This is a genomic window from Niallia taxi, from assembly GCF_004005475.1.
GTDB lineage: Bacteria > Bacillota > Bacilli > Bacillales > Cytobacillaceae > Niallia > Niallia taxi.
This window is the reverse complement of the sequence record NZ_RZTZ01000005.1, coordinates 1-57671: the sequence shown is the minus strand read 5'-3', so window position 1 is coordinate 57671 and position 57671 is coordinate 1. Positions and strand designations below refer to the sequence as shown.

55 protein-coding genes, 4 tRNA genes and 1 rRNA gene (1 of these 60 running past the window's edge) are annotated in these 57671 nt (G+C 36.4%); 16 read left to right on the top strand and 44 right to left on the bottom strand.

Annotation, left to right across the window (positions count from 1 at the left end; translation table 11 throughout):
* A protein-coding gene (locus tag EM808_RS14080) for a GntR family transcriptional regulator (RefSeq protein ID WP_164849665.1) crosses the window boundary here: on the top strand, positions 1 to 45 show its final stretch. 597 nt of this gene lie to the left of the window's left edge; the window shows 45 of its 642 coding nt (coding positions 598-642); its start codon lies off the left edge, out of view; its stop codon occupies positions 43 to 45.
* A 303-nt stretch (positions 46 to 348) separates the two neighbouring features.
* Here the strand turns inward: EM808_RS14080 and EM808_RS14075 are convergent, their stop codons facing one another.
* The 3 genes from EM808_RS14075 to EM808_RS14065 all read right to left on the bottom strand — a co-directional run bounded on the left by EM808_RS14075 (position 349) and on the right by EM808_RS14065 (position 3471).
* Entirely contained in the window at positions 349 to 1395 is a 1047-nt protein-coding gene (locus EM808_RS14075) for a hypothetical protein (RefSeq protein ID WP_127738841.1), read from the bottom strand.
* Positions 1392 to 2546, bottom strand: coding sequence for a glycosyltransferase family 4 protein (locus EM808_RS14070; protein WP_127738840.1), 1155 nt, complete (start codon positions 2544 to 2546; stop codon positions 1392 to 1394). Before EM808_RS14070 ends, EM808_RS14075 begins: the two co-directional genes overlap by 4 nt.
* Before the next feature lie 208 nt (positions 2547 to 2754).
* Complete coding sequence (locus tag EM808_RS14065; RefSeq protein ID WP_127738839.1) at positions 2755 to 3471, bottom strand: VCBS repeat-containing protein; 717 nt, start codon at positions 3469 to 3471, stop codon at positions 2755 to 2757.
* Positions 3472 to 3651: 180 nt separating this feature from the next.
* Between EM808_RS14065 and EM808_RS14060 the strand changes: the two genes are divergently transcribed.
* On the top strand, positions 3652 to 4212 hold the full coding sequence (locus tag EM808_RS14060) for a hypothetical protein (RefSeq protein WP_127738838.1): 561 nt from the start codon (positions 3652 to 3654) through the stop codon (positions 4210 to 4212).
* A 12-nt stretch (positions 4213 to 4224) separates the two neighbouring features.
* Here EM808_RS14060 and EM808_RS14055 read toward each other — a convergent pair whose 3' ends face one another.
* From EM808_RS14055 to EM808_RS14040, 4 genes are all read right to left on the bottom strand, one after another.
* Positions 4225 to 5631: a PQQ-dependent sugar dehydrogenase gene (locus tag EM808_RS14055; RefSeq protein WP_127738837.1), complete on the bottom strand. Its 1407-nt coding sequence runs from the start codon at positions 5629 to 5631 to the stop codon at positions 4225 to 4227.
* Between the two features lie 304 nt (positions 5632 to 5935).
* Complete coding sequence (locus tag EM808_RS14050; protein ID WP_127738836.1) at positions 5936 to 6631, bottom strand: response regulator transcription factor; 696 nt, start codon at positions 6629 to 6631, stop codon at positions 5936 to 5938.
* 15 nt (positions 6632 to 6646) lie between these two features.
* Entirely contained in the window at positions 6647 to 8098 is a 1452-nt protein-coding gene (locus tag EM808_RS14045) for a sensor histidine kinase (protein ID WP_127738835.1), read from the bottom strand.
* Between the two features lie 65 nt (positions 8099 to 8163).
* The gene (locus tag EM808_RS14040) at positions 8164 to 9132 is read right to left on the bottom strand and encodes a DUF4822 domain-containing protein (RefSeq protein ID WP_127738834.1); all 969 of its coding nucleotides are present in this window, start codon (positions 9130 to 9132) and stop codon (positions 8164 to 8166) included.
* Between the two features lie 82 nt (positions 9133 to 9214).
* Here EM808_RS14040 and EM808_RS29790 point away from each other — a divergent pair, with 82 nt between their 5' ends.
* Together EM808_RS29790 and EM808_RS14030 are read left to right on the top strand one after the other, a co-directional pair.
* On the top strand, positions 9215 to 9394 hold the full coding sequence (locus tag EM808_RS29790; RefSeq protein WP_127739119.1) for a nitroreductase family protein: 180 nt from the start codon (positions 9215 to 9217) through the stop codon (positions 9392 to 9394).
* Complete coding sequence (locus EM808_RS14030) at positions 9394 to 9597, top strand: hypothetical protein (protein WP_127738833.1); 204 nt, start codon at positions 9394 to 9396, stop codon at positions 9595 to 9597. Before EM808_RS29790 ends, EM808_RS14030 begins: the two co-directional genes overlap by 1 nt.
* Before the next feature lie 129 nt (positions 9598 to 9726).
* Here the strand turns inward: EM808_RS14030 and EM808_RS14025 are convergent, their stop codons facing one another.
* Positions 9727 to 10962, bottom strand: coding sequence for a TerD family protein (locus tag EM808_RS14025; RefSeq protein ID WP_127738832.1), 1236 nt, complete (start codon positions 10960 to 10962; stop codon positions 9727 to 9729).
* Positions 10963 to 11187: 225 nt separating this feature from the next.
* Entirely contained in the window at positions 11188 to 12150 is a 963-nt protein-coding gene (locus EM808_RS14020; protein WP_127738831.1) for a helix-turn-helix transcriptional regulator, read from the bottom strand.
* A 108-nt stretch (positions 12151 to 12258) separates the two neighbouring features.
* On the opposite strand from EM808_RS14020, the gene EM808_RS14015 reads away from it, so the two are divergent.
* Entirely contained in the window at positions 12259 to 12741 is a 483-nt protein-coding gene (locus tag EM808_RS14015) for a GyrI-like domain-containing protein (RefSeq protein ID WP_127738830.1), read from the top strand.
* A 125-nt stretch (positions 12742 to 12866) separates the two neighbouring features.
* Here EM808_RS14015 and EM808_RS14010 read toward each other — a convergent pair whose 3' ends face one another.
* Positions 12867 to 13745, bottom strand: a complete 879-nt coding sequence (locus EM808_RS14010; protein WP_127739118.1) for a radical SAM/SPASM domain-containing protein — start codon at positions 13743 to 13745, stop codon at positions 12867 to 12869.
* A gap of 258 nt (positions 13746 to 14003) precedes the next feature.
* Between EM808_RS14010 and EM808_RS14005 the strand changes: the two genes are divergently transcribed.
* The gene (locus EM808_RS14005) at positions 14004 to 14480 is read left to right on the top strand and encodes a hypothetical protein (protein WP_127738829.1); all 477 of its coding nucleotides are present in this window, start codon (positions 14004 to 14006) and stop codon (positions 14478 to 14480) included.
* 152 nt (positions 14481 to 14632) lie between these two features.
* Here EM808_RS14005 and EM808_RS14000 read toward each other — a convergent pair whose 3' ends face one another.
* The 24 genes from EM808_RS14000 to EM808_RS13885 form a co-directional block, all read right to left on the bottom strand.
* Entirely contained in the window at positions 14633 to 15502 is an 870-nt protein-coding gene (locus tag EM808_RS14000; protein ID WP_127738828.1) for an AraC family transcriptional regulator, read from the bottom strand.
* Positions 15503 to 15656: 154 nt separating this feature from the next.
* The gene (rlmH, locus tag EM808_RS13995; protein WP_127738827.1) at positions 15657 to 16136 is read right to left on the bottom strand and encodes a 23S rRNA (pseudouridine(1915)-N(3))-methyltransferase RlmH; all 480 of its coding nucleotides are present in this window, start codon (positions 16134 to 16136) and stop codon (positions 15657 to 15659) included.
* Positions 16137 to 16216: 80 nt separating this feature from the next.
* Positions 16217 to 16378, bottom strand: a complete 162-nt coding sequence (locus EM808_RS13990; protein WP_127738826.1) for a CxxH/CxxC protein — start codon at positions 16376 to 16378, stop codon at positions 16217 to 16219.
* Between the two features lie 207 nt (positions 16379 to 16585).
* A complete protein-coding gene (locus EM808_RS13985) occupies positions 16586 to 17791 on the bottom strand; it encodes a S1C family serine protease (protein ID WP_127738825.1) in 1206 nt (401 codons plus the stop codon).
* A 244-nt stretch (positions 17792 to 18035) separates the two neighbouring features.
* Positions 18036 to 18824, bottom strand: coding sequence for an MBL fold metallo-hydrolase (locus tag EM808_RS13980; protein ID WP_127738824.1), 789 nt, complete (start codon positions 18822 to 18824; stop codon positions 18036 to 18038).
* Between the two features lie 7 nt (positions 18825 to 18831).
* Complete coding sequence (locus EM808_RS13975) at positions 18832 to 19644, bottom strand: two-component system regulatory protein YycI (protein WP_127738823.1); 813 nt, start codon at positions 19642 to 19644, stop codon at positions 18832 to 18834.
* Positions 19631 to 20953: a YycH family regulatory protein gene (locus EM808_RS13970; protein ID WP_127738822.1), complete on the bottom strand. Its 1323-nt coding sequence runs from the start codon at positions 20951 to 20953 to the stop codon at positions 19631 to 19633. Before EM808_RS13970 ends, EM808_RS13975 begins: the two co-directional genes overlap by 14 nt.
* Entirely contained in the window at positions 20950 to 22782 is a 1833-nt protein-coding gene (gene walK, locus EM808_RS13965) for a cell wall metabolism sensor histidine kinase WalK (protein ID WP_127738821.1), read from the bottom strand. The genes EM808_RS13970 and walK overlap by 4 nt, the downstream gene beginning before the upstream one ends.
* A 9-nt stretch (positions 22783 to 22791) precedes the next feature.
* A complete protein-coding gene (yycF, locus tag EM808_RS13960; protein WP_127738820.1) occupies positions 22792 to 23502 on the bottom strand; it encodes a response regulator YycF in 711 nt (236 codons plus the stop codon).
* Between the two features lie 495 nt (positions 23503 to 23997).
* Positions 23998 to 24070 (bottom strand) — tRNA-Phe (locus EM808_RS13955).
* A 57-nt stretch (positions 24071 to 24127) separates the two neighbouring features.
* Positions 24128 to 24203, bottom strand: a tRNA-Asp gene (locus EM808_RS13950).
* Between the two features lie 20 nt (positions 24204 to 24223).
* Positions 24224 to 24295 (bottom strand) — tRNA-Glu (locus EM808_RS13945).
* A 10-nt stretch (positions 24296 to 24305) separates the two neighbouring features.
* Positions 24306 to 24381 (bottom strand) — tRNA-Lys (locus tag EM808_RS13940).
* 174 nt (positions 24382 to 24555) lie between these two features.
* A complete protein-coding gene (locus EM808_RS13935) occupies positions 24556 to 25848 on the bottom strand; it encodes an adenylosuccinate synthase (protein WP_127738819.1) in 1293 nt (430 codons plus the stop codon).
* Between the two features lie 252 nt (positions 25849 to 26100).
* A complete protein-coding gene (gene dnaB / locus EM808_RS13930) occupies positions 26101 to 27465 on the bottom strand; it encodes a replicative DNA helicase (protein WP_127738818.1) in 1365 nt (454 codons plus the stop codon).
* A gap of 137 nt (positions 27466 to 27602) precedes the next feature.
* On the bottom strand, positions 27603 to 28052 hold the full coding sequence (gene rplI / locus EM808_RS13925; protein ID WP_127738817.1) for a 50S ribosomal protein L9: 450 nt from the start codon (positions 28050 to 28052) through the stop codon (positions 27603 to 27605).
* Positions 28049 to 30022, bottom strand: a complete 1974-nt coding sequence (locus tag EM808_RS13920) for a DHH family phosphoesterase (RefSeq protein WP_127738816.1) — start codon at positions 30020 to 30022, stop codon at positions 28049 to 28051. The genes rplI and EM808_RS13920 overlap by 4 nt, the downstream gene beginning before the upstream one ends.
* 303 nt (positions 30023 to 30325) lie before the next feature.
* Complete coding sequence (gene rpsR / locus EM808_RS13915; protein ID WP_182102925.1) at positions 30326 to 30562, bottom strand: 30S ribosomal protein S18; 237 nt, start codon at positions 30560 to 30562, stop codon at positions 30326 to 30328.
* A 41-nt stretch (positions 30563 to 30603) separates the two neighbouring features.
* Positions 30604 to 31122 carry a single-stranded DNA-binding protein gene (ssb, locus tag EM808_RS13910; RefSeq protein ID WP_127738814.1) on the bottom strand — a complete coding sequence of 173 codons (519 nt, stop codon included), beginning with the start codon at positions 31120 to 31122 and terminating at the stop codon, positions 30604 to 30606.
* 55 nt (positions 31123 to 31177) lie between these two features.
* Positions 31178 to 31468 carry a 30S ribosomal protein S6 gene (gene rpsF, locus EM808_RS13905; RefSeq protein WP_127738813.1) on the bottom strand — a complete coding sequence of 97 codons (291 nt, stop codon included), beginning with the start codon at positions 31466 to 31468 and terminating at the stop codon, positions 31178 to 31180.
* Positions 31469 to 31614: 146 nt separating this feature from the next.
* On the bottom strand, positions 31615 to 32766 hold the full coding sequence (locus EM808_RS13900; protein ID WP_127738812.1) for a glycosyltransferase family 4 protein: 1152 nt from the start codon (positions 32764 to 32766) through the stop codon (positions 31615 to 31617).
* 261 nt (positions 32767 to 33027) lie between these two features.
* The gene (ychF, locus tag EM808_RS13895; RefSeq protein ID WP_127738811.1) at positions 33028 to 34128 is read right to left on the bottom strand and encodes a redox-regulated ATPase YchF; all 1101 of its coding nucleotides are present in this window, start codon (positions 34126 to 34128) and stop codon (positions 33028 to 33030) included.
* A 148-nt stretch (positions 34129 to 34276) separates the two neighbouring features.
* Entirely contained in the window at positions 34277 to 34474 is a 198-nt protein-coding gene (locus EM808_RS13890) for a DUF951 domain-containing protein (protein WP_127738810.1), read from the bottom strand.
* Positions 34475 to 34488: 14 nt separating this feature from the next.
* The gene (locus EM808_RS13885; protein WP_127738809.1) at positions 34489 to 35349 is read right to left on the bottom strand and encodes a mechanosensitive ion channel family protein; all 861 of its coding nucleotides are present in this window, start codon (positions 35347 to 35349) and stop codon (positions 34489 to 34491) included.
* A 315-nt stretch (positions 35350 to 35664) separates the two neighbouring features.
* Here EM808_RS13885 and yyaC point away from each other — a divergent pair, with 315 nt between their 5' ends.
* Positions 35665 to 36285, top strand: a complete 621-nt coding sequence (gene yyaC / locus EM808_RS13880; protein ID WP_127738808.1) for a spore protease YyaC — start codon at positions 35665 to 35667, stop codon at positions 36283 to 36285.
* A gap of 30 nt (positions 36286 to 36315) precedes the next feature.
* Here the strand turns inward: yyaC and EM808_RS13875 are convergent, their stop codons facing one another.
* From EM808_RS13875 to rpmH, 10 genes are all read right to left on the bottom strand, one after another.
* Entirely contained in the window at positions 36316 to 37173 is an 858-nt protein-coding gene (locus EM808_RS13875; protein ID WP_127738807.1) for a ParB/RepB/Spo0J family partition protein, read from the bottom strand.
* Positions 37166 to 37927: a ParA family protein gene (locus EM808_RS13870; RefSeq protein ID WP_127738806.1), complete on the bottom strand. Its 762-nt coding sequence runs from the start codon at positions 37925 to 37927 to the stop codon at positions 37166 to 37168. The genes EM808_RS13875 and EM808_RS13870 overlap by 8 nt, the downstream gene beginning before the upstream one ends.
* Before the next feature lie 421 nt (positions 37928 to 38348).
* A complete protein-coding gene (gene noc, locus EM808_RS13865; RefSeq protein WP_127738805.1) occupies positions 38349 to 39236 on the bottom strand; it encodes a nucleoid occlusion protein in 888 nt (295 codons plus the stop codon).
* A 244-nt stretch (positions 39237 to 39480) separates the two neighbouring features.
* Positions 39481 to 40200: a 16S rRNA (guanine(527)-N(7))-methyltransferase RsmG gene (rsmG, locus tag EM808_RS13860; RefSeq protein ID WP_127738804.1), complete on the bottom strand. Its 720-nt coding sequence runs from the start codon at positions 40198 to 40200 to the stop codon at positions 39481 to 39483.
* Positions 40201 to 40294: 94 nt separating this feature from the next.
* Positions 40295 to 42175 carry a tRNA uridine-5-carboxymethylaminomethyl(34) synthesis enzyme MnmG gene (gene mnmG, locus EM808_RS13855; protein ID WP_127739117.1) on the bottom strand — a complete coding sequence of 627 codons (1881 nt, stop codon included), beginning with the start codon at positions 42173 to 42175 and terminating at the stop codon, positions 40295 to 40297.
* Between the two features lie 48 nt (positions 42176 to 42223).
* On the bottom strand, positions 42224 to 43609 hold the full coding sequence (gene mnmE, locus EM808_RS13850; protein WP_127738803.1) for a tRNA uridine-5-carboxymethylaminomethyl(34) synthesis GTPase MnmE: 1386 nt from the start codon (positions 43607 to 43609) through the stop codon (positions 42224 to 42226).
* Positions 43610 to 43975: 366 nt separating this feature from the next.
* The gene (jag, locus tag EM808_RS13845; RefSeq protein ID WP_127738802.1) at positions 43976 to 44602 is read right to left on the bottom strand and encodes an RNA-binding cell elongation regulator Jag/EloR; all 627 of its coding nucleotides are present in this window, start codon (positions 44600 to 44602) and stop codon (positions 43976 to 43978) included.
* On the bottom strand, positions 44599 to 45378 hold the full coding sequence (spoIIIJ, locus tag EM808_RS13840) for a YidC family membrane integrase SpoIIIJ (protein ID WP_127738801.1): 780 nt from the start codon (positions 45376 to 45378) through the stop codon (positions 44599 to 44601). Before spoIIIJ ends, jag begins: the two co-directional genes overlap by 4 nt.
* Positions 45379 to 45476: 98 nt before the next feature.
* Positions 45477 to 45827, bottom strand: a complete 351-nt coding sequence (rnpA, locus tag EM808_RS13835) for a ribonuclease P protein component (protein ID WP_127738800.1) — start codon at positions 45825 to 45827, stop codon at positions 45477 to 45479.
* Between the two features lie 191 nt (positions 45828 to 46018).
* Entirely contained in the window at positions 46019 to 46153 is a 135-nt protein-coding gene (gene rpmH, locus EM808_RS13830) for a 50S ribosomal protein L34 (protein ID WP_127738799.1), read from the bottom strand.
* Positions 46154 to 46908: 755 nt separating this feature from the next.
* On the opposite strand from rpmH, the gene dnaA reads away from it, so the two are divergent.
* The 9 genes from dnaA to EM808_RS13785 form a co-directional block, all read left to right on the top strand.
* A complete protein-coding gene (gene dnaA / locus EM808_RS13825) occupies positions 46909 to 48249 on the top strand; it encodes a chromosomal replication initiator protein DnaA (protein ID WP_213084035.1) in 1341 nt (446 codons plus the stop codon).
* Positions 48250 to 48435: 186 nt separating this feature from the next.
* Entirely contained in the window at positions 48436 to 49569 is a 1134-nt protein-coding gene (gene dnaN / locus EM808_RS13820) for a DNA polymerase III subunit beta (protein WP_127738797.1), read from the top strand.
* A 231-nt stretch (positions 49570 to 49800) separates the two neighbouring features.
* The gene (gene yaaA / locus EM808_RS13815) at positions 49801 to 50013 is read left to right on the top strand and encodes a S4 domain-containing protein YaaA (RefSeq protein WP_127738796.1); all 213 of its coding nucleotides are present in this window, start codon (positions 49801 to 49803) and stop codon (positions 50011 to 50013) included.
* 17 nt (positions 50014 to 50030) lie between these two features.
* Complete coding sequence (gene recF / locus EM808_RS13810) at positions 50031 to 51149, top strand: DNA replication/repair protein RecF (protein ID WP_127738795.1); 1119 nt, start codon at positions 50031 to 50033, stop codon at positions 51147 to 51149.
* A 15-nt stretch (positions 51150 to 51164) separates the two neighbouring features.
* Entirely contained in the window at positions 51165 to 51413 is a 249-nt protein-coding gene (remB, locus tag EM808_RS13805) for an extracellular matrix regulator RemB (RefSeq protein WP_127738794.1), read from the top strand.
* A gap of 73 nt (positions 51414 to 51486) precedes the next feature.
* Positions 51487 to 53412 (top strand): DNA topoisomerase (ATP-hydrolyzing) subunit B, encoded by a 1926-nt coding sequence (gene gyrB, locus EM808_RS13800; protein ID WP_127739116.1) that lies wholly within the window; start codon positions 51487 to 51489, stop codon positions 53410 to 53412.
* A 73-nt stretch (positions 53413 to 53485) separates the two neighbouring features.
* Complete coding sequence (gene gyrA, locus EM808_RS13795; RefSeq protein ID WP_127738793.1) at positions 53486 to 55996, top strand: DNA gyrase subunit A; 2511 nt, start codon at positions 53486 to 53488, stop codon at positions 55994 to 55996.
* Between the two features lie 197 nt (positions 55997 to 56193).
* On the top strand, positions 56194 to 57270 hold the full coding sequence (locus EM808_RS13790; RefSeq protein WP_127738792.1) for an HD-GYP domain-containing protein: 1077 nt from the start codon (positions 56194 to 56196) through the stop codon (positions 57268 to 57270).
* 291 nt (positions 57271 to 57561) lie between these two features.
* A 16S ribosomal RNA gene (locus EM808_RS13785) occupies positions 57562 to 57671 on the top strand; the annotation flags it as partial.

The window sequence follows — 57671 nt, the reverse complement described above, 5'->3', positions numbered from 1 at the left end:
TATTTGCGTAACCGGGAACGGTTCATTCGGTCTGGAATACAATGATAAACCTAACAGCCGTCACGATTAAAGTCAGCGGCTGTTTATTTTTCTGGGAATAAAAAAAGAAAAGCTGCTCGGAGCTTCTCTAAAGAAAAATTCTTACGATGGTTAATTGGTCTCTAGCTATCAAGTATTTACCAAGCTCTCATTTTAATCTGTTTTTCTCTTATTCTCTAATATATCAATTGCTATACCGCCTGCATCAACTGCTACTTTTATCGCCACTGAAATTGCAACTACAAACCTCATGAATGTCTCCGAGATGGATTTTAATAACATTACTATACAGATGATTTTCTTTTAAAACTATAAGTTTGCACCAGTAAAGTTTTTAGATTCTATAGAAAACATCTCAACCCAATCGTTGTAACAATCATATAAGTTGGATTGGAAAAAATCGTAGTGTTTTCTATTCAAAAATGCTTCATATTTAAAATCCAATAAAGCATTTTTCACTTCATTAGTATGGAATACTAAATCCTTGTTATCAAAAAACATATGATTTTCACTGATAATTGTTTCTATTTGTGCCATATTATCAATGGCTTGATCAATTACTCTATACCATTCATTATTTTTTGAATTTGGGCGTTGTGACATAATAAATTGAAGGAAAGAAAATATTTCTCTATTTCTTAGCTCAATAAAATCAAAAATTTGCTCTGTAACCCCATTTTTTACTGATGTATCACTACTAATGTTTATATTAATAACATACCTATGTGAATCCAATTTATAAATGTCTATATCATCACTTAAATAACCACTTATTCTTTCTAATTGTTGTAAATCAGATCCATAACCAATAATATTTCCATACTTACCTATTATTCTAATAGACTCAGCAAATACAGTTTCTATCTGATTATTGACAGAATCAAAATTAATTAATATTAGTGAGAAGTAGTTTTCAGCTAAAAATTCCATATTAAAATCTTCATTTACAAATAGAGACGTCATATTTTCCGGAGGTTTTTCAGCTAAATTCTTAGTATGGATTACTTCGTATAATTGATGTTCGCTACCAAAGAGGCTAATTAATCTTGCATAGGTTGTGCTAAATAAACTATCACCAATTGTTAGTAAAGATGATTTAATATTTTTTTTCGACAAATTCCTAAGAATTTGAGAAAAAACTAAGATTGTTTCGGCTTTAGTACTATTTGATAAATTCACTTCATTAAGTGAATTTATCAATTGGTTGAAAACTTGAATTTGATTTTCTAAACCAAATGAGGATATATTATGGTATCTTTCTTCAAAATCATAAACAACGTTACCCCCAAATAACAACTTATTATTAGCAATAAATAGTTTGCTATCAAAAAGTTTGATTTCCTTATTATTTTTCATATTATAACTCCTGCAGGCATATTCACAAGGTGATCAAGCTTATATACCATTTTCTCGTAATTGAAAAATCTATCTTGATAATCTTGGATATCATAACAACCTCTAGCAAAATAACTTTCATCATTACAAACTTCCAAAAGAATATTTGACAATTGGATTACATTATTTATTCCAAAACTTTTACCACACTTGCCCCAATTCGTTGCCTCGTCCACTGCATCAATTTCACTACAAATGATATAGCATCCGTTTCTTGCTGCCTCAATCCACACGTTTGGTGTACCACCTTCTAAAATAGAAGTTAGAGCAAAAATCTTTGCCTTTCTATATTCATCCTCAAGAATATCTTTATCCAATATCTTGCCCGTAAAGATTATCCTTTCTTTTAAATAAGGGTACCTTTTGAAGAAATTATCAATATAAGGCTTAAAAGATTCCTCGATTGATCCAATTAATTTTACTTTCCATTGTGGAAGTGAATTAGCAATCCGCCTAAAAGATTCCATTAGTATTTCATTGGCTTTTTGTTCAGTTCCTATTCTTCCAACCGTTAGAATAGTATTTTCTTTTTCTGTAAAGTCAATTCTTCTGTTCGTAGTAAGACCTGGAGTTCCATTTGGTACATAATCTATTTTATATGGCCATTTTTTCGATAAGTGCTGCTTTAACTTTTTAGATTCAACAGTTATTACATCGCATTTCCCAAGGAATATTCGGAATTTTTCATCCTTAAATGGAATTCTGTCTACCCAATAAATATTAGCATCTAACTTTAAAATAACTTTACCATCTGGTCGAAGTCTTTTATAATGAGAAACCATATCACTATGAGCGGGATATGCTCCAAAGCAAAACATAACATCAATCTTTTTATAATTTTCTGAAATGAAATCACAGCACAGTCTAATCCACTCGTCTAAATCACTTGGAGTTTTTAAAATTTCTAGATTGAGCCCTTTTAATATATCTAAGTATGTATACTCTTCCTTTCTTGCTGTAACTATCACAGCTCTATATCCTAAATATTTATGAAACATATAGGGTATAAGGCAGCAATCTTTCATCAGTTGTTCGTTACTATAATAAATATATGGTGAAAAATTATATACTCCTTTAATAAAATTATTGTCTACATTTTCTTCGTATATCATTTTATGACATCCTTACTTTAATATTATTCATTATCTTCATCGTCATTTTATTCCTAAAATTAAATATTTTTTACTTATTGCTTTAAAAAAACCAAATGGAATACTATGATAAAAATGTAGTATTCATTAACTATTAAAAAATCAAACTTAAATATTCAATATTAAGGAACCATCTTATTTATCTGAATGAGCGAATAAAATTCAACTTTTAATAACCAAAAACAGCTACATACTGATTCTGTAAAACAAATCTGTTATCTGACCATCCTAACGTATTCAAAACATAACCTAAAGAATCTGCATTATATCGTCCAGCAACTTTTTGATAAGCTAATAGTTCATATACACCATTCGAATCAAAATCTACTGGATATAAACCACTTAACGGGTTTACAAAACCGGTAATTGGACTTTTAAGTCTGCCGTTTTGCTCATAAATTTCATTTAGGTAATCTGCATCTCTTGCCGAAATATCTATTATATATTTTTTATTATTAATCTTGCTGACAACCTTCACTTTGTAATTGTCTTGATACGTAACCTCATACTGATATTGCTCATTATATACATTGGCATCAAATAATAACCGCACTGTATTTCCCACAAAGGAATAAATATAATGATACATTATTCCGCCGCTGCCGCCTGTAGCAATACTTATGAAAATATCGTCTACGCCATTTCCAGTGAAATCCCCTAAAAAAATTGTAGGATTATAACCGGCATTTTCGCGAAGCGGAACACTTTGTATATTTCCAGTTTTCCCATCTTGTATATGAAGGGTAATATTTTGAATAAAAGGACTAGCCGAAGTTTTTACTCCTGTTAAGTAGACATTATCAGGTACTCTATCACCAGTTACATCACCACGTGCAAATGAAATTACACTTGGCTGATTACTAGCGGTTCGATAATAATTATTCATAACATTCCTCTTTTCACGGTGATATCCCTTAACAGACATTCTATGATGGTTCATTCCGACAAGAGCCTGTATGAATAAAATAAAACCAAGCAGTCCAGCTTAGGGTCTGCTTGGTTTTATTAATATTACTATCCCCGCTTCTATATACTGTAAGAAAGCAGTTAGAATGAGGTGAAAAAAATGTATTTATTCAAGGCTATTTCCATCGAAATCCAGCTAGCTCAAAAAACCTTCACTACTAAACATACAAAAACGAAAAAGCTTATATTAGGTTCGATTTTTGCTTGTTTTGCGGCTATATTTCAGTCTGCTGGCGGCTTTTTCCCAGGTATAGGGTATCTTTTGAGTCCTCTTGCCACAGCACCTATTTTGTTATATGTCATGCTTTCCGTTCCATTTGGAGCAATGGTCTTTTTTCAAGCAATAATATTGTTATTTGTCCTGCAGCCAACCGAACTAATTGTGTTTCCTTTTACAACAGGGTTATTAGGACTTGGTATCGGGCTGTCCTTTTACCTCTTCAAGTCAAGATTAAGTATTATTGCCGCTGGAGCTTTTTCTTTAACATTAGGAATTAGCATATTACTGTATATTTTACGCTTTCCCATTTTAGGGCCGGCCTTCTCTAATTCCTTCTCTCTACTTACAATTGGAATAATCTTTATCTTTTCTTTCCTATACAGCTGGTTATGGGTTGAAATTGCGTTACTGATATTTAAAAGATTAAGAGGAATTTACTAGCTAAATCTCCATTCATGGCACTATTTCGAAAATGGTCCCTTGGTTATAATCTGTCACTTTCATAGAACCAAAAACACCTAAATATAATTTAGTTTGATTAAGATTTGCACCTAAACTAACGTAATATGCTGATTGTGTGCCAAAATCATAATCAGCATGAATCACGCTAAAGTCGTTTTGTTTACCATCCCTTTTTAAAGACGTATATGCTAAAGTCCCTCTTTTTCGTTCTGAACCCTTCCGCACAACATCGGTAAAAACCACTTTTCCTGTTAAACCAGGAATGTCACTGCCCAAATATGGCTGAATTCCAGTAAGTGCTGTTCCACCAAACTTATCAGGTCTAGTATCATCATGAAAGTAGCTAGTTAAAGGCTGAAGGCGACTGCCGGAAAGTGCTACTGCCTCATTATAAAAAGCGAAAATTTTCTGATCAAATGCTGAATTATTACTACAATCTCTTATGATTGCTGTAGGAAAATCACCTTCCCACCCTCGCCAGCCAAGGTTTATCAATCCTTTTTGGTTAAGATTAGCATTCATATCATATGCTTTAACAAGCTGAGTAACTGGTATTGGTCTATAATGATTGAAAGCAAATATTGACTCAACTAAATCTTGCCCGACATTTCCTGTATATTTAATGTACTGATTATAAACCTTTTGAAAAGAAATGCCTGTTATATTACGAACCCCTTTCGCCATCACTGTGAGCATTTCCTGACTGGCTGGGGGCAGTTCATTAAAACGGGTAACTATAGGTGGATTATTAGTGTCGGTATTCTTTCTAACATCTATTTCTATTATCTTACCGGCAATCTCCATATCATCCTGACTTAAATTAAATGGATCATAGCCTGATCCACCATCTCCGTTTGTAAAAACTAGCTTCCCGGTTTCAGGGGAAAAATTCAAACTGTTTACACCATTATGATTCAAAAAAGGTCTTCTTAAGTTAAGCAGTGTCCGCAGTTTTTTTGGATGCCCATTTGACTGTAATCCCCATTCTTCAACCGTATCAATATGGTCATAGTGAGATTCTCTATTTGTCCATCTTAAGTTCCATGTTTTAGGATTACACGGATCTGGCTTAAAATCTTTAGGCTGTACACCTGGTCCTTGTGAACCAGCCAAAGAATAATGAAGATAGAATAAACCATTATGAAAAAAGTCAGGGTGAAACGCAAGTCCCAGTAAGCCCCGCTCATCATAACCACCTTCAGAACCTAATTTAATAACCTGCTGACTAATATCTAAAAAAGTCCTTATTTCCTCCTCACCTACATAAAAAATTTCGCCCACCTGTGTAGCAATAAATAATCTCTCAACAGAATCACCTGGAAGCACAGCTGTTTTCAGCACAGTAGGTAAATTAATCCTACTGACAATCGGCTGCAACCCAACATTAACCTTTTTCATTGCTTCGACCCCCTCCTCATTTCTTTTATAAGAATATGTTTGGAGTTGTTTTATAAGTACGGAATTAGTACATTGGGGAACCTGCTTAGGATTGATGTTTTTAAGATAGAATCAATAAACCGGGATATTTCCCTTTCATAATAAAAAAATTTGGAAAACAGGGATGATGGATTATCTTCCCCGTTAATATTAAGTAAAAATAAAGAAGAGTTCGATTCCAAATCGAACTCTTCTTTATATGACAAACAATGCTTTATACCAATTCTTCTTGCTAAAATGTTTCATGTGAAACTTTTTCTTACCTTTAGCTATTAAACCGATAACCACTTCCCCATATTGTCTCTATAGGTGACTCTGACAATTTTCCCTTTTTAAATTTTTCTCTAATCCTTCCGACGTGGACAACGACTGTAAAAACATCACCATCTAAATCATCCATATACCAAACTTGCCGAAAAAGCTGCTCCTTTGTCCAGACACGGTCTGGATGCTCCATAAAAAACACGAGTAAATCAAATTCCTTTGTCGGGAAGATAAACTCCTGTCCTAAAATGAATACTTTGCGTGCTCCCTTATCTATTAAGACATTTTTCTTCTCTATTATTTCCTGTGATTGTCCGATACCTGTTAGTAGCTTAAACCTTTTGATATGGGCCTGCACTCGCGCAACAAGTTCACTTGGACTAAATGGTTTTGTCATATAATCATCTGCGCCTAATCCAAGTCCTCTTATTTTATCAATATCTTCCTTTTTAGCTGAAACAATCATTAGGGGGATATTTTTCTTCTCACGAATCCGTCGACAGATTTCAAAACCATCAATTGAAGGGAGCATTAAGTCAATGACTATTAAATCATATGGCTCATTTAATGCCCTATTTACCCCTGCTAATCCATCTGTTTCAATCTCAGCTACCATTTGATGTATCTCCAAATAATCCCTTTGTAGTTCGGCAATACTTACATCATCTTCTATGATTAGTATTCGTGATGGCACCATTAATTGACACCTTCCTTACGCTCTTGCGAGTATTATTGTCACTTTAGTGCCATATTGTAGTTTACTTTGAATTTCCACATGGCCTTGATGTTTTTCAACGATTTGTTTCACAATGGCAAGCCCTAAACCGCTACCGCCTGTTGTAAATGTGCGCGCTGCCTCACCACGGTAAAAATGATCAAATACATAGGGAAGTTGAGACTCCGCAATTCCCTGCCCATTATCCATTACATGAATCTCTAGCATATCTGCATTTGCCGTAACTTCTAATGTTATACATAAAGGTTCATCAGTCTTTTTAAACTTTAAGCTATTTTCGAATAAATTATTAATAGCCCTGTTCATTTGCATACGATCAATTGATGCATATATATCCTCGCGTACACTTATCTGAAATTGAACATCTCTGTTGTCCAATTGAAATTCCTCTGACATATGTACAAGAAATTTCTCCAGCTGTATCCGTTCAAAATAGAAAGGGACAGCTTCCGCATCGAGTTTAGAATAAAGAAACAGCTCTTCAATTAAACGATTTAATGCAATTGATTTTGAATGTATTGTCTGTAAATACTTTTCCTGCTTTGCAGGCGTATCAGCAATCCCCTCCTGCAAGCCTTCAATATAACCAATAATGGAGGTAATTGGTGTTTTTAAATCATGAGAAATGCTTGCAACTAACTCCTTTCGATTATTTTCAAGATTCTGCTGCTCTTGGATAGAGGCTAGCAGTGTTGTGCGCATACTTTCAAAATTAGCTGTCAGCTGCTGGACTTCCTTTGCTGTATTGGCAGGTAAGGCTGGTGTTTTGCTTTGCAGACTTTCCCCACGCAATTCAGACATAAACTGCCCTAAATTTTCTAAAGGCTTAATAATTGTCCTATGCAAAAGCTGGTTTAAAAAAAGCATTGCTGTGATGGAAACAAGAATAATGACGATACTAATCGTAATTCCCCATTTAGTAAAAAACTCTAAAAGGTTATTTTCCTTTTTTAGGACAAGAATGCTTCCCTTTGACAGATCACTATAATAGAAATCAAATTTTATGTAACGATACATTCTGCCTGCATTATCTATCGTTCCTTTTGTTTCAATATTATTCGTATCAAAAACTGGGAAATGAACAACAAGAGATTTCTCTACTAACCCTTTTGAATAATATAAAATACTCTCATCATGACGAATGACAACACCCAGTGACTTCTTCTCCATTTTTTGTAAATCAGTAGCCAGGCCTTTCTCTAAGAGTTGATCTGGATTTGTCTTCGCAATATTGCGCAGCTCCACATAAGCAAGCTCCTCTTCAGGACTTAAGGAGCGTTGCTTCGTAAAGGTTTGATACCATGTTTTAGGCGTTGGTACTGTACCTGTTGTCACATAAAAAACAATGCAGAGAATGGCAAGAATGGAGATACTCGCTATAACAATGCCGCCTATATATGAAGTTAAAAATCGATTTTTTATGGTCATTTTAGTCTCCTTTTTTCCATAAAGGAGATTCCTTCCCATTTTCAAGTAAGGAGTTTTTTGCTTACTTATAAGCTAAAAACTGGTGTTAATTCTCCCTTATATGGCTCATGCTCCACAAAGATGGTAATATCATTTCCGTCTGCATCCTTACCAACACGTTTATATGTGAATTTATTTCGATTTAGCTCTGTAAGCTCCAATGCTGCACCATATTTATTTTCGCCAATAGACATATGTGCACGGATTTTATTGTTATTAATTACATTAAAGTAACCATAATCACCTCGGCTCTCACCTGTTTCTAAAGAAAAGAACTCATATTGGTTCGTATCCTTATCGAACTTAGCAAGACTAATATAGTTCTCATTATACATTGTGACATCATTTCCTTCTTCATCAATTGCCTTTGTTCCTTGCCATAAACTAGAACCAAGGATGTTATCCCCATCCTCATCAGTTAAAATCTCCCCTGTAGAAGCATTTAATGGTTGATCGGCTGTGGTAAAGCCTAAATTATTGTCAGCAAAAGGTATATGCTCCACAAAAACCTCGATATCATTATTTTTCGCGTCTTTTCCCATTCGTTTATACGTAAACATATCCTCGTCTAATTCTGTAATTTCGACAACCGCTTGATAATTCATCGTCTTGGAAATGAGTATGCGTTTCATTCCGTCATTTGTCATAAAGAACGTCCCTTCATCACCACGTGTCTCCCCTGTTTGAGCATCAAAAAATTCATAGTGCCCAGTCTCTGCATCATACTTTGCTAAACCGATAAAACCAGTATTCTCTTTTGTAAGGTCATTATTATCCTTATCATAAACACGAGTACCCTGCCAGTTTGTACTGCCTAATATATTCGCCATTTTTTGGCCATTTGTCAGTTGTTGTTCTGCACTTTCCTCCACTGTCTGTTGAGTCTCAAGCGATGTCCTTTCGCCTGCCTCCTTATTTGTTGCATTACCGCATGCTGCCATTAAAGTGATTGAACTAGCCAAAGTTAGTGCTGTCATTAAAAACTTCTTATTCATTAATTATCTCTCCTTTATGATTTCCTTACTTTTATTGTAGAGACAATAACTAAACTCCTTATATCGCAAATATAAACAAACTATAAATTCAAGCATAGTTTTCAAAAAAACAGTTCCCCTAAGAAAAATACTTAAAATACTGGACAAAGCTACATGGTCCCCTACTCTTCAAAATCGCGAGCCATGGCATATTTATTCATTGCAAGCGAGTCAAAATAAGAATTATCACAAGTTCTTAATAATGAAAATAAGTAACAATTAATGGAAACTATTGCTCACTCCGCTGTTTGTTCCTATATTCAAAATATAAAACTACTTGCATGGGCAAATCAGATTGGGACCGGGCATCTTGACGACTTTCAAGATATTTACTCCTTAATTGAGCTTCAGCAAGATGAAGGAATTGCAGGCATACATTGTCTCGATTATTTCGCTGGACTTCCGAAATACATTCGCAAATGTTGAGAGTCAAATTGCTACATGATAATGGTCGAGCTTCATATATAGTAAAAAAGCAACACAATAAAGGCATATTCCCTTTGTTGTGTTGCTTTCTTTTACGTATAGATGTAAAAGTGAGTCATCATTTCTACTCTACTTATAATCATTAACTGGTCCTTCATCCATTAGAACTTCTACCATACCTGAATACCCCATCCTAAGTTTCGGTCTATACTCTGAATTCGGCATACTATAAAGCTCCAGTGGACTTATAATAACTCCATCTTTCGTATTATGAAGAATTCCAGGCACACACGAATAGATTCTGTCATTATTATTAGCGTTTTTGGATGTAATGGTAACAGATGTTCCATTATGATTATCTATACTCATAGATACCTTATATCTGTAGAAGGAGCCTGTTCCATTGGACTGAGCAGAATAAACAACAGGCACAACGGCGAGGATATCATCATTTAATCTTAGTTTTATAACCTCTGTCTTAGTTGATGTACTGTTTCTCCCTACATCACCCATATGCTCTACTGCTCCATTTCCATAACTTCGGAGTGGTGGTACACCTCTCGCACCAAACATAGCTACATCAACCTGCATACCATTCTTGGTATAAACTAAAGCGTAAATATCATAATCTGTCCCTGTCTTCCAAGAAACCGTAGCAGTAATTTCAGGTGTTTTATCAATGATAACTGGCTTTTGTCCTTTATCGAGGCTTACCTTCCCTTTTACCTTTTCAAGGCTTATCGTTGCAAATGTGTTTTTTCCATCGTTGCTTTTAAGAGCCATATCTGCAGCTAGCGTTTGTGTAGGAATACTTATAGGTTCAGTCGCCTTATTCTGTTCCTCAGGTTCAACTTCAACACCATAATTTATACATAATCCTTCAAGCCCCGAATCAAACCCACGCCAAATGGATCTAACCTTTGTCTGACTGTTCCTTACATATAACTCTAATACTACAATTCCATTTTCACTTGTAAAACTAGACGGTGTTAATTGAATAATAGTATTATCTGCAGTTACCTCTGCCTTTAAATTTTTCACATTTGAGAATCCAGTATTATTATCCTCTGTAAGAGTTATCGTTATTTTAGTTATACCTTCCGGTGCTCTACTCATATCAAAATTAAGTTCATGGATTTTTTGGTTTCCTATTTGCTCTGCAGGTATTAAGTTCACTACACCAGTAGTGCTATTTGGTTGATTATAAAATATAATCCCGTTATCTCCTTGTACCTTATCTAAATCAGTTAGTAGAAATGCCGTTAAAGATATATCTATTTTATTGGAAGCTTCGTAGCTAACCGTAACCTTTCCCCTTGAAGAACTTAAAGCTGCATTTGCCCCCATTTGAAGAAATTGACTCATTTTTAAACTCCTCCTTGCATTCTATCTGACCGCCTAATTATATTAAAATACAACAAAAACTAACTTATTTAGAAAAATACCCCTTCTTCTAACTCTCTTATTTTATACATACCATTCCTTTTAAGAAAGTATAGAACTGCAAATATTTTACTAATAGATTAATATTGTTGTATTTTTGACCTATCTTTGCGGTCAATTGTTACAAGAAGAAAATCGTAAGTATGCCTATATATCGAATAAGCATACTCTCTCTCTCCATTCTTCTAAAACTTCCTCTGGCACTTCCATGACTTTGATATCCTTCCCTAAAAAAAGGAGCCAATTTGTTAGCTCAGTTAATTCCTCTGAATTATTAACATGAATAAAGGTCTTTAAAATGGCTGTCGTTTGGTAAGGATTTGTATAAGAAATGGCAGCTTTCAAAGGATGGTATTTTTTAAACTGTGTAATCGCCTTTGGACCAAGCTCTATGACAACATTAAATACTTCCTGCTGATTCTTTAGTTTTTCTAGAATCTTTTTCTTACTTACTCTATTTTTTGTTGGATATGGTTCTACATTTGTAAGATTATCAACAGGAAATATCCTTCTTTTTTCTTCATTCAAGTCAAATCCCTCAATAAACCAAAGACTTTTTTCACGATAAAGATGCAAAAGAAAAATTGGAAATGATTTTATTTCCCTCTCTTCCTTAAGAGTAATCAATAAATAACTATCTATAAGGAGAATTCGTATTAGCTTTTCTAATATCGGATGAGGCAGATCTGACAAATCAAGGAGGTCTGGATTATTCGGATTGGTTCCTTCGAAAAGCAAAATTTGATTTAATAGCACTAAATCGTCTTGCTGATTTTCTGATAGAAGACCAAGTAATTTTTCAGCCAACGACTGACGACTCTTAAGATATGGAAGCTGTTGATTTCTTGTGGCCATAAAAGCAATAAAAAGCGCTTTGATCTCAGTATCGGTAAACTGAACATTAGGCAAAACAGAATTGCTCATAACATAATATCCACCGTCCCTTCCAACCTCAGCGACAAGCGGCATTCCCATTGTTTCAATTTCCTTAATATCCCTAACAGCAGTCGAACGAGAAATATCAAATTCCTGCATGATTTCAGAAATTGTAAATTGGGCACGATTATTAATATAACGCATAATAGTATTAATCCGTTCAACCTTTTTCATTAAGATCTCCTAAACAGTATCATTTTTTGACATAATTTAAAGATATTATAAACACATCAAGTGAAAATACAAGTCATTTGAAAAATTATAAAAGGGCAGGTTTTGAATATGGCACAGTATACTTTAGAAGAGAAAGAAAGCTTTACAGTATTAGGATTGGGAATCGAGCTAATGAGCGATTATACAGACTATGCTGGTATAAATAAGGAAAAGTCAGACTTTTGGCAAGCTGTCAAACAAGATGGAAGACTTGCCACGCTAAAAGCACTAGCTACAAACGACTATATTTTTGCCGTTAACGAGGCTGTTAATAACAAAATGATGCATTATGCTGGCGTATTGACAGACAAAACGTTACAAGACGAAGCATCTAGAGTTATCCAATTCCCTAAAGGCCTCTATTTAATTGTTAAGGGAGAAGCAAACACAGCTGAGGAGTTGAGCAATCAGCTTACTGGCATTGCCTTTGGTCAGGTCTTACCAGAGGTACAAACCATTGCTTATGTTGGCGGACCAAATACGACGGTTGAGATGGAGCAGAAAAACGGAAGAGTATATGGTGAAATGTGGATTCCGGTTGTTGAAAAATAATTTTAAACTGAAATAATGCGGAGTTTATTTGTCATTAAAGGAGATTTATTAGCGTCTAATTTCAATCAGGATTTTCTCTTCTTTTACCGAAAATCCTGATTGCATATTATTTAAAAAACAGAAATCTACTTTCCAAACCTTTTACGATAACCGCATTTCCTGCATAGCTCCTCTACTGCCACTCTTCGTGAAAAACCGTCTACAAGGTTTTTGGCTCTATCCATCTCGATAATATCCGAAAATGAGTTATCATTAATATTGCCAAGATTGATTACACCCTCACCATCAAGGCAACAAGGAATAACGGTGCCGTTTGCTAAAATACCTGCTTGATTTCGCATACCATAGCAGAAGCCTTTGCCATCATCTTCTTCTTCGTGCAATGCAGGCCACTGAAACTCATAATCTTGATTGATAAAGATTCGTTCCGCGATTTTAATGCCGCTTCCTGGTGTGACCTTCTCTTCAATTTTGTAGTCTAGTTCAAATTCTTTCTCGATAATTTCTAGTAATTCTCTGTTTCGTTCTCTTTCAATATTCGTCGTATTGTCTTGTGTAAGATTCCATAATCTTAGGGAAACAATCAAATCTGACTGACTCGTCGCTTCTTTAATAAAGGAAAGAACACTTCTCACATACCCTTCCTTATCCTTAGAACCAATATGGCCATCAAAGCTATGAAGTGAGAAATTCATTTGTCTTAACGCAGGCTTATTTAATAATTTTTCTCTCTTTTTATTAATTAAGGTTCCATTAGTTGTGATATTAACCTTAAAGCCCTTTTCATGGCTTAAGTCTAACAGATCACCTATTTTAGGATGAAGCAAGGGCTCACCCTTTACATGTAAATAAATATAGTCTGTATGCGGTTTAATCTGGTCTAATCTCTTAGAAAAATCCTCCACAGAAATAAATTGCTTCTGTCGTTCTGTTGGTGGACAAAAGCTGCAGGCAAGATTACATACACTTGTAATCTCTAAATAAAACTTCTTAAATTTTTTCACCATTAATTCCTCACTTTTTTAACTACTAACAACAGGTATTCTAACACTATTACAGCATATTTGTTCATAAATAGAAACATACTTATTCATGGAAACTAACGTTTTGATGTTTTTACTTAATTTAATGTACTTGGTTATTTATAAAAAGAAGTTTTTGAGGTATATCCTGCATTGTTTCCATTATATCTTTTTACTAACGAATAAATATCAGTACTAAAAGCAATAATACATATAAAACTACTGTGAGGTATTAATGATATGAAACAGATTATCCTCTGGTTACTCTTGGTATTACCTTGGCTTTCCTTGTTTTTTTTAAAGATGATAACTGTTCGTAGATACATACCAGTCGCTCTATTTATGACCGTAATTCATTCCTTAGCCTATCAAGCGGCCCACCATTACGGCTGGTGGAATGAAAAAGGCTCCAGCCTGTTTGGGTGGGATACAATTATTCCGGTTCCTTGGGTGTATGGAGCATATTTCGTTATAGTTATCTGGGTATTCCATTTTACATTCGGGAAATTTTGGAGGTATCTGACTGTTAATATACTTTTGGACGGGGGATTTATGTACATTGTTTACCCAATATGGGGGCGACTTGGACTTGTGTCAGGGAATTCAACCTTGCCTACAATTACTGTTGTTGCCATGATGGTCGGTTTTTCATTAATCATCTATTTATTTCAATTGTGGCTGGACGGAGCACAATCGAATTTGGATGACCAGAACTAATTTAACGCCCTCCATTTTATGTACATAAGAATATCAATCCCAAAATACTTCTGTATTTAACAAAAAGTGAATTCGAATTATCGAATTCACTTTTATTTTTTGTTTCAATCTCTTTATTTGAAGAGATTACATTCTTACCTTCAATCTCATAACTAAAGCTTAACTTTTTCCTTTATTGGCATCCAAATTTCACTATAGACATTTTCATTCGAACTATCATGCTTCGTAAAAGAAATTCCGGGTAAATCAGCTATTTCATAACCTGAAGATGGCAACCACTCTGAATAGATTTTCGCGGTCGTTTCTTGAAGGGTAGCAGGGAAAGGTCCTTGATTAGGGAAAATTGCCCATAAGCTTTCTTCAATAGAGAGTTGTTCTAAATCAGCAAATGAATTTTCCTTTGTTGTTGCAAAACCAATCATATGCGTTAAATAGCCCTTTTCTTCTAAGTGACCATCATCAAAATCATAGGATATATTCAAGACTTGATGAGGATATAAATCAGCTAACTGATGCATCTCATCTCTTTGCTGTTCGTTTATAGACTGAGCTAGTTCTAAAATCGCATTATTGACACCTTCAAACTGTATAGGCACTCTTTTCGCAACACCGACTAAATTAAATTTCTTTTTCCTTTCAATTTTGAATTCCATAGAAATTCCTCCCCGTATATCAATAAAAAATGAAAATTTGGGAAATGATTTTTGAATTTTATTTTTAGTTACTTCCGAAGGTAAAAAACCACACCATTCACGAAATGCTCTGGAAAATCCCTCAATTGATTGATAACCATATTTAAAGGCAACATCCGTCACCCTCGCACCATTTATTAATTCAACATTCGCAACCGATAATCTTCTGTTTTTGATATACTCATTCAACGACATTCCTGCCATATACGAAAACATTCTTTTAAAATGATAATCAGACATTCCAACTATTTTTGAGATTTCTTTTCCAGATATTTGTTCCGTTAGGTTTTCTTCGATGTAATCCATCAGTTGATTGAATTCCTGTAACATCTCATTTCCCTCCTTTATAGTTACATCCTATTGTAACAATTGATTGTTCACTTGATATTTTATATATGGAGTTTGTCGGAATACGATTAAAAACAGCTTAGAGATATTCTAAGCTGTTATTTGTTTTACAGATATTTTTAACAAGATAGTCCACTTACTTATGATAAGGCTCCCCCCGATTAATCCGAAACGCCCGGTAAACCTGCTCTACCAAAATCAAGCGCATCAACTGATGTGGAAAAGTCATCTTACTGAAAGACAGTTTGTCGTCTGCTCTTTGTAATACTTGGCTACTTAAGCCTAGCGATCCGCCAATAATGAAGGCTACTTTACTTTTCCCGTAGGTTGCGAGCTTGTCCAGTGTATCTGCAAGCTCTTCAGAAGACTTTTGCTTACCATCAATTGCTAATGCGATAACATGAGCATCAGCTGGTACCTTTGCAAGTATTCTTTCTCCCTCTTTGTCCTTGACCTGAATCATTTCGGCCTCGCTCAAAACCTCTGGTGCTTTTTCATCTGGCACCTCGATTATTTCTATTTTAGAATAGCTTGAAAGCCGTTTTGTATATTCTTCAATTCCTTGTTTTAAATACTTTTCTTTTAATTTCCCAACGGTGATAATCGAGATATTCACAGGTATTCCTCACTTTACAAACATATTATCCACAGAAGTTATCCACATATCCACATTTTTAATCCACATATAGTATGGAATCAAGTGTTCGCCACAACATATATTGCGTTATTTTTACAATATTCACAGGTTGTTGATAACTTTTTTTCAGGTTCTATTTTCTCTAATGACGGGAATGTTTCATAGTCGTTTACGATTGTATCTATTGCTATATCTACATGTTCTTCGCAGCTAAATATCATTTTGTATATACTCCTTTGTGCTGGTTGCTGTATTTATTCTTTTTTAGTCTGTGGATATATTTTAGATTTATTATTTAAAAAACTTATCCACATTCCATCTTACCATTCCTTGCTTAAACTTCAACTTCTACAGGAAATAATTAAGCTCCTAATAAAGGTTATATCTTTTTTAGAAAAATAAAAAAATAGAAGGGGTTTCCCCTTCTATTACATTTTATCTTCAGAAAGAGTCAATTCTGCTGTTTTCTCTTTTCCTTCTCGATAGTATTTAATTTTGAGCTTATCACCGATTTTTTTATCTGTATACAAATGCTTGCGTAATTCAATTAAATCTTTAATCTTTTTGCCATCAAGCTCAACGATAACGTCAAGTTCCTTCAATCCTGCTTTTTCTGCAGGTGATTTAGGTGATACAGATTTAATTGCAACACCTGTTGTTAAGTCCTTCGGCAGCTTAAGCGCCTCTTCTTGATAATAACCTGGAATATCACTTACTGATTCAAGCTCAACCCCCATGTAAGGACGTTTAACTTCTCCAAACTCTTCAAGATCCTCGATAATTGGAACAGCAGAGTTTATTGGTATTGCTAAGCCAATTCCCTCTACAGATGACTCTGAGATTTTCATGCTGTTTATTCCAATCAGTTGGCCTTTAATATTAACAAGCGCACCGCCGCTGTTTCCTGGATTAATTGCTGCATCTGTTTGAATAACCTCTGACTGCCAATCAGCAACTCCATCACTATTAATGTCGATTGGGATTGTTCTGTCCAGTCCTGAAACAATCCCCTGTGTTACTGATCCGGAAAATGTCAGGCCAAGAGGATTCCCAATTGCTATAACTGGTTCACCAGATTTTAGAGCATCTGAATTGCCGAATTCAGCAACCTTTGATATGTCCTTTGAGCTTACCTTAAGTACGGCTAAGTCGGTCCAAATATCACTTCCTATAAGCTCTGCGCTAACCTTTTTACCGTCAGCAAGGGTGACCTCAAGCTCTGATGCTCCTTCCACTACGTGATTATTTGTCACAATATAAGCTGTATTACCACTTTTTCGGTAGATAACACCTGATCCTGTGCCAGCCTCTGACTCACTGGCATCAGCCCAAAAGCCAGATTCCTGTAAATTTGTTATCCCAACAACAGCATCTGCGGCAATATCGACTGCCTTTGTAACATCTGTATCAACATCAACAGAAACTCCCTGTGTAATCCCACTAAAATTAGCACCGCTTGTTGAGCCTTGCAGCATGGACAATACTCCTAATTGGGATAAACGAGGAAGCAGGAGAACAATGATTAAGGCTCCAATAATTGCACCGATAAAGCCGGCAAAGAAATACCCTCTTCTCTTTCGTTGAGGTCTGCTCCTTTTATACTCTTCATAACGAAACTCTTCGTCATTTGTCATTAGTCATACCGCCTTCCTTCTGAACAATTGTTTTCTTAGCTAGTATGTCCTTATTCGTAAAGGCAAGCTATCTATAAATAAGAGCCTTTTAATAAGACACTGATAAGTACCTTATTAATTTTTCCTATTCCTCGCAAAAACAAACAACATAATCAAGAAATTCGAGTCCTAACATTGTATTAAGTAAAAATCCTCCTTATGACATACAAAAAAGGCAAGCAGATTCGTTCTGCTTGCCTTTTCTTTAAATCGCCATTAAATTGGTCGGTTTTTTTGGATCTGTATCATAAAGTCCTAGCTGGTCTGTTAAGTCCACTCCACGCTGTTCTAGCGTTTGTGACACTGACATTCTAGCTAAGTCCTTAATATTGTTATCCATGCTTAAATGTGCCAGATAAATATGCTTTGTGCGATCACCAATAACCTCACTCATTGCAATAGCTGCATCCTCATTAGAAACATGTCCAACATCACTTAATATACGTCTTTTAATATTCCAAGGATATCTTCCCATTCTCAGCATCTGTACATCATGATTGCTTTCAAACACATAAGAATCCGCATTACGAATAATCCCTTTCATACGGTCACTCACATAACCTGTGTCAGTAATAAGCACAAGCTTCTTTTCTCCTTGGTGGAAAACATAGAACATCGGCTCTGCTGCATCATGAGACACTCCGAAAGACTCAATGGAGACATCTCCGAACGTTTTGACTGTTTCCATATCAAATTGAAACTTTTGCTCAACAGGAATTGTCCCGATCAAAGGCTCCATTGCCTTCCACGTTTTTTCGTTCGCGTAAATCGGCAGGTTATACTTCCTTGCAATTATTCCAACACCTTTAATATGATCACTATGTTCATGTGTAACAAAAATACCCGAAAGCTTGTCCATTTTTCGATCAATGCCTTGAAATAATGTTTCCATTTGTTTTCCGCTCAAACCTGCATCAACTAAAAATGCATGTTCCCCTGATTCTACATAAATAGCATTGCCTGTACTCCCACTCGCGAGAACACTAAAATGCATGTTTTGTTCACTCCAATTTCGTCTCTTCCATCCCTGGCTTTATAATCTCCCCGTTTAACGCATTGACATAGAGATTTTTCTGTCCTTTTAAAGTAATTTTCCAAGTTGGTGCCAGCAGCTGCACAGATGGTGCATTCTGCTGTGAATAATAGCCAAGCTCTACATTGGAGATGTATGTGTTCATTTCCAAGTAGGCGTTCTTATAGAGCGCATAAATAGCCTCTAACGGCTTTACTAACGTTTCCTTCTCATCAAATTCTTTAATGTCCTGCAGATAGGTTTGATTATAGGATACGATGTTATTTTCTTCATTTACTAAAAAGGTCAGTTCCCCTTTTAAGTTATGATATAGTGTTTTGCCATTATACTGTTGATAATAGGTAATTGTATTGTCCTTCTTTTCCCAAAAGACATATTGATCACCATTTAAAATATGACTTCTAATATACTCAACTAATTCTTCTTTCTTAAAATCATCACTTAGCTTGATTGGTTTTTCTAAAATAGATTGTAGCATGATGGAATCTTGGACTTTTATGCTTTGGCCGCTTAGTGTACTCTTTTCCAGCTTCTCCAAATCTTCATCACTGAACGTCATTGATTTAGCAGTTAAGTACTGGCCCTTTTCAATATCAGATGGAAACTTATCCTCGTCATACTTAATTCCATCAAGTGCTAAAGTTTTGGAAATTGGTGTTTCTGGCTCCTCTGTCTCAAATTGCTGTGTATCTTTTTTTAGCTTTGTATATTCATAAATCAAATAAATATCCAAAAGCAAGAAGGCAACAATAAAAATAGTTTTAATTTTACTCCAATCCACTTTTACTGCCCCCTGTCTCGCCTTCTCCTAACTGATGCCATTCTCCATTATATAAGTAAAACCAGCTTGGCTCTAAATAAGCATAGCTTGGGTTGGTGATTACCATATCATAGCCTGGCACGATATCCTCCAGCTTATTAGGATCAAAATTTTTCGAGGATTGTATTTCCTTTAATACAGAACTGCCTGAATCAAGCTTTTGGGCTGTCGCATCAATTGGATTTGGTGTTATGGCCACATTACTCGTAATAAATTGTTCTACTCTATTATTTTCCCAAGAAACCTGGATAGTAGATAAATCCTTTTTTAAGTTGAATACTGGAAAACCAGATTCATCATATATACGGAAATTAACCATATTCTTATCATTATTATCTACAAATAAATATTTATTGACCCAGCCGCCATGATCATTTACAAAATCAATGCTGTTTTCAATTATTTGATTCGGACTTAATTCGTTGGTAAGGGTACCAGATGGTTTTAGAAATTTGACGACATGAGTGTCCTTTTCTATTCTCAGCATACTTGATTCATCTGTATACACTTCTTCATTCGTCTCCACACTCTTTTGAGCATTGCTAGGAACGCTGAACATTGCATTTTTCAATCTCGAGGAATCCACTGTTTCACTCTTATATATATATTTATTTAGTTCTGTTTTTCCTTTTGGCAAGTAGATCAGATTATTATCTGTCTGATAGCTGAAGTAAGGAGTATAGGAAGTATCCTCAGCAGTAATGTTATCCTGAAAGTCTTTAATGTTATTAATATAACTTACAGAAATACTGCTTTTGTACACCTTGCCTTCTTTCTTTGAAATAAAATAAACTGCTCCTTCATCCTCTTTTACAAGATTATAGGACACAAGGATAGTATCAAAATTAAACAGATTACTTTCATCCATCTGAAGAATATCTCGGTAAAGGCTAAAAGGAATTTGACCTGGAAACCGAATTTCCATGCTGTTTTCTTCATCTTCAATAAAGTTAGGGATATCGTTTATTTCTTCGGAAATATTTGTTAGGCTTCCGTATTCAACTGTTTTTAAAACGTTAAGTACAGAATTAATTTCATTCATTGAAATTGTACCATATATTTCTCCATCTACATGCTGGAAAATTCTATCGGGCCGAACAATGTCCGCGACCTCCTGTTTGCTGCCAATTTTCTCTGTTTCAACAATATTATCATTCGGATCTTCTGCTGTATTACCTTGATCTGTCCATAGAAGATAATACATAAGCAGACTCAGCATCACTAATATTGTCAGTACTAGACTTTTTACATTTTCATAATTCATATTCATACCCAATCATCCTCTTCTGATTGAATATAAGGGAGTGTAAAGGAAATTTTTGTTCCTTTCCCTTCTTTACTCGATGCCCAAATTCTTCCCCCATGTGCTTCAACCATTTCCTTTGCAATAGCCAAGCCTAAGCCTGTACCACCAAGTCTCCTTGTTCTCGCTTTGTCAACACGGTAAAAGCGATCAAAAATTTTGCTGATATTTTCCTTCGGTATGCCGACACCGTTATCCGCAACACTAACAATTAACTGCTGCTCTTGCTCTTTTATGGTAAAGGTAATTTTGCCGCCTTCTGGGGAATACTTCATTGCATTTGAAATAATATTATCAAGAACTTGTGTTAATTTATCCTCATCAATTTCTACAAAGGCTACATGTTTTGGCAGCTTCCGTTCAAAAGTGACATTCTGTTCCTTTGTCAGCTCGAATCTATCAATAATCCTGTTATAGAAAACAATAAAATCAACTAATTCCTTATTCAGCTTGTAGTCCCTGCTGTCAAGCTTAGAAAGCTGAAGTAAATCGTTCACAAGACGAATCATTCGTTCCGTTTCATTTTGCGTGACCTCTAAAAATTTAGGGGCAAGTCCATCATCCTGCCATGCTCCCTCTGCCAGTGCCTCAACATAACTTCTCATTGTTGTTAACGGAGTTCTGAGTTCGTGCGATACATTTGCCACAAACTCTTTCCGTTCCATATCAATTTTCTCCTGCTCTGTAATATCATGAAGAACAGTAATTAACCCATTAACAAAACCAGTCTCCTTTTGAATAACAGAGAAGTTTGCCCGAAGAATATATGGTTCATAGTTTGTACTATAATCAAGAATGACTGATTCTCTCTCTTCTAAAAGCTCATCAAAAGTATATTTATCCTTTAAGCCGAGTAAATGAATAATCGGCTCAGACAAGACTGTTTCACGTGAAACGTCCAGCATTTTAGCAGCAGGCTCATTTATAAGGATAATTCTACCTTTCCGGTCTGTAGCAATAACGCCATCTGTCATATATGATAAAACAGATGACAGCTTCCTTCTTTCACTCTCAGTAGAAGCCTGTGACTCTTGAAGTTTTTTCGTTAGGTTGTTAAAGGTAATTGCCAGTTGACCAATTTCGTCAAAGCCGTACACTTTAACCTTTTGAGAGAAGTTCCCTTTTGAAAGGGCAAAGGCATGCTTTTGCATGTCCGAAATCGGTCTGGTAATTGTTCTAGCCAGTAATATTCCAAGTATTGCAGTAACTATTAGAGTGATAACAGTTCCCTTTTGAAAGATGCTGTTAATATTGTCTAGACTGTCATACACTTCTTGAATTTTTCCTACCGTATAAATAACTCCAACCGTTTCCCCGCCCTGTGGACGAATTGGTGTAATTAGGACATATTCCTTTTTATTGTTTTCAACCCGAATGAAAGAATTCGATTGGGAGGAATTAGACATAGCCCTTCTTACTTTAGTATCGACCATTCTCTGGCCGACCAATGATTGTTTTTCGGGATCTGATGTCCCAATAATAATCGAGTTATTAGTGATTACCCTAATTTCTTGAATATCTGTAGCATTATTATTTTCGCTTAACAGCCTTTTTACATCATCTTCAAGCGTTGTTCCCGTGCCTTCAACAGGACGCTCCTTTACGAGCTGCTCCTCCATATAAATGGAAAGGATATTTACCTTTTCCTGAATAGAGGTCTTAAAGTTTTCAATTAACGTAGACTGCAGCTTTTGGACGAAGTACACACCGATAATCTGAATCGATATAAGAATAAGCAATACAATTATTATCATTAGCTTTACATGAATTGATCTAAAAAAACTAACTTTTTTCATTAATATCTATTACTCCTGTTCAGGATTACGCAAGTAATACCCTACGCCTCTTCTCGTTACAATCCAGGTTGGATGACTTGGGTTATCCTCTATTTTTTCTCTCAGTCTTCGCACAGTTACATCCACTGTTCTCACATCTCCATAATAGTCATATCCCCACACTGTTTGCAGCAAATGCTCTCTCGTCATTACCTGACCAATGTGTTTAGCCAAATAGTGAAGAAGCTCAAACTCACGATGTGTGAGCTCAATCATTTCTCCTCTTTTAGAAACGATATAAGCATCTGGGTGGATGATTAAAGACCCTACTTCAATCTCATTTGATTCGTTTTCTTCTTCAGAAGCAGCTGGAACCTGCTGATGACGTCTCAAGTTCGCCTTTACGCGGGCAATCAGCTCTCTAGTGCTAAAAGGCTTTGTGACATAATCATCTGCACCGAGCTCAAGTCCAAGGACTTTGTCAATCTCAGAGTCTTTAGCTGTTAGCATAATGATTGGCATTTCATACTTCTTGCGAATCTCTCGACATACTTCCATTCCATCTCGCTGTGGAAGCATGATATCAAGTAGCACTAAATCTGGTTGTACTTCTTCTACCATTTCTAAGGCTGCATTGCCATCATAAGCACAATGAACTTCAAATCCTTCTTTTTTTAAATTAAATTGCAAAATATCCGCAATCGGTTTTTCATCATCTACTACAAGTATTTTTTTATTCATGCACACTTATCTCCTTCAATGTAATCTGTCTATTAAAAGTTAGGTTATTTCAAGGGTTTATTCTACTTTCTACTTTACCATTTTCATTTTATATATTCACTTTTTTTCTATTCTACTCTACTTCCACTATTTCATTACAACTATTCAGCAATACTTGCTTCCTTATAATTTGAAAAACCCTCCAAAATAGAGGGTTAATAAATTTTCTATATTAATGAAACCTTTTCGTATATTCAATCGTTTAATAAGATGTAGTTTCATTTTCCTTTTTTTGCGGTTGATAGGCATTTTACTTGCCTCTCACCGCCTTTTTTATTTCTTTTGATTCAGTCCTCTAGAACTGCATAAAACCATGCCTTCTATCATTTTAACACATTTTCAATCCCTATCTTCGAATCGTTGCATTATTGTAATCGAATTGTATTATTGTTAAAATAATGATTTGGACAAATAAAAAAACAACTATAGCACTTGTATAGTTGTTTTTTTAAAGGATGGCTCAGGACGGAATCGAACCGCCGACACAAGGATTTTCAGTCCTTTGCTCTACCGACTGAGCTACTGAGCCACATTAATATTTCTATATAATTTATGTGAAATATGCCGAAAGCATATGAAACAAAAATGGCGGTCCCGACGGGAATCGAACCCGCGATCTCCTGCGTGACAGGCAGGCATGTTAACCGCTACACCACGGGACCAGATAACTCTATATATAAAATGACCCATACGGGATTCGAACCCGTGTTACCGCCGTGAAAGGGCGGTGTCTTAACCGCTTGACCAATGGGCCATATTAGAAATGGTGAGTCATGCAGGATTCGAACCTGCGACCCTCTGATTAAAAGTCAGATGCTCTACCAACTGAGCTAATGACTCGCTATTATTTAAAGTGAACTTGAAGATTTTTTTCTGCTTTATTTCGCTTCATTGGCGACGCTTTTTATATTACCATGCTTATTATATAAATGGCAATACTTTTTACAAAAAAAAATAAAAAATATTTAGGAGCCGCTCTTAAAAGCGGCTCCTTTACATAAAATAATCTTTTTTTTAGCTTTGTCTCCATGGACTGTGAACAACATTTGTTTGGCTTCTGTCTGGTCCTACTGAGAAAATAGACAACGGAATACCTGTAAGCTGTGCAACTCTTTCTAAGTAATGACGTGCATTTGCAGGCAATTCACTTAGTGATTTACAGCCAGTAATGTCCTCTGTCCAGCCTGGAAGCTCTTCGAATACTGGTTCACATTGTGCCAATACTTTAAGACTTGCAGGGAACTCCTCCATTACTTCTCCATTGTATTTATAAGCAACACAGATTTTTAGTGTTTCAATACCTGTCAGAACGTCGATAGAGTTCAGAGAAAGGTCTGTAATGCCGCTAACTCTGCGAGCATGACGTACAACGACACTATCAAACCAGCCAACACGGCGAGGTCTTCCTGTTGTTGTACCGTATTCACGACCAACTTCCCTAATTTGGTGACCAATTTCATTATCAAGCTCTGTAGGGAAAGGACCATCGCCAACCCTTGTTGTATAAGCTTTAGAAACTCCGACAACATGCTTGATTTTCGTTGGACCTACACCAGAACCAATCGTAACACCACCAGCAACAGGGTTAGAAGAAGTAACGAATGGATACGTACCTTGGTCGATATCAAGCATTACGCCTTGTGCCCCTTCAAACAATACTCTTCTGCCTTCATCTAAAGAATCATTCAAAACAACAGAAGTATCACAAACATAATGTTTGATTAGCTGTCCATATTCGTAATACTCATCAAGAATATCCTCTAATTTAAAGCCCTCTGTCTCATAGATGCGCTCAAGAAGACGGTTTTTCTCTAATAGGTTACGCTCAAGCTTCTCTTCAAAGATTTCTCTATCAAGAAGATCTGCAATACGGATACCAATTCTAGCTGCCTTGTCCATATAAGCAGGGCCGATTCCTTTTTTAGTTGTACCAATTTTATTAGCACCTTTGCTCTCTTCTTCCACTTCATCTAGTTTCAAATGATAAGGCAGGATTACATGAGCACGATTGCTAATTCTTAAGTTATCTGTCGTAACGCCTCTATCATGCAAATATTTTAATTCAGTTAGTAGCGCTTTCGGATCTACAACCATTCCATTTCCGATAACACAGATTTTTTCGCTGTAGAATATTCCAGATGGAATCAAGTGTAATTTATATGTTTCACCATTGAATTTAATTGTGTGACCTGCATTATTACCGCCTTGGTAGCGAGCAATAACTTCAGCATTTTCTGATAAAAAGTCAGTAATCTTTCCTTTACCTTCGTCTCCCCATTGTGTTCCAACAACCACGACTGATGACATATTCCAAAGCACCTCCAAAGGTTACTATAATATTTATATTTATTATCAAACAAACCTATTTTACCAATTTTCGTATACAAAAGTCAACAAAACACGAACATTCAAAACAAGAAAATAAATTTATGTTCGTAATCATTCTACTAATATAGATTTTACTAACTATTTATCATGCTATCAGACTTGAAATATAGCTGGTTTTATCAAATAAAAAAGCAGATTGGCTTTAAAACAACCAATCTGCTTTCTATTTTATTATGCGCCAGGTGGCATGGAAGGATCATCAAAACGCCGTTCTAAATTGACGAATTTATTATATTCCTTCACAAAGGCTAACTGTACTGTTCCAGTTGGTCCATTCCTTTGTTTAGCAATGATAATTTCAATGATATTTTTGCTTTCTGATTCTTTGTCATAGTAGTCATCACGATACAAGAATGCCACGATATCTGCATCCTGCTCAATACTTCCTGATTCCCTTATATCAGACATCATCGGTCTTTTATCTTGTCTCTGCTCTACTCCACGAGAAAGCTGAGACAATGCAATAACTGGTACCTGTAGCTCACGGGCAAGCTGTTTAAGAGAACGGGAAATTTCTGAAACTTCCTGTTGTCTGTTTTCGCCAGAACGTCCGCTTCCAAGAATAAGCTGCAAGTAATCAATCAGGATCATCCCAAGACCATGCTCCTGCTTTAGCCTACGGCATTTAGAACGGATATCAGTGATTTTCACCCCTGGGGTATCATCAATGAATATACCGGCATTAGACAGGCTTCCCATTGCCATAGTCAGCTTGCCCCAATCCTCGTCTGTCAATGACCCAGTACGAAGACGTTGTGCATCAATATTTCCCTCTGCACATAGCATACGCATAACAAGCTGCTCTGCACCCATCTCAAGACTAAATATCGCTACATTTTCACCAGTAGTTGTGGCTACGTTTTGAGCGATATTCAAGGCAAAGGCCGTCTTACCAACAGAAGGACGCGCTCCTACGATAATTAAGTCATTTCGCTGGAAGCCAGCTGTCATTTTATCAAGCTCTGCGAATCCTGTAGCAATACCAGTTATATCACCTTGGCGGTTATGCATGAGCTCAATATTGTCATATGTTCGTACTAATACATCCTTAATATTATGGAACGCCCCAGCATTCTTTCTCTGGGCAACCTCAAGAATGTTTTTTTCTGCCTCGCTCAACAGCACCTCTACTTCATCTTCTCGAGCATAGCCGTCCTGTGCTATATCAGTAGCTGTCCGTATCAGTCTTCGCAGCAAGGATTTTTCTTCCACTATCTTCGCATAATACTCAATATTAGCTGCGGTAGGAACAGATGCTGCCAGTTCACTTAAATAGCTGACACCGCCAGTATCCTCAAGATTATTACCTGCAGATAGCTCTGCAGTGACAGTTATAAGGTCAACAGCCTTTCCTCCGTCATTCAACTTCAGCATTGCTGTATAGATTCTTTGGTGCGCCCCTCTATAAAAATCCTCAGGAATAAGAATTTCCGAAGCAAGTGTTAAGCTTTGTGGTTCTAAGAATATCGCCCCAAGTACTGCTTGCTCTGCTTCAATATTTTGCGGGGGAACTCTATCATGGAGCATTTCACTCATAAAATTTAAAACCTCCTTTATTGGGAGAGGATAACATCAATATATACTAAAAGAAAAAATGTGATCAGGATGCCTGTATCACATTTTTCAAACCTATTCTATTCTATCATGTTTAAAGATAAATGGTACTTCCAATATTAGCTTAATTCTTTTACATGGACATTAAGTGTAGCGGTAACCTCTTGATGAATCTTCACAGCAACCTTTGTTACACCTAATGAACGAATCGCATCGTTCAAATCAATTTTACGTTTATCAATTTTAATTTGATGCTTTTTCTTCAACTCATCAGCAATTTGCTTGCTAGTGATAGAACCAAATAATCTTCCGCCTTCTCCTGACTTAGCAGTAAGCTCAACTGTAAGCTTTTCTACTTTTTCCTTTAATGCTTTTGCTTCTTCAAGCTCATCTGCTGCCAATTTTTCTTCTTTTTTCTTTTGTGCATTTAAAGTGCTGACAGCACCTGCATTTGCTTCAACAGCAAGCCCTTGCTTTAATAGGAAGTTTTGCGCATAACCATCAGCTACATTTTTAACTTCACCTTTTTTTCCTTTACCTTTAACGTCTTTTAAAAATATTACTTTCATTCCTTTTTTCTCCCTTCGAAATATTCGTCAATTGCCAGCTTAAGCCTTGCCTCAGCTTCTTCTATTGTCATATCGGAAAGCTGTGTTGCTGCATTTGTTAAATGGCCGCCGCCTCGAAGACTTTCCATAATAATCTGTACATTTATATCCCCTAATGACCTTGCACTTATGCCTATTTGTCCATCAGCTCTTGGTGAAATAACAAATGAAGCATAAATGCCATCCATCGTTAATAAGGTGTCTGCTGTTTGGGCAATTAAAACATTATCACTATTTTCATTTCTTTGTGCCTTAGCAATAGCTACACCAGGTTTATAGAAAATGACATTTTGAATTATTTTTGCCTTCTTTACATAATTGCTAATATCTTCTTTTAAGAACTTTTGTACTAACACAGTATCAGCGCCTTGCCCTCTCAAATACGAGGCAGCATCAAAGGTTCTGGCACCTGTTCTAAGTGTGAAGCTTTTAGTATCTACAATGATACCTGCTAATAGTGCGGTAGCTTCTAGCATTTCAATTTTAGCTGTTTTCGGCTGGTATTCCAACAGCTCTGTAACAAGCTCTGCAGTTGAAGATGCATATGGTTCCATATAGACAAGCAACGGATTTTCTATAAATTCTTCTGCACGTCTGTGATGGTCAATAACCACAACATCCTCAATTTTATGAATAAGTCTTTCCTCAATAACTAATGAGGGCTTATGTGTATCTACTACAATTAATAAACTCTCATCTGTCTCCATTTCCAACGCTTGCTCTGGTGTAATAAATCTTTCATATAATGTCTCATGTTTTTTTATTTCCTCGAGAAGCCTTCTTACACCTAAATCAATTTCATTCGGATTAAGGACGATATAGGCCTCTTTCTTATTCATCTGTGCAATCTTATTAATACCGATTGCAGCCCCTATTGCATCCATATCAGGATGCTTATGGCCCATGATGAATACTTTATCACTTGCCGTTATCAATTCCTTAAGGGCATGTGATATAACTCTGGCTCGCACCCTTGTTCTTTTTTCAACAGGATTTGTTTTACCACCATAGAATTTCACCTTTCCATTTGGCTGTTTAATAGCCACCTGGTCTCCACCTCGGCCTAATGCTAAATCAAGGCTTGATTGAGCGATTGTTCCTAGCTCTGGAAGGGAGGAAACTCCTGAACCGACTCCAATACTTAATGTCAGCTGTACATTCTGCTTTGAAGTTAGCTCTCTTACCTCATCCAAAATCGTGAATTTATCCTTTTCAAGATGTTGAAGGATATTTTCATTAAATACTGCAAAGAAACGTTCTGAGGATATCCGTTTTAATAATACCCCATTATCTGTTGCCCATTTATTTAGGATGGAGGTAACACTGTTATTTAAGCTGCTTCGCGTTTGGTCATCCATTCCTTGTGTAAGATCATCATAATTATCTAAAAAGATGATGGCAATTGCTGTTCTTTCATCCTCGTAAAGCTTTTCTATCTCTGTCTGTTCTGTTACGTCAAAAAAGTAGAGGAGACGCTCTTCTTTTTTATGGATAACTCTAAATTTGCGATTATGAAGTGTGATGATTTCTGTTTCCACCTCTTGCTTAATAAGGGGAATAACGGATGGAGACACATCATACAAAGATCTTCCGACTAAGCTGTCCTCTGTAAAGCTGTACGCTAAATATGGATTTGTCCACTCAATATAGTATTCATCATTAATGAGCATAATCCCAATCGGCATTTCCATTAATGCCTCTTCTCCGACCTTTTTCACACGGTAGGAAAGGGTCGTAATATATTCTTCCGTTTCCTTTCTTTGCCGCACATTCATCTGAATGAGGAAATAAAAAGGAATAACAGAAAGAAGTAACCCTAAAATGGCAAATAGCCAATTATAAAAGGAGATGATACCAAGGAGGATCAGAGTTATGCCAATCAGACAAATTAATGGATAGCGAATTGATCCCTTTTCCAAAAAAGCAGGCAATATTTATTCACTCCTAATATAGTTAATTTAATATGTACACAGTTCTTTATGCCACTATTATACCGTATCTCGATAAATAAGAAAGAACGAAAAAATACTTATACATACATAGTATTTCCACTAATTCTTCTATTCATAAACGCGATTTTAACCCCCTGTTAGCATAAGAAAAATATAAGGATACCCTCCATGTTATTTTACTATTTTATACTAGGTCATTCAAACATATAATATATTCATAAAATCACTTTACCGTATAAGTATAAAAAAACACATTAGGAGTTAACCTAATGTGTTTTTTTATTATTCACCAGTTACGTATGGAAGTAAAGCCATAGTACGTGAACGTTTGATTGCAATAGTCAACTTACGTTGATATTTTGCACTTGTACCAGTTACACGACGAGGTAAGATTTTACCACGCTCAGAGATGAATTTTTTAAGAAGATCTACATCTTTATAATCGATTTGCGTAATGCCGTTAGCTGTAAAGTAACATACTTTACGGCGTTTAGCACGTCCGCCTCTGCGTCCGCCCATTGCCATGTCAATTTCCCTCCTTTTTTAATTATTGTCGATTATCAGAATGGCAAGTCATCATCTGAAATATCAATTTGACCGCTATTAGCAAATGGATCCTCGTCCATTCTTGTATAATCATTGTTTCTATTTTGATTTTGAGGTCGCTGATTCTGATAATTATTAGAGCCTCCGAAAGGATTATCTTGTTCCCTTGGTGCACTATAATTCATGTTGTCATTTCTATTTCCAGAGTTGCTGTTTCTAGGTTCAAGAAATTGAACACTTTCTGCCTGCACTTCTGTAACATAGACACGCTTTCCATCTTGTCCCTCATAACTGCGTGTTTGAAGTCTGCCGTCAACGCCAGCTAAGCTTCCTTTCTTCAAGAAATTAGCTACATTTTCTGCAGGTTTTCTCCAGATTACACAATTGATAAAGTCTGCTTCTCTTTCACCTTGTTGGTTCGTAAAAGTACGATTGACAGCAAGTGTGAATGTTGCAACAGCAGCTCCACTCGGTGTGTATCGCAGTTCAGGATCCTTCGTCAGTCGGCCAACAAGAACAACACGGTTCATCATCAGTTTCAACTCCCTTCCATCATGTTCCACGTGAAACATGAATACATTCTATTTATTATTTAGCTTCTTCTTTAATAACAATGTGACGGATGATATCTTCGTTAATTTTAGCTAAACGAGAGAACTCCTCAACTGCTACTGGTGCAGCGTTAACTTTCACAAGTTGGTAGTAGCCATCGCGGAAATCATTGATTTCGTATGCAAGACGACGTTTACCCCACTCTTTTGATTCAGCAACTTCCGCTCCATTATCAGCAAGAATACCGTTAAAACGCTCAACTAGAGCTTTTTTAGCTTCATCTTCAATATTTGGACGGATGATGTACATAATTTCGTACTTTTTCATCACTTTCACCTCCTTTTGGTCTAAACGGCCCGATTGGGCAAGGAGCAACTTATACATTACTCACAAGATGAAATTATAGCATATTGGGAATAGATTTGCAATGAATACTGAAAAGAATTGCTGAGGATCTAAATATTCAATTGCATTTATGCATAAATCCTTTGTTCTCCTCTGCTATTTATTAGCACCTCTTCATATTCTCCAATTAATTTATCAAGAATACTTTCCCATGACTGACTTAATGCATATTTTCTAGCTGCTATGCCAAATAGTCTTCTTTTCTCCTGATCTGCAAGCAGTTCAATAATTGCCTTTGAGAATTCGTTTGCACTTTTTGCTGTACAAATTCTTCCTGTTATACCATCGGCCACTAATTCTTTCACACCACCTGAATTTGAAACGATAGCTGGAGTTCCTGATGCCAATGATTCTAGTACGACATTACCAAATGTTTCTGTTGTAGAAGGGAATACAAATAAATCAGCACTTGCATAAGCCTCTGATAGCTCTTCTCCTTTTAAATAACCGGTCAGTGTAACATTATTCCAATCAGCTGCTTTCCGTTTCCATTCAGGCAAACTAGGACCGTCTCCTGCAAGCAGCCAATGAATTTTTTTATTCCAGTTGTCAGGAACAGAGTCAATTATAGATGAAAGTGTGCTAAGGTCTTTTTCTGGAGCAAATCTTCCAACATACAAAAGAATAAACTCCTCCTGTATATTGTATTTTTGTCTGACAGCATGAGTTGTAGCGATAGGGCGGAATTGTGTGCAGTCTATTCCCCTTCCCCATATGGATAAGGAGTGAAAGCCAAGCTCGGTTAGTTTTGACTTTGTTTCGTTTGAAGGTGCAAAGGTTCTTAATGTGGACTCATGAAACCATTTCAAGTACTTATGGAGAACAGGCAGCAGCCAAGCGGCTTTGTAGTACTCTAAATACTGGTCAAAATGAGTGTGATAGGAGGAAACAACTGGGATATGAAGCCTTTTGGCGCAAAATAGTCCATATAGACCCATCATGTACGGTGTAGCAATATGTATAATATCTGGGTTAAATTCCTGTACCTTAGCTTTGATTTTTTTAGGATTAGCTAAAGCGGTTCTGCATTCGGGATATAAAAAGACCGGGATACTAAAAAACTGGTTAATGTTTGGATAAACTGGAGCATCTTCCACTTCAGGTGCAAAAATTTGATATTGAATTTGCCTTTTTTCTAAGTGATCTGTTAGCCTCTTTAAAGAGTTAGCAACCCCATTAACTTGCGGAAAATAGGTATCTGTAAAAATTGCAATTTTCACCTAAAAATCCCCCTTTGGAACATGTATTATGGTCCCTCTAAAGGAATAATAGCACCAGTTTGAAAGGGGCATGTAAACGCACTGTAAAAGTATCTTCTTTATTGCATTGTCGAATTCAGCTAATTATTCATAAGGATTTTCCAAGATATTTCCTACCTGCCAGCCCCCTATGGAGAGCTTTCTTGTCGAATGAGCTAAAGAAAATGTAAAAACCGCCTTTAAAAGTATAAAGACGGTCTTTCACTCATATTAATTCAGTTATTAAACATTAAAGCGGAAGTGAATAATATCTCCGTCTTTAACAATATACTCTTTTCCTTCAAGACGAACTTTACCTGCTTCTTTTGCAGCAACCATATTACCGCTCACAATAAGGTCATCATATGAAACAGTCTCCGCTCTAATGAAACCTCTTTCGAAGTCGGAATGGATAATGCCAGCACACTGAGGTGCTTTCATTCCTTGAACAAATGTCCAAGCACGAACCTCTTGAACCCCAGCAGTGAAATATGTTGCTAAGCCTAGCAAATGATATGCTGCTCTTATCAGCTGGTCAAGACCTGACTCTTCAATTCCAAGCTCCTCAAGGAACATCGCCTTTTCTTCCCCTTCAAGCTCAGCAATTTCTTCTTCAATCTTTGCACAGATAACAATAACCTCAGCATTTTCATTAGCAGCAAATTCTCTAACTCGCTGTACATATTCATTGTTTTCTGTATCACCAATTTCATCTTCGCCAACGTTTGCCACATATAATACTGGCTTGATTGTCAATAAGTGAAGGTTTTTCGCAATTTTAGCTTGCTCATCAGTGAACTCAACAGCTCTAGCTGGCTTTTCTTCTTCAAAAGCAGTTTTTAATATCTCAAGCACTTCTAATTCAGCCAATGCTTCTTTATCTTTTTGTTTAGCCATTTTTCCTACACGGCCAATTCTTTTTTCAACAGATTCTAAATCTGCAAGAATCAATTCTAGATTAATTGTTTCGATATCAGAGATTGGATCTACTTTTCCAGAAACATGTGTAATATTATCATCAGCAAAGCAGCGGACAACTTGACAAATAGCATCCACTTCACGGATATGAGAAAGGAACTTATTACCTAAACCTTCCCCTTTACTTGCACCCTTTACGATCCCAGCAATATCTGTGAATTCGAAAGTTGTTGGTACAGTCTTCTTTGGCTGAACAAGCTCAGTTAATTTATTCAATCTTGGATCTGGTACCTCTACAATTCCCACATTCGGATCAATTGTACAGAATGGATAGTTCGCTGATTCTGCACCAGCCTGTGTTATTGCATTAAATAATGTTGATTTACCGACGTTCGGCAACCCTACTATTCCAGCAGTTAACGCCATAATGTCACTCCCTTATATTAAACCTGCTTATGTTGGCAGAAATTAGTTTCGTTTGTACTTAAACCTTTACCAATTATAGATTTAACCTGCAAAAAAGACAAGTAGCCTTGCTTATGCAACTATCCTTTTTCCATAAAAAAAGCATGAATTATTCTTCATGCTTTACTAACATTTTTTTCATTTTTCGTGAAAATTCTCTTCTTGGGATAAGAACACTGTGTTCACAGCCTTCACATTTAATGCGGATATCCATCCCCATCCTTATAATTTTCCAACGATTTGTACCACAAGGATGAGCTTTTTTCATCTCAACAATATCATTGATAGCAAACTCTTTCGCTTCCATATTTCCTCCTGAAATTATTCTGGTTTCGAGTACATCATTAATTTTGGATATGGACTTTCAATCCCATTCTCATCGAGAACATTCTTGATTTCCTTCCTTAATGCACGAGCGACTGTATAATGCTGCATTGGCAATGTTTCTGCGACAACTCTTATAACTACTTCTGCCGCCATAATGTTTTCAACACCTAAAAGCTCTGGAACACCAACAATTTGCTCATATTTTTCTGGCAACGTTTCGATAAGATCTTTGATTACTTGTTCAGCCCTATCTATATCACCTTTATACGCAATACTGACATCAACAACTGCCTTACTGTTGTTTAGTGAAAAGTTTGTTACTTCCATTATACTTCCATTCGGTATAATATTCACTTCACCAGTATAACTTTTTACTTTCGTTGTTCTTAAGCCAATTTCCTCTACAACACCCTGAAATTGACCGATTTGCACAACATCGCCTACGGAAAACTGATCTTCAAAAATAATGAAGAAACCTGTAATAATATCCTTTACTAAACTTTGAGCACCAAAGCCGACAGCTAAGCCAACAATTCCCGCTCCTGCAAGCAAACCCTTCACATCAATATTCAATGTGCCTAGTATCATCATCAAGGCAATAAAATAGATAACATATGTAAGGGTATTCTCAAGTAGTTTAACTAATGTAGCTTCTCTTCTTTCTGATATTCTAAGTGCAGAATGTGTTCTTACCTTAAAGATATTTCGTACAGCAATTTTGGCAACTCTTGTCACAACGATACTAATCAAGATTATAACAAAAATCTTTAAAGCACCTTGCCCTAAATTTATCCATATATTTTCATCTGTAAGGACATCCACACTATCGTTCACTTGTTCTTCAATATTATTCATTATCTCACCTCTGCTGCTTCTTTCTCCTACTCTTCAAAAGACTTATTTCTAATTTAAATAGCTGCCTTTCACCTATTTTAACAGTTTATAAATTTACTTTGAAGTAATAACCTACCTGTTATTTCATAGGTATATATACTTACAATCGGTTAATTCCCCCCTTACTTTTTCCCTCTTTATCACAGATTTGGCATGAAGATGTATAGTTTTTAATATATATCCGTATAATGTTATTACTTTAACTTTCTTGAATACCATTTAAAGCTGAAACTGCCTTGCTTATTTATAGTTTCGTAGCGCAAAGGAGTAGATTTAATGAGCATCTATACCAATATATTTGATAAAAATGAACTCCCAATTAGAATTGCTCATAATGAGCAGTTAGCTTCTTACAAACTAGCTGATGCTTTATATAAGCAATTGCCCCCTGCTTCTTCTGGACAGCCAATAGTATTTATTTGTATTGGAACAGACCGCTCTACCGGTGATTCCCTTGGTCCCCTTGTTGGGACATTATTAGCTGAAAAAAAGCTGGGCTCTTTTTTTGTATATGGCACGTTAAACGATCCTATTCATGCTTTAAATTTAGAAGAAAAAATCAGTGAAATTAAAGACAATCACGCGAATGCCTTCATCATTGGAATAGACGCTTGCTTAGGCAGAATGAAAAGCGTAGGTGTTGTACAAATTGGTGATGGTCCAGTTAAACCAGGAAGCGGAGTGAAAAAAGAGCTTCCGCCGGTCGGTGAAATTCATATTACAGGTATTGTGAATATCAGTGGGTTCATGGAATTTCTCGTTCTGCAGAATACTAGACTCAGCCTTGTCCTCGATATGGCTAAAACCATTTCAAAGGGAATCTATCAAAGCAGCTTACGCTATAGATACTCTGAAAGCCAAGAAGAATACACCTCTCTCCAAGAACGTCCTATATAACAAAAAAAGAAACCAAAATTGGTTTCTTTTTTATATTTCCTGATCGCTATCCAACAGCTGCAAAATTCTTTCCAAATCATTTTCAGAAAAGAACTCTATCTCAATTTTTCCCTTGTTTTTGGTCTGTTTGATATTAACAGTAGTACCAAATCTTTCTCTAAGGAAGGATTCCTGTTCCTTGATGAAGACATTCTTCGGTTCTTTTTTTGTATCCTTTGTTTCACGTGAAACATCTTCATTCAATTGTTGGATTAAATATTCTAGTTGACGTACATTCAAGCCTTCTTTGACTGTTTTTTCAACTAAAAGCGGCAATTTTTCCTTATTTTTTAATCCGAGTAAGGCCCTTCCATGCCCCATTGAAATAGTTCCATCTGTAATCATTTCTTGAATGGCTGATGGTAAGGATAATAATCTCACATGATTGGCAATATGCGGTCTGCTTTTGCCAAGTCGCTTCGCCAACTCTTCTTGTGTGAAGTTTAGCTTTTTCATCAACAGTTGATAAGCATGTCCCTCCTCTATTGGGGACAAATCCTCACGCTGAAGATTTTCTAATACGGCAAGCTCCATCATTTGCTGTTCTGACAGGTCTCTCACTACTGCCGGAACAACATCCAAATTAGCCTCTTTTGCAGCGCGATAGCGTCGCTCTCCAACAACAATTTCAAAGCCTTTAATGCTTTTACGGACAATGATTGGCTGCAGAATACCATGCTCCAAGATTGATGCTTTCAGTTCTTCAATGGCTTCTTTCTCGAAAACTTTCCTTGGCTGATAAGGGTTTGGTCGTAATTCTTTTATATTTAATTCTTTAATTACTTCTTCCTTTTCTACTTCCATGCTTGGAAAAAAAGCGTCAAGACCTTTCCCTAATCCTTTAGCCACTTGTAACCACTTCCTTTGCCAACTCTAAATATACTTCTGCTCCACGAGATTTTGGATCATAGATGATGATTGGTTCACCATGACTTGGCGCTTCACTTAATCGTACATTTCGAGGGATAATCGTTTTAAATACTTTATCCTGGAAGTACTTTTTAACTTCTTCGATTACTTGCAGTCCTAAGTTTGTGCGAGCATCCAGCATTGTCAGTAAAACACCTTCAATCGCAAGCTCATGATTTAAATGCTTTTGCACTAACCTTACTGTGTTCAATAACTGGCTTAGTCCTTCTAATGCATAATACTCACATTGTACAGGTATCAAGACTGCATCTGATGCGGTTAAAGCATTAATTGTTAGCAATCCTAATGACGGCGGACAATCAATCAGAATATAATCATATCTGTCTTTAACTTCTTCTAAAGCTCGTTTTAAGCGGACTTCTCTGGAGATAGTAGAAACTAATTCTATTTCTGCACCAGCCAATTGAATAGTTGCCGGTATTACATCAAGGTTTTCAACATTTGTTGCTTTGATGACTTGGCTTGCTTCAATATCATCAACTAATACATCATAAATGCAATGATCTACATCTGCTTTTTCAATACCAACACCGCTTGTGGCATTTCCTTGTGGATCTGTATCAACTAAAAGTACTCTTTTACCGATATAAGCTAAACAAGAGCCAAGATTGACTGAAGTTGTCGTTTTTCCGACTCCCCCTTTTTGATTAGCTACCGTTATTACTTTCCCCATGATGTCACCTACCTTTACTACATTAATTACCTTCTGTTATTAGAAGATGTTGTATTTTTATTTATTTAAATATGACATGAAAAAGTTATTTTATTGAAAAATGAGGTGTAAACACCTATTTTCAGTGATTATGAACCGATCCTATTCCTAAAAAAGAAAGAGAACTAGTACAATCAACTATTATTTTATCATGAAAACTTCTAAATATCGTCATTTTTTAATAGACTTTATCATATATAGAAGCATAGCTCTAGATTTTTACATTCTATATGATGCAGAAAGCCTATTTTTCTGGTAAAAGAATAAAGGCAGTTAGCTAGATTTTCATAGAAAAAGCCCATTTTGGGCAAAAAAAAGTGAGACATTTAAACCTAATTGGTTAATATTCTCACAGTGAATTATTTATATTCATTTATAATAGCTATTTCTTTTTTGGAATTTTAATAGTGAATTGATAAAAGTCTTCAAACTCTTCTTCTTCAGCATTTAAGTTAATACCACTGTCTGAAACCATTGTAAGGGATTGTCGAATTGTATTAACAGCAATACGCATATCCTTGCTGAAAGCTTTTCTTCTTGGCTTTGGCTTTTGCTCTGCCTGCTCCAGCATTTTGGAAACACGTTCCTCTGTCTGCTTAACATTTAAATTCTTCTCTAATATCTCTTCAAGAAGCTTAAGCTGTTTTTCCTTTTCTTTCAACGGAATCAAGGAACGGGCATGACGCTCTGAAATTTGTTTGTTCAATAGTGCTTCCTGAATCTCCTCAGGTAATTTCAGCAGTCTTAGCTTATTGGCCACTGTTGATTGCCCCTTGCCTAAACGCTGGGCAAGCGCCTCTTGAGTCAGGTTATGAAGTTCTAGTAATTTGCCGTATGCAACAGCTTCTTCTATTGGGGATAATTCTTCCCGTTGAAGGTTCTCTATCAATGCAACAGAGGCCGTCTCCGTATCACTCATATTTTTGATGATAGCAGGAGCTTCTTCCCACCCTAGTTTTTTCATTGCACGCCAGCGTCTTTCACCAGCAATTATTTCATATTTACCTCTATCAAATTCTCGGACAACGATAGGCTGTATAATACCATGTGTATGGATAGTTCTTGATAATTCTTCTATTTTTTCATCATCAAATACAGTTCTTGGCTGAAAACGGTTTGGAACAATCTGACTAATTGGCAATCTATTGATTTCTTCATTATTCACCATTTTTTCAAGCTCCTCATTAGCGTCTACCGTCTCGAATTGACTTTCTTCTGTGTTATTTCCTTTTTCGCCTAGGCCAAAAAAGCGTGAGAAAGAAGGCTTCAAAACCTGCACCACCTTTACGAAACTCCCTATTATTTATAAATTCAAACTTTTACTGCAATATATTAAATATAATAAGAAACTTCTTGAATTTTCATTTAATGTGCTTTTTATAGTTATATTATATAGTAGATAGAAAAAATGATATAGTACAAAAAATAAGATAATCGCTTGAAAAAAGTAACTGCCAAAGCTTATTTGTTCACTATTACGGAATGAGTATATGCTATTTTACCATAGCATATATTCATTCAATTGGTTCCTTGTTCGGCGTGCCTGGTTTTCTTGGATATTTTTTAGGCGTTTGTTTCTCTTTAGCAATGACGAGAATGTTACGCTCACTTTCTTCAATCGGAAGAGTGAAGGAATGTGATTCTGCAAGCTTGCCTCCCAGAAGAGCGATTGCTTTTTTACCAGCTTCCACTTCCTCCTGTGCACTTGCTGCTTTCATCGCAACAAATGAACCACCTACCTTCACTAATGGCATACAAAGCTCACTAAGAACAGATAAACGTGCAACAGCTCTTGCTGTAACCATATCAAAGGATTCTCTATATTCCTTATTTTGTCCAAAGGTTTCAGCACGATCATGGATAAACTGAACTTCTTTAAGCTCTAGCGATTTAGCTAAATGTTCTAAAAACTGAATTCTTTTGTTCAGTGAATCAACAATTGTTACTTTAAGCTGTGGGAAAGCAATTTTCAAAGGAATACTAGGAAAACCTGCTCCCGCACCAACATCACAAATATGAATAGGCGACTTTAAGCTGTCTACATAAAAGCCAGCTGTTATGGAATCATAAAAATGTTTTAAATATACTTCAGATTCTTCTGTAATGGCAGTCAAATTCATTTTTTCGTTCCACTCTACAAGTGTTTCAAAATAAATTTTAAACTGTTCCATTTGCCTGTCTGAAAGCTCCAAACCTTTCTCTTGGAGCATTTGCTTAAATAGTTCTGTATTCATGACTGCTCCCTTTCCATCCAAAATTCATATGTATACTTAAAAACAGGACTGCTTTTTGCCTGAGAATATATCAGGCAAAAAGCTAATCATTTGCTTATACTCGTGCAATGCGTCCTTGTTCCAAATATACTAATAGTATGGATATATCTGCAGGATTTACTCCAGAGATTCTAGAAGCCTGCGCCAAAGATAATGGTCGCACAGTTTTCAACTTCTGCTTAGCTTCTGTTGCAAGGCTAGAAATAGCATCATAATCAATGTTTTCTGGTATTTTTTTGTTTTCCATTTTCTTAAGACGGTCTACCTGCTGCAATGATTTTTCAATATAGCCCTCATACTTAATTTGGATTTCCACCTGTTCTGTTACTTCTTCTGATAGAGCAATATCACTTGGCGCCAATAATTGAATATGCTTGTAATTCATTTCTGGTCTTCTTAGCAGGTCAGCTGCTTTAATGCCATCTTTCAGCTCACTGCCACCTTGTTCTCTTATAACAGTTTGAACTTGCTCATTCGGCTTGAGAATAATTTCTTTTAAGCGGTTCTGTTCTTGCTCAATCTGCTTTTTCTTGTCAGTAAACATCTTGTATCTTTCTTCCTGAATTAATCCAATGTCATTACCGATCTCTGTTAAGCGCAAATCAGCGTTATCATGACGTAACAACAGACGATATTCAGCTCTTGATGTCAGCAGTCGGTACGGTTCATTTGTACCTTTAGTAACAAGATCGTCAATTAATACTCCGATATATGCATCTGAACGGCTTAGGATTAATTCTTCTTTGCCCGTAGCATTCAATCCAGCATTAATTCCGGCCATTAAACCTTGACCAGCAGCCTCTTCATAACCTGATGTTCCGTTAATTTGTCCTGCAGTATACAGGTTCTTGATTTTTTTCGTTTCCAATGTCGGCCATAACTGTGTAGGGACAATCGCATCATATTCAATGGCATAGCCCGCTCTCATCATTTGGACATTTTCCAGCCCTGGAATAGTACGAAGAATTTCTTGCTGGACATCCTCAGGCAAGCTTGTTGACAAGCCTTGCACATAAACTTCCTGTGTGTTTTTTCCTTCTGGCTCGAGGAAAATTTGATGTCTTGGCTTATCATTAAAGCGAACAACCTTATCCTCAATAGAAGGACAATAACGTGGACCTGTTCCCTTAATCATTCCAGAATACATCGGGGAACGGTGCAAGTTGTCATCAATAATTTGATGTGTCGTTTCATTTGTATAAGTAAGCCAGCATGGCAATTGCTCCGTAATATACTTTGTTGTTTCATAAGAAAATGCTCTTGGAACATCGTCTCCTGGCTGAATTTCCGTTTTGCTGTAGTCAATTGAATGACTGTTAACACGTGGAGGTGTGCCTGTTTTGAAACGAACAAGATCAAACCCAAGCTCCTGTAAATGCTCTGACAGACGAATGGATGGCTGCTGATTATTCGGACCGCTTGAATATTTCAGCTCGCCCAGGATAATTTCGCCACGTAAATAAGTTCCTGTCGTTACTACAACCGTTTTGGCAGTATAAGTAGCTCCTGTTTTTGTAATAACACCTTTTACAGTATTGTCTTCTACGATAAGCTGTTCAACCATTCCTTGAACCAAAGTTAAGTTTGGCTGATTTTCCAGCGTTTTTTTCATTTCGTGCTGATACATATATTTGTCAGCCTGTGCACGAAGAGCCCTTACTGCTGGCCCCTTCCCTGTATTCAACATTCTCATTTGAATATAGGTCTTGTCGATGTTTTTTCCCATCTCTCCGCCAAGTGCGTCAATTTCCCTAACAACGATCCCTTTAGCCGGACCCCCTACAGAGGGATTACATGGCATAAAAGCAACCATATCTAAATTTATCGTCAACATTAATGTGTTGGCGCCCAATCTTGCGGCAGCAAGACCTGCTTCACAGCCAGCATGTCCTGCCCCAATCACAATAACGTCATAATTTCCTGCTTCGTACTGCATCATGGTGCCTCCTAATAGCATCTTTTTATGCAAAATTAAAAATCTCGTTTATTTCCCTAAACAAAATTGGGAGAATAGCTGATCAATTAGGCTTTCGTGTACACTATCACCAATAATTTCACCAAGTAATTCCCAAGTTCTAGTTAAATCTATTTGAACAATATCTATTGGTGTTCCCATTTCAACACCGGAAATAGCTTCATTAATCGATTGAAGTGCTTGGTTTAACAGGGATATATGTCTTGTATTAGATACATACGTCATATCACTTGCTTCAATGACACCCTCAAAGAACAGACTTGAGATTGCCTCCTCAAGCTGATTAATACCTTTATCCTGCAGCAAAGAAGTTGTAACCATTTTTTGATTTGCTGATAATTCCTTTATGCGGTCCATGTCAATTTTCTGTGGAAGGTCTGTCTTATTTACAATGACAATATAGTCCATTCCCTCTATTGCTTTGAATAAATTGATATCCTCTTCCGTTAAGTCGTCTGAGTAATTGAGAACTAGCAAGATAAGATCGGCTTCTTTCAATACCTTCCTTGACTTCTCAACTCCAATTCTTTCTACAATATCCTCTGTTTCACGAATACCGGCTGTATCTAAAAGGCGCAGAGGTACACCGCGCACATTTACGTATTCTTCTATTACATCACGTGTTGTTCCAGGAATATCTGTCACGATTGCTTTACTATCCTGGACAAGACTGTTCAACAAGGATGATTTCCCTACATTTGGACGGCCGACAATAACGGTAGAAAGCCCTTCTCGCAAAATTTTCCCTTGCTGGGATGTCTGGAGAAGCTTTCTGATCTCTTCCTGGACAAATTTAGATTTATCGAGCATAAGCTGATGTGTCATTTCTTCTACATCATCATATTCAGGATAATCAATATTAACCTCCACTTGAGCAAGTGTTTCAAGAATTTCTTGTCTTAAGCTTCTGATTAGCTTGGAAAGTCTTCCTTCCATTTGTCCTAATGCTACATTCATCGCTTTATCTGTTTTTGCTCTGATCAGATCCATTACAGCTTCCGCTTGGGACAAGTCGATTCTACCATTAAGGAAAGCTCTTTTTGTAAACTCACCTGGTTCTGCTAGTCTTGCCCCATTCGTAACAAGCAATTGCAGAAGTCGGTTAACAGAGGCCATTCCGCCATGACAGTTAATTTCAATAACATCCTCTTTTGTAAATGTTCTTGGTCCCTTCATCACTGAAATCATAACTTCTTCAATTATTTCTTCTGTGCCAGGGTCTACAATATGGCCATAATGAATTGTATGGCTAGCTACCTCTTTTATTCTTTTATTACCGATGCTTTTAAATACCTTATCTGCAATCAAAAATGACTCTGGTCCACTCATTCTTACAATTGCAATCGCTCCCTCTCCCATCGGTGTGGAGATTGCGGCTATAGTATCAAATTCCATTCTTTCACCTCAAATCACAAAGATCTATTTATATAAAAAATTGACGTAAACTTATCAACACTCATTTTATTGTTACAATAGATTAGATTATCATATCCACAGCTTTTAAAAAAGAAAAAAATCCGCACACTTATCCACATTACTATTAAATTCATTATTACTATTTTATCTTATCCACATGTGAATAACAATAAAACGCACCAAAAATAGCGCTGTTCAGACAAATAATTCACAGATTTTATAAAGAATGGGGCAAAATTTTTCTGTTTATTGTAGAAGCGGTTGTTTTTTAGGGGAAATTTTGAGGTTTAAAATAGTATGAGGCACAAAAAAAGACAATCCCCGAAGTGGAGGATTGTCTTTTTTTTATTTATATCTTTTTTCTGGAGAGATAATAATATGCCTGAATGCATCTTCTCCCGAGGAATGGGTGCTGATGCCTTTCCTTTTTGTAAGAGCGTTATGAATAATCTTTCTTTCATTCGACGGCATGGGTTCCAGGGTAATTTCTTTATTTAACTTGAGGGCTTTATAAGCTGTCCTTTCAGCAAGCTGTATAAGGGCTTGTTTCCTTCTTTCCCGATAGTTTTCTGCATCGAGCGATACCTTTAAGTATTCGGAGGAATTTTTATTTATAGCCAATTGAGTCAAATATTGAAGCGAGTTTAGTGTCTGGCCTCTTTTTCCAATAAGAAGGGCAATTTTTTCCCCCTGTAATTCAAAAAAGATATTTCTGCCTGTTTTTTTTACCGAAATGGATACATCCACTCCCATTTTGTCACATACATCTCGCAAAAACCGTTCTGCTGACTCAGCAGGCGTATCAAGCTTCCTTACCGTTACAGTTGCAGAGCGGGCACCAATTCCTAAAAAACCTTTTTTTCCTTTATCAACAACAATGATTTCGGCTTGATTCTTTGTTGTCTTAAGCTGAGCTAAAGCTGATTCCACTGCTGCTTCGACGGAATGTCCTGTAGCAGTTACTTCTCTCACTTTTTAGCTCCCTCCAATTTTCCTGTTTGGCCAGGCTTTTTCAACTCTGGTCCTTTAATGAAATACGTTTGGATAATTGTGAAAATATTACCTACAACCCAATATAATGAAAGTGCTGCTGGGAAGTTGATTGCAAATACTAAAATCATGATAGGCATAATATATTGCATCATAACCATTTGCGGGTTTTGGCCTGCAGTACCAGCCATTGTCATTTTAGTTTGAATAAATGTCGTTATCCCTGCAATAATCGGCAGCAGGTAGAATGGATCTGGCTGACCTAGGTTAAACCATAAGAATTCATGCTGGGCAATTTCTCTTGTACGTGAGATCGCATGGTAGAATCCGATTAAAATTGGCATTTGAACGATTAATGGAAAACATCCAGCAAGTGGATTCACTTTGTTTTCTTGGAAAAGCTTCATTGTTTCTTCTTGGAGCTTTTGCTGTGTCTTTTGATCCTTAGAGCTATATTTCTTTCTTAATGCTTCCATTTCAGGCTGTACAGCCTGCATTGCTTTGCTGTTTTTTGTTTGCTTAATCATTAACGGCAAGATTACAAGGCGAACCAAAATTGTTACAATAATTATGGAAACACCAAAGTTTCCGCCGGCAATTTCTGCTGTTTTGATGATAAGCATAGACAATGGATAAACAATATATTCATTCCAAAAGCCTTCACTGTCTGAAGTGATTGGCTGATTAAACTCTGTACACCCAGTTAAAATAGCCATTAAAAATAATAGACCAAATAGCAATCCTAATTTTTTCTTCAACCGTCATATCCTCCTGTTAATAGATAATAGAGCCTAAATTAGCTTATGGCTTCATTGTATCCTAATCTCTTCATATAGGAAACGCTTAACTTGAATTTTCAATGAATCTTTCTTTTTAGCACCTTTGCTATTTTGAGAACATGAAGGAGGCTCTTTTTCGTTTCTTCATATTCCATTTCTGCTAATGGCTTTCTAGCAATGATGACATAATCGGCTTCATTTTCTATAAGGTCTCCGATTTCAAGGAAAGCTTGTCTAATAAATCGCTTAATTTTATTTCTCATGACAGCATTTCCTATTTTTTTACTAACAGAGAGCCCTATTCTGAAGTGATCTTGTCCGCTTTTTTTATACTTATAAACTACAAACTGCTTATTGCCAAATGATTGTCCCTTTTTAAATACCTCTTGGAACTCTTTACTTTTTTTTACGCGATATTCTTTCTTCAAATCATTTACTCCTTATTTATTCCATACTTTCCGAATCTATATTATTTATGTACATTCCAACATAGAAACATCCTTGCTTCAAAACCAGGAGTTTATATTTCCATTATAGTATGAGCTCTAGCAATTTATTCTAAGAGCTTGTACTTTTACAGTCCTTTTTATCAAAAAAAGACCACTGACGTTTCAGTGGCCTAAGCTGATAATACTTTTCTTCCTTTGCGTCGACGACGAGCTAAAACATTACGTCCATTAGGACTGCTCATGCGGCTGCGGAATCCGTGAACTTTACTTCTTTTGCGTTTATTTGGTTGAAAAGTTCTTTTCATTGTATATGACACCTCCCTGAGGAATAGCTGTTACAGACAGTCCTTACAATTATATAAACATAGTCGATTGATTGTCAACCATTCATTTGTTTTATGCTTTATTTATCGTTCTCTCTAAAAACAATTTTTAATTGCCTAATGTTCTATAACATCAGAAAACTTCTGCAAAACATATGCTACGCACTTTATTTCTTTCTGAATAGTAATAATAAGGAATTCATAGCTTTTTGTCAATACGGCTGTCCTTTTACACTTTGGGAAGGCTCCTCACTTGCTCTTCAAATTCTTTCCTACAAGCAATAAAATCCCCTGAATTTTTGTCGAAAAAAAAACCAATCTAATGGCTGTGGATAAAATTTCGACAATTTTTTTAATATCCACAATACTTATTTACAGGTTTTTAACAAACTAATAACCTGTGGACATTTATTATCAACAACTTGTTTCACTTGTGGATAAGATATGAAAAACCATTGCAGTTATTATGATTTTTTGATATTATAGTTTTGTTTTCACATTTGAATAATTTCTGTGTATAACTAAATTATCCACAGAGTGTGGATAAGATGTGGACAGCTTATTAGACATCTCTTGAAAGAGTTGTCCACAAATAGTGGATACTGTCGAAATGCTACTTTACTTCCTTATTATATATTTTTCCACAGATCATAATTAATAATACTGGCAGATTAGTACTTATTTATAATATCTGTTCTTTTCAGCACGCAAATAAAAAGAAAAAGGAGGGAAATTGGTTGGAAAATATTGCGGATCTATGGGATAAAGCTTTAGGCAATATCGAAAAAAAAATCAGCAAACCAAGCTTTGATACATGGCTAAAAGCAACGAAGGCTCATGCCCTTCAAGGCGATAGCTTAATCGTAACAGCTCCTAACGAATTTGCTCGAGATTGGTTGGAAGAACGGTACTCCCAGCTTATTTCTGACATTCTTTATGAAATAACTGGTGAAGAACTTGGTGTAAAGTTCATAATTCCTCGTAATCAAAAGGAAGAAGAATTTGATCTTCAAATCTCCTCTAAACAAAAGAAAAAAGAGGAAGAAACAACTGAACAGACAATACTAAATTCAAAATATACCTTTGATACATTTGTAATTGGGTCTGGAAACCGGTTTGCTCACGCTGCTTCACTGGCAGTAGCGGAAGCACCAGCAAAAGCCTATAATCCGCTATTTATATACGGGGGCGTAGGACTTGGAAAAACCCACTTAATGCATGCAATCGGACATTATGTTTTAGATCATAACCCTGCGGCGAAGGTTGTTTATTTATCTTCAGAAAAGTTCACTAACGAGTTCATCAATAGTATTCGAGACAATAAAGGCGCTGAATTCCGTGACAAATATCGGAATGTCGACGTGCTTCTAATAGATGATATTCAATTCCTTGCTGGAAAAGAATCGACACAGGAAGAATTTTTCCATACATTTAACACACTGCACGAGGAAAGCAAACAAATTATCATATCCAGTGACAGACCACCAAAAGAGATTCCGACATTGGAAGACAGGCTTCGTTCACGATTTGAATGGGGACTTATAACGGATATTACTCCTCCTGATTTGGAGACAAGAATTGCGATTCTCCGAAAAAAGGCTAAAGCAGATGGATTGGATATTCCAAATGAGGTTATGCTGTATATCGCGAATCAAATTGATTCCAACATTCGTGAACTAGAAGGAGCGCTCATAAGAGTTGTTGCTTATTCCTCTTTAATCAACAAAGACATTAATGCTGATCTTGCGGCAGAGGCATTAAAAGATATCGTCCCTAGCTCAAAGCCGCGCGTAATAACAATACATGATATACAAAAAGTAGTCGGGGAGCAGTTCAGTGTAAAACTAGAGGATTTCAAAGCCAAAAAACGAACGAAGTCCATTGCTTTTCCAAGACAGATTGCCATGTATTTATCACGTGAGCTTACTGACTTTTCCCTTCCGAAGATTGGCGAAGAATTCGGTGGAAGAGATCACACTACAGTTATCCATGCACATGAAAAGATCTCAAAACTACTAGTATCTGATTCCATTCTGCAAAAGCAGCTGAAGGAAATCAATGAATTACTAAAAGTATAAAGCTGAATACTGTGTATAACTTTCACTAACTTAGACACAGTCTATCCACATGTGGATAGACTGTGTTTCCTTTGAAAAATCAAGTTATCCACAAATTAACAGGGCCTACTACTATTACTACGATCTTTTAAAAGAAATATTATTATAAAATACGCAATTAAAAACTATGATAACGGAGGATCAATTATGAAATTTATCATCCAAAAAGAACAGCTCGTTCAAAGTGTACAGGATGTAATGAAAGCAATAACTAGCAGAACGACGATTCCTATTCTTACAGGTATAAAAATTGTAGCAACAGAAGAAGGTGTAACTCTAACAGGAAGTGATTCTGATATTTCTATTGAATCTTTTATTCCTAAAGAAGAAAACGAGACGGTTATTGTTGAAATTCAACGTCCTGGATCAATTGTGCTGCAAGCAAAATTCTTTAGTGAAATCGTAAAGAAACTTCCTACAAGTCAAGTAGAGCTTGAGGTAGATAACCTGCAAACAGTAATTCGCTCAGGAAAATCGGAGTTTAACTTAAACGGTCTTGATTCAGAGGAATATCCGCACTTACCACAAATCTCAGAAGAAAATATCTTTAAGATTCCAACTGACCTGTTAAAAAATATTATTAAGCAAACTGTTTTCGCAGTGTCCACCTCAGAAACACGCCCAGTGTTGACAGGTGTAAACTGGAAGATTGAAAATGATGATTTAATCTGTATTGCAACAGATAGCCATCGTCTTGCTCTAAGAAAAGCTAAAATAGATGCGAATACGGAACAGACCTTTAATATTGTTATTCCAGGAAAAAGTTTAAATGAATTGAACCGTATATTAGATGATCATAATGAGCCAGTTGAAATTGTTGTTACAGAAAACCAGATTCTATTTAAGGCGAAGCATATTTTATTCTTCTCTCGTCTTCTTGAAGGGAATTACCCTGATACAAACCGTCTTATCCCGACAGAAAGCAAAACAGAGATCGTTGTTAATGCTAAGGAATTTTTACAAGCTATTGATCGTGCTTCCTTGTTGGCGAGAGAGGGACGCAATAACGTTGTTAAATTCTCAACTATTGGCCAAGATGTAATTGAAATTTCTTCTTTTACACCAGAAATCGGTAAAGTTGTTGAAGAGCTTGTTAGTGAATCGATTCATGGAGAAGAACTAAAAATTTCTTTTAGTGCAAAATACATGATGGATGCTTTAAAAGCTTTAGAGGGAACAGAAGTGAAAATTAATTTCACTGGTGCAATGCGACCATTTGTCATTAATCCGTTAAACGATGATTCTATCTTACAGCTTATCCTTCCAGTGAGAACATACTAAGCAGCTACTTTTAAATAGGGTGTCCCGAATGGGGCATCCTATTTTCCTTCAAAAGATATTTATTATGGTGAAGTTGTTTTTATGTATATTTTTAAAAAAAAAAACATCGTCAAACTCTCTTATTAATGTGCCAAATACTACTAATTTATAGAAATATTTCAGTTTTCTTTGTGTATCCTTAAAATATTTAGTAAAATAGAGAGATACGATTAAACTTGAAAGAGTGAAAACATGAACAATCAAATTAAGATTGATACGGAGTATATAACGTTAGGCCAATTTCTAAAGCTTGCAGACATTATTCAATCTGGTGGAATGGCAAAATGGTTTTTAAGTGAACATGAAGTGTATGTCAATGGAGAACAGGATCAGCGCAGAGGCAGAAAATTAAGGGCAGGCGACAAGATTGAAATCCCTTCTATTGGCACATTCACAGTTCTGTAAAAAAAGGATGATCCCTTATGTTTATTGAGCAGCTGCATTTGAGGAATTACCGTAATTATGAGGACCTAGAGGTTGAGTTTGAAAACAAGGTCAATGTCATTCTGGGAGAAAACGCACAAGGGAAAACAAATGTGATGGAATCTATCTATGTTTTAGCTATGGCTAAATCCCACAGAACTTCAAACGATAAAGATCTTATTCGTTGGGACTCAGATTATGCTAAAATAGAAGGTAGATTAAAAAAAGCACATGGGCCCTTACCCATGCAGTTAGTTGTGTCTAAAAAAGGAAAAAAAGCTAAGTACAATCATATTGAGCAGCGAAAGTTAAGCCAATATATTGGCAATATGAATGTTGTGATGTTTGCACCAGAAGACCTTAATCTTGTTAAGGGAAGTCCCCAAATCAGAAGAAGATTTATTGATATGGAGATAGGGCAAATATCACCTGTTTACTTGCATGATATGAGCCAGTACCAAAAGATATTGCAGCAGCGGAATACATACTTAAAGCAGCTGCAGATGAATAAGCAGTCAGATCATACCATGCTTGAAATACTGACAGAACAATTCATTGACATGGCAGTGAAAATATTATCAAAGCGTTTTGAGTTCTTAGAACTTCTGGGGAATTGGGCAATTCCGATTCACAAAGGAATATCAAGAGGGTTAGAAACGTTGGAAATTCAGTATAAACCCTCGGCAGATGTATCAGAAGACCTCGATTTGTCGAAAATGAGAAGAGTATACGAAGAAAAGTTTGCCAATGTGAAAAAAAGAGAGATTGACCGAGGCATGACCTTATTCGGCCCACATCGAGATGATTTATTATTTTTTGTTAATGGAAGAGATGTTCAAACATTTGGTTCACAAGGTCAGCAAAGAACAACAGCACTTTCGATAAAAATGGCAGAAATTGAACTCATACATGCGGAAATCCGCGAGTATCCTATCCTCTTATTAGATGATGTGCTCTCTGAATTAGATGATTATCGACAATCTCATCTTTTGAATACCATCCAAGGGAAAGTACAGACATTCGTGACAACGACGAATGTGGATGGAATCGATCATCAAACATTAAAAGAAGCCTCCACTTTCCAAGTGGAAGCAGGAACGATGAAAAAGATTCAATAGCTTTGAGGTGAAATAGTGTACGTTCATATTGGTGATAATGTGCTTATAAGAACTGTAGATATCATTACAATTTTAGACAAACAAACAATTGGTTCCTCTGAGATAACAACTGAATTTTTAAATACGCAAAGGGAGACAACCATAAGTGGCGATCGTAATACTTATAAATCTATTGTGATTACAAAGGATGCCATTTATTATTCTCCAATTGCTTCCAATACACTAAAGAGGCGGTCGTATAGACTAACGACACAGGATTATTAGTGTTGGTGTGTCTAGTAGGATAGCATAGAGCAAATTTAGGATGTCAATAGAAAGTAAGGTGATCAATTTGTCAATGGAACATGATCCAATGGAGCAACAATCCTATGATGAAAGTCAGATACAGGTACTTGAAGGATTAGAAGCAGTCCGCAAAAGACCCGGAATGTATATAGGCTCAACAAGTGGAAAAGGCTTGCACCATCTTGTATGGGAAATTGTAGATAACAGTATTGATGAAGCATTGGCAGGTTACTGCGATGAAATCAATGTCATAATAGAAAAAGACAACAGCATTACAGTTAAGGATAATGGACGTGGTATTCCTGTTGGGATTCAGGAAAAGATGGGAAGACCAGCAGTTGAGGTTATCATGACTGTCCTGCATGCTGGTGGGAAGTTCGGCGGCGGCGGATACAAGGTTTCCGGTGGTCTCCATGGTGTTGGTGCTTCTGTAGTTAATGCCCTTTCTTCTGAATTGGAGGTCTTTGTTCATCGTGATGGTAGCATCTATTACCAAAGATATGAAAAAGGCGTTCCACAAGCAGACCTTGAAATCATTGGTGAGTCAGATGTTACTGGTACTACAACTAGATTTAAACCAGATGGAGAAATCTTTAAGGAAACGCTTGTCTATGACTTTGAAACATTGGCAAACAGGATAAGAGAATTGGCCTTCTTGAATCGGAATATAAAAATTACGATAGAAGATACAAGAGAAGGCATGGAAAAGAACAAAGAATATCACTATGAAGGCGGAATAAAGTCATATGTTGAGCATTTAAACCGCAATAAAGAAGTGTTGTTCGAAGAGCCGATTTATATCGAAGGAGAAAAAGAAGGTATTACTGTTGAGGTATCACTTCAATATAATGATGGTTATACAGGAAATATTTTCTCGTTCGCAAATAATATTAATACACATGAAGGCGGTACTCATGAATCCGGCTTTAAAACGGCTTTGACTAGAGCAATTAATGACTATGCAAGAAAAAATGGAGTTCTTAAGGATTCTGAAGCAAACCTGTCTGGAGAGGACGTAAGGGAAGGAATAGTTGCTATAGTATCTATTAAGCACCCTGATCCTCAATTCGAAGGACAGACGAAAACGAAATTAGGAAACTCTGAAGTTCGTGCCATCACTGACACAATTTTTGCAGAGCATTTTGAGAAATTCCTACTTGAAAATCCTTCAGTTGCAAGGAAAATTGTAGATAAAGGTCAAATGGCTTTAAGAGCTAGAATTGCCGCTAAAAAGGCAAGGGAATTGACACGTAGGAAAAGTGCACTGGAAGTTTCCAGCTTGCCTGGTAAATTAGCAGATTGTTCTTCTAAAGATCCTGCGATAAGTGAATTGTTTATAGTTGAGGGTGATTCCGCAGGTGGATCGGCAAAATCAGGGAGAGATCGACACTTCCAAGCGATTCTACCGTTAAGAGGAAAAATCCTGAATGTTGAAAAGGCTAGATTAGATCGCATCCTATCAAATAATGAGGTTCGCTCTATGATTACAGCTATTGGTACTGGTATTGGAGAAGATTACGATATTTCTAAGGCTAGATATCATAAGGTTGTTATTATGACAGATGCGGACGTCGATGGAGCGCATATACGAACACTGCTGCTCACTTTCTTCTACCGCTATATGAGAAAAATTGTAGAAGCAGGATATATTTATATTGCTCAACCACCGCTTTATAGTGTTAAGCAAGGGAAAAAGCTCGAGTATGCTTATAATGACCGCCAGTTGGCGGAGGTGCTTGGAAACTTACCTGCATCACCAAAACCAAATATCCAACGTTATAAAGGATTAGGAGAAATGAATGCAGAGCAGTTGTGGGATACAACAATGGATCCTGCAACTAGAGTTTTGCTACAGGTAAGCTTAGATGATGCAATAGAAGCGGATGAAACATTTGAAATGCTGATGGGTGATAAAGTAGAGCCGCGCAGAAACTTTATAGAAGAAAATGCGGTATATGTTAAAAACCTGGATGTTTAAGATAAATGCAAAAGAATGACTATGGTGCTAAAGGAGATTTAGCACCTTGCGCTTTGCTTAAGGAGGTTCCTATATGGCTGATATGCCGAATTCTCAAATTAAAGAAATAAATATAAGCAAGGAAATGCGTACATCCTTCTTGGATTATGCAATGAGTGTCATTGTTTCCCGTGCACTTCCAGATGTTCGGGATGGGCTTAAACCCGTTCATCGCCGTATACTATATGCTATGCATGACTTAGGTATGCATTCTGACAAGCCATTTAAGAAATCTGCTCGTATTGTTGGGGAAGTAATTGGTAAGTACCATCCTCATGGTGATAGTGCTGTATATGAAACAATGGTTCGTATGGCACAGGATTTCAACTACCGTTACATGCTAGTAGATGGTCATGGTAACTTTGGTTCAGTTGATGGAGATTCTGCTGCTGCAATGCGTTATACAGAAGCAAGAATGTCCAAAATAGCAATGGAGCTTTTAAGGGATATAAACAAGGATACAATTGACTACACAGAAAACTTCGACGGAGAAGAAAAGGAACCTGTTGTTTTACCGTCTCGTTTCCCAAACCTTCTGGTGAATGGAACAAGCGGAATTGCAGTGGGTATGGCTACAAATATTCCTCCGCACCAGCTGGGAGAGGTTATTGATGGTGTTTTGGCAGTAAGCAGAAATACCGATATAACCATTCCTGAATTGATGGAAATCATACCTGGTCCTGACTTCCCGACAAGCGGAATGATCGTCGGGAGATCTGGTATAAGAAAAGCATACGAAACAGGCAGAGGGTCTATCATCGTTAGAGCGAAGGTGGATATTGAAGTAAAGCCGAATGGTAAAGAAGTTATTATCGTCAAGGAAATTCCTTATCAGGTAAATAAAGCTCGTCTAGTAGAGCGAATTGCTGAACTGGTTAGGGATAAAAAGATTGACGGTATTACAGACTTAAGAGATGAATCTGACCGTAATGGAATGCGGGTTGTTATAGAAGTTCGTAAGGATGCGAATGCAAACGTACTGCTGAATAACTTATACAAGCATACAGCAATGCAGACTAGCTTTGGAATTAACTTGTTGGCGCTTGTGGATGGACAACCTAAAGTTCTTAATTTAAAGCAATGTCTCGTCTATTATTTGGATCATCAAAAGGTTATTATCCGCCGTCGTACTGAATTTGAATTAAGAAAAGCAGAAGCACGTGCTCATATATTAGAAGGGCTACGTATTGCGCTTGATCATCTAGATGAAGTAATTGCCTTAATTCGCGGTTCTAGAACAACGGATATTGCTAGAGAAGGATTAATGAGTAATTTCAGTCTGTCAGAAAAGCAAGCTCAAGCTATCTTAGATATGCGTCTACAAAGATTGACTGGACTTGAAAGAGAAAAGATAGAAGAAGAATATAAAGAATTAGTTGCTTTAATTCAAGAGCTGAAGTCAATCTTAGCGGATGAAGAAAAGCTGCTTGATATAATTCGTGAAGAGCTGAATGAGGTAAAAGAGCGTTTCAACGATAAACGCCGTACAGAAATTGTAGCAGGCGGAATTGAAAATATAGAAGATGAAGATTTAATTCCAGAAGAGAATATCATCATTACATTAACACATAACGGTTATATTAAGAGGTTGCCCGCATCTACATACCGCTCTCAGAAGCGTGGTGGACGAGGTATCCAGGGAATGGGAACAAATGAAGATGACTTTGTGGAACAGCTTAGTACGACTTCCACACATGATACGATTTTGTTCTTTACGAATAAAGGGAAGGTATATCGTCTGAAAGGCTATGAAATCCCTGAATTTAGCCGTACAGCTAAAGGTATTCCAATCATTAACCTCCTCGGAGTGGAGAAAGGTGAATGGGTGAATGCTATCATTCCTGTATCAGAATTCGTAGATGATTGGTTCTTGTTCTTCACGACGAAGGAAGGAATCTCTAAACGTTCTCCGTTATCTTCTTTTGCTAATATCAGAAACAATGGTCTGATTGCAGTTAACTTAAGAGATGGAGATGAGCTTATTTCTGTACGTCTCACAGACGGAAATAAAGAAATCATTATAGGAACAAGAAATGGTTTGCTTATCCGTTTCCCAGAAACTGATGTTCGCTCAATGGGAAGAACAGCTACAGGGGTTAAAGGGATAACTCTATCTTCAAATGATGAAGTTGTCGGTATGGAAGTTCTTGAAGAAGGCTCTGAAATACTTATTGTTACGAAAAACGGTTATGGTAAAAGAACGCCTGCAGATGAATATAGAATTCAAGGAAGAGGCGGAAAAGGAATCAAGACCTGCAATATTACTGACAAAAATGGACCTTTAGTTTCCATGAAGGCAGTAGATGGTGAGGAAGATCTTATGCTTATCACTACAGGTGGTGTGTTGATTCGTATGGCTGTTAACGATATTTCTTCAATGGGCAGAAGCACACAAGGAGTTAAGCTGATTAAGCTCAACGAAAGTGAAAGTGAGTTTGTTGCAACTGTTGCTAAAGTAGAAAAAGAAGAAGAAGCTGAAACAGAAATTCCTGAAGAAACGGCAGATGATAGCGTAATATCTGACGTTGAGGAAACTGAAGAGTAGAGAGTTGCCTAATGGCAGCTCTTTTTTTGTATAAAGGTTTTTATTTATTATTGAAGAGTGTGTTTTAATAGGTAAAAAGGTCTAAAGGAAACTATTGAAATGGGTTGTTTGATAATTATTTTTAAAAAATAGTTATCAATCTGTTAAAAAGTGAAGTAAAATATAGTATAAAAGTCCTTGTAAGGGTGGAGTATTTCATGAATATTAGTGTTGACCGATTAAATGCTGGCTGCATCTTAACCGAAGATGTTTTCAGCATGACAAATAGGCCAATAATTACTTCCAAAACTGTACTGACAGATGAACATATAAATCTCCTCAAAGTTTTCCAAGTGAAAAAAGTAGAGATTGAAAATACACAGATAGATGGGAATCTTCTTAGTGAATTAACAGAAGCAAATCAATTTATAGAAGATGACGAAGAGAGCTTTTTTGACAAGTTTCTTTATGGTGTTAGTCAATATAAAAAGGAATTTCGTTCTTGGCAGTCAGGTGTTCCTTTGAGCATACCGGCTGTCCGGGCAATTTTGCTGCCTCTGCTAGAAGATCTTGAGCAGTATAGTAAAGAAGTTTTTTCTTTATATCATTTATCGAATAAGAGGGAGTATATCTACCAGCACTCAGTAGCTGTAGGTGTCATCAGTGCCCTTATTGCACAAAAAATGGGTTACAACAAAGGGGAAACTATTCAAATAGCTATGGCTGGCTGTTTGAGTGATGCAGGGATGTCAAAAATACCTCCTGGTTTACTTACAAAAGAAGAACCTCTCACAGAAGAAGAATTTGCTGAAGTAAAAAGACATACAAGCTATAGTTTAAAAATGCTGCCAGAGCATTCTCTTCTTAAGAAAGAAACAAGGCTTGCTATTCTCCAGCACCATGAAAGGCTGGATGGAAGCGGGTATCCATTAGGCAATGCAGATAATAAGATACATCCATATGCAAAGATTATTGCTGTATCAGATACTTTCCACGCAATGACTTCCCAAAGGCTCTATAGAAGCAAACAGTCACCATTCAAGGTATTGGAAAAGCTTCAGCAGGACTACTTCGGAAAATTTGACCATGTAGTTTTACAGGCTCTAAGTAACAGTATTATTCAATATACAATAGGAAGCACAATAAGACTTTCTAATGGACATAGAGCAGAGATTGTATTTGTAGAAGGAAGATCTGCTACACGACCACTTGTGAAAATTTTAGAGGATGAAGCATTAATGGATTTGGAAAAGAACAGGCATCTATATATCGAAGAGGTACTTCAATATAGTTAATATAAAAAATCCTCTTTTTTTCTGAAATAGGTATTGCACTCTATTCAACAACCTGATATACTCATACAAGTCAGCAAGAGAGTTATAAGTTGGTAAAAAAACCATGAAATTTTTGTTGACTTGCATATGAGAATATGTTAGTATTTAAAAGTTGCTTCTGTTAGCAACTAAATATTGCTCTTTGAAAACTGAACAAACAAACGTCAACAATAATCGTTTTTATAACTTCGTTATAGAAACAAAAACAAGTAACAAAAAGCTAGAGTTTAGCATTTGAGCTAATCTTACTCTTTATCGGAGAGTTTGATCCTGGCTCAGGACGAACGCTGGCGGCGTGCCTAATACATGCAAGTCGAGCGGACTTAAAAAGCTTGCTTTTTAAGTTAGCGGCGGACGGGTGA

Excerpts from the sequence above, each read along its gene's own strand:
- EM808_RS14075 (WP_127738841.1), bottom strand. The coding sequence starts at position 1,395 with ATGAAAAATAATAAGGAAATCAAACTTTTTGATAGCAAACTATTTATT.
- EM808_RS14070 (WP_127738840.1), bottom strand. The coding sequence starts at position 2,546 with ATGATATACGAAGAAAATGTAGACAATAATTTTATTAAAGGAGTATAT.
- EM808_RS14065 (WP_127738839.1), bottom strand. The coding sequence starts at position 3,471 with ATGAATAATTATTATCGAACCGCTAGTAATCAGCCAAGTGTAATTTCA.
- EM808_RS14060 (WP_127738838.1), top strand. The coding sequence starts at position 3,652 with ATGTATTTATTCAAGGCTATTTCCATCGAAATCCAGCTAGCTCAAAAA.
- EM808_RS14055 (WP_127738837.1), bottom strand. The coding sequence starts at position 5,631 with ATGAAAAAGGTTAATGTTGGGTTGCAGCCGATTGTCAGTAGGATTAAT.
- EM808_RS14050 (WP_127738836.1), bottom strand. The coding sequence starts at position 6,631 with ATGGTGCCATCACGAATACTAATCATAGAAGATGATGTAAGTATTGCC.
- EM808_RS14045 (WP_127738835.1), bottom strand. The coding sequence starts at position 8,098 with ATGACCATAAAAAATCGATTTTTAACTTCATATATAGGCGGCATTGTT.
- EM808_RS14040 (WP_127738834.1), bottom strand. The coding sequence starts at position 9,132 with ATGAATAAGAAGTTTTTAATGACAGCACTAACTTTGGCTAGTTCAATC.
- EM808_RS14030 (WP_127738833.1), top strand. The coding sequence starts at position 9,394 with ATGGAAACTATTGCTCACTCCGCTGTTTGTTCCTATATTCAAAATATA.
- EM808_RS14025 (WP_127738832.1), bottom strand. The coding sequence starts at position 10,962 with ATGAGTCAATTTCTTCAAATGGGGGCAAATGCAGCTTTAAGTTCTTCA.
- EM808_RS14020 (WP_127738831.1), bottom strand. The coding sequence starts at position 12,150 with ATGAAAAAGGTTGAACGGATTAATACTATTATGCGTTATATTAATAAT.
- EM808_RS14015 (WP_127738830.1), top strand. The coding sequence starts at position 12,259 with ATGGCACAGTATACTTTAGAAGAGAAAGAAAGCTTTACAGTATTAGGA.
- EM808_RS14005 (WP_127738829.1), top strand. The coding sequence starts at position 14,004 with ATGAAACAGATTATCCTCTGGTTACTCTTGGTATTACCTTGGCTTTCC.
- EM808_RS14000 (WP_127738828.1), bottom strand. The coding sequence starts at position 15,502 with ATGTTACAGGAATTCAATCAACTGATGGATTACATCGAAGAAAACCTA.
- EM808_RS13990 (WP_127738826.1), bottom strand. The coding sequence starts at position 16,378 with ATGATATTTAGCTGCGAAGAACATGTAGATATAGCAATAGATACAATC.
- EM808_RS13985 (WP_127738825.1), bottom strand. The coding sequence starts at position 17,791 with ATGACAAATGACGAAGAGTTTCGTTATGAAGAGTATAAAAGGAGCAGA.
- EM808_RS13980 (WP_127738824.1), bottom strand. The coding sequence starts at position 18,824 with ATGCATTTTAGTGTTCTCGCGAGTGGGAGTACAGGCAATGCTATTTAT.
- EM808_RS13970 (WP_127738822.1), bottom strand. The coding sequence starts at position 20,953 with ATGAATATGAATTATGAAAATGTAAAAAGTCTAGTACTGACAATATTA.
- walK (WP_127738821.1), bottom strand. The coding sequence starts at position 22,782 with ATGAAAAAAGTTAGTTTTTTTAGATCAATTCATGTAAAGCTAATGATA.
- yycF (WP_127738820.1), bottom strand. The coding sequence starts at position 23,502 with ATGAATAAAAAAATACTTGTAGTAGATGATGAAAAACCGATTGCGGAT.
- EM808_RS13935 (WP_127738819.1), bottom strand. The coding sequence starts at position 25,848 with ATGTCATCAGTCGTGGTTGTTGGAACACAATGGGGAGACGAAGGTAAA.
- dnaB (WP_127738818.1), bottom strand. The coding sequence starts at position 27,465 with ATGAGTGAAATGCTCCATGATAGAGTTCCCCCGCAAAATATTGAAGCA.
- rplI (WP_127738817.1), bottom strand. The coding sequence starts at position 28,052 with ATGAAAGTAATATTTTTAAAAGACGTTAAAGGTAAAGGAAAAAAAGGT.
- rpsR (WP_182102925.1), bottom strand. The coding sequence starts at position 30,562 with ATGGGCGGACGCAGAGGCGGACGTGCTAAACGCCGTAAAGTATGTTAC.
- ssb (WP_127738814.1), bottom strand. The coding sequence starts at position 31,122 with ATGATGAACCGTGTTGTTCTTGTTGGCCGACTGACGAAGGATCCTGAA.
- rpsF (WP_127738813.1), bottom strand. The coding sequence starts at position 31,468 with ATGAAAAAGTACGAAATTATGTACATCATCCGTCCAAATATTGAAGAT.
- ychF (WP_127738811.1), bottom strand. The coding sequence starts at position 34,128 with ATGGCGTTAACTGCTGGAATAGTAGGGTTGCCGAACGTCGGTAAATCA.
- EM808_RS13890 (WP_127738810.1), bottom strand. The coding sequence starts at position 34,474 with ATGGAAGCGAAAGAGTTTGCTATCAATGATATTGTTGAGATGAAAAAA.
- EM808_RS13885 (WP_127738809.1), bottom strand. The coding sequence starts at position 35,349 with ATGAATAATATTGAAGAACAAGTGAACGATAGTGTGGATGTCCTTACA.
- yyaC (WP_127738808.1), top strand. The coding sequence starts at position 35,665 with ATGAGCATCTATACCAATATATTTGATAAAAATGAACTCCCAATTAGA.
- EM808_RS13870 (WP_127738806.1), bottom strand. The coding sequence starts at position 37,927 with ATGGGGAAAGTAATAACGGTAGCTAATCAAAAAGGGGGAGTCGGAAAA.
- rsmG (WP_127738804.1), bottom strand. The coding sequence starts at position 40,200 with ATGAATACAGAACTATTTAAGCAAATGCTCCAAGAGAAAGGTTTGGAG.
- mnmG (WP_127739117.1), bottom strand. The coding sequence starts at position 42,175 with ATGCAGTACGAAGCAGGAAATTATGACGTTATTGTGATTGGGGCAGGA.
- mnmE (WP_127738803.1), bottom strand. The coding sequence starts at position 43,609 with ATGGAATTTGATACTATAGCCGCAATCTCCACACCGATGGGAGAGGGA.
- rpmH (WP_127738799.1), bottom strand. The coding sequence starts at position 46,153 with ATGAAAAGAACTTTTCAACCAAATAAACGCAAAAGAAGTAAAGTTCAC.
- dnaN (WP_127738797.1), top strand. The coding sequence starts at position 48,436 with ATGAAATTTATCATCCAAAAAGAACAGCTCGTTCAAAGTGTACAGGAT.
- yaaA (WP_127738796.1), top strand. The coding sequence starts at position 49,801 with ATGAACAATCAAATTAAGATTGATACGGAGTATATAACGTTAGGCCAA.
- recF (WP_127738795.1), top strand. The coding sequence starts at position 50,031 with ATGTTTATTGAGCAGCTGCATTTGAGGAATTACCGTAATTATGAGGAC.
- gyrB (WP_127739116.1), top strand. The coding sequence starts at position 51,487 with ATGGAACATGATCCAATGGAGCAACAATCCTATGATGAAAGTCAGATA.
- gyrA (WP_127738793.1), top strand. The coding sequence starts at position 53,486 with ATGGCTGATATGCCGAATTCTCAAATTAAAGAAATAAATATAAGCAAG.
- EM808_RS13790 (WP_127738792.1), top strand. The coding sequence starts at position 56,194 with ATGAATATTAGTGTTGACCGATTAAATGCTGGCTGCATCTTAACCGAA.